Source organism: Gilvimarinus sp. 2_MG-2023, assembly GCF_030547685.1.
Classification (GTDB): Bacteria; Pseudomonadota; Gammaproteobacteria; order Pseudomonadales; family Cellvibrionaceae; genus Gilvimarinus.
This window is the reverse complement of sequence record NZ_JAUOQM010000024.1, coordinates 1-40581: the sequence shown is the minus strand read 5'-3', so window position 1 is coordinate 40581 and position 40581 is coordinate 1. Positions and strand designations below refer to the sequence as shown.

The window sequence follows — 40581 nt, the reverse complement described above, 5'->3', positions numbered from 1 at the left end:
GTTCTGCGTTCTGCGTTCAAGTATAACGCCCTCCACACCTCCTATCTCTCAAGCATAGGGACTCAGCTCTAGATACGCTATAATGCCGCCTTTTCTTGTATTCTGGCCACTGTTTATACCAGTGTGCCATCAACGACTGCTGTGAGAGAGATTATGAGCGATACCGATCAGACCAACAAATCATGGGGGGGCCGCTTTAGCGAAGCGACCGATGCGTTTGTCGAGCGTTTTACCGCATCCATCGGATTTGACTGGCGACTGTATCACCACGACATCAACGGTTCTATTGCCCACGCCACAATGCTGGCAAAAGTTGGTGTTCTCAGTGCTGACGAGAAACAGCAAATTATTACCGGGCTAGAAGAAATACGCGCCGATATCGATGCGGGTAATTTTGAGTGGTCGGTCAGCCTGGAAGATGTGCACATGAACATCGAAGCTGCCCTAACCGCGAAAATTGGTATCACCGGTAAAAAGCTGCACACCGGCCGCTCGCGCAATGATCAAGTCGCCACAGACATTCGCCTTTACCTGCGCGATGAAATCGACACAATTGCCACCGAACTCAAGCGTCTGCAAACGGGGATTTTGGGGGTAGCCGAGCGCGAGGCAGGCACTATTATGCCGGGTTTCACCCACCTGCAGACCGCCCAGCCTGTCACATTCGGCCATCATTTACTGGCCTGGAATGAGATGCTGACCCGCGACGCAAGCCGTTTGCTAGACTGCCGTAAACGCCTTAATCAATCGCCTTTAGGGGCCGCCGCTTTGGCCGGTACGACCTACCCCATCGACCGCGCCTACACCGCAGAGCTGCTGGGTTTTGATGGCCCCACTAACAACAGCCTAGATTCTGTTTCCGACCGAGATTTCGCCATCGAATTCTGCGCCTTTGCCAGTATTTTGCTAACCCACCTGTCTCGCGCCAGTGAAGAGCTTGTCCTTTGGACCAGCGCTCAGTTTGACTTTATTGACCTACCCGACCGCTTCTGTACCGGTTCATCCATTATGCCGCAGAAGAAAAACCCCGATGTACCCGAGCTGGTACGCGGTAAAACCGGCCGGGTGAACGGCCACTTAATCAGTCTATTAACGCTGATGAAGTCGCAGCCTTTGGCCTACAACAAAGACAACCAAGAAGATAAAGAGCCCTTGTTCGATGCCATTGACACGGTCAAAGATTGTTTGCGCGCCTTTGCCGATATGGTGCCGGCGATTACCGCCCGCAAAGATAGCATGTACGAAGCGGCCCGCCGCGGCTTCTCAACGGCTACCGATTTGGCCGACTACCTAGTACGCAAAGGCATGCCCTTTCGCGACGCCCACGAAGTAGTGGGTAAATCCGTGGCCTACGGCATAGAAACTGGCAAAGACTTATCGGAAATGAGCCTGGAGGAGCTACAGCAGTTCTCCAACACCATTACTGCCGATGTGTTTGAAGTGCTCACCCTTGAAGGTTCAGTAGCTGCGCGCGACCACGTGGGCGGCACCGCCCCGGCGCAGGTTACCGCAGCAGTTGCCCGCGCCCGCCAGCTGCTGGGCTAAATCCAGCCTTTACGCTGCAGTGCCCGCCACTGCAGCGCCTTCCTTTATTGTGCAACAACCACTCTAGCAGGGTGGAATTGTCGCGAGTTTCGTCTATTATTAGCCTATCCCGCAACAACAGGGCGGCAATGGCACGCCCGTACTACGGTTCGCCTGTATACAGGCAGCTAGGCAGGACACACAGCTAATGGCTAATAAAAGTGAGAACACGGCCGCCCTGGAGGCGCGTATTGCGCAGCTGGAGCACGCCTTATCGGCGCTGACCGGAAGTAACTCTGATTCTACGAATCGGGCGCTGCCCTCTATGCAGTGTCATTTGGAGCTATTACTGGGTTCCACTGAGCCCGGCGACATAAACGCCAGCCTGCGGCTGTTAAGTGAACAACTCGACATTCAACCACTGACACTTTGGTCGGTCGACAGTGACCTTAACCACTGGCAATTAATTGCAGGTGAACTGGCCGCACCAACTCCGCCGAACCCAAGCGCTTATCGCGAGCAACTTAGCAACGGCGAAGATCTCGCGATCGAAGACGGCTTGTTTGCCCCGATTAAGGTACGTGGCCAAACTCTGGCTATTCTCAGGCTACCCAGTGCACCAGCGCCGGCTTTACTAAGCTTTGCGAAGCACGTTGCAACCTTAATACAAGAAACCTATCAGCGCGGTCAGCTAATCAATCATTTAAACGAACGTGACAAACGATTTCGCTACGCCATGCGAGCCTCGCGCGATGGACTCTGGGACTGGAATCTCGAGCAAAACACCCTGTATTTTAGCCGCGGTTATTTGCGCATGCTGGACTTTGAACCCGACTCATTACCCGGCACCTTCGAGACCTTCAAGAATCAGGTTATCCACCCAGAGGATGTAGACAATGTGCTGCAAGAGTTCAATACAGCTATCGACAACCGGCGCGAATCCCTGTGCCTGGAGTACCGCCTACGTAAACGCAGCGGCGAGACTGTCTGGGTCAACAGTCAATGTCTATTGGTTGAGCCAGACCAGCAGGGCAAAGCCACTCGCTGCGTTGGCACCAACTCAGACATCACCCAATCCATAACCGATCGGCAAGCACTTATTCAAGCAAAAGCAGAGGCCGAAATGGCCAGCCAAACCAAAAGTAAATTTTTGGCGAGTATGAGTCATGAAATACGCACGCCACTCAACGCTATTTTAGGGCTCGGCCACCTACTGACTGACACTCAACTCGAATCGCAACAGGAAAGTTATTTAAGCAGCATCAACCACGCGGCCAATTCTTTATTGCACACCGTCAACCAAGTGTTTGATTATGCCAAATTAGATACAGGCCATATCATCCTCGAGAACTCACACTTTGACCTGGAACATGTATTTGAGCGACTGTCCCGTATGTTCGAAAGTGCAGCCGTACACAAGCCGGTCAACATTATTTTTGATATTGCCGATGACGTGCCACGCTTTTTACGGGGTGATGCAGTTCGCCTGGGCCACATCATCAGCCATTTAGTCACTAATGCGTTGCAGTATTCGAACAGTGACCAAGTGATTGTTAAAACTCAGAACATGAATGCTAGTAGTGATAAAATTGATCTTCGATTTAGCATTATTGATCACGGCACAGGGCTAGACGCCACCACATTGAAGACCCTGCGGGACGACCTCAACACCCAGCCACACTCCGGCACACAGGGTAAGCACGGGTTTGGCTTGCAAATATGTAAATTGCTCGTGACTTTGATGCACGGAAAAATTGATATCTCGAGCAAACTGGGAAAAGGCTCTAACTTCTCATTTCATGCCCAATTTGAGCACAGCCACATCGGAGACCACCATATTGCCGGAGAAAAAAGCAGCTGCCGCGCCCTGCGCTTGCTAGTCATAGACGACAACCAACTGGCACTCGACATCCTCGCCAAGTCTGCCGGAAAACTGGTCGATCATGTCGACACCGCCTCAAGCGCGCAGGAAGCTCTGGAAAAAATCAAACTTGCCGAGGCCAATCATCATGCCTACGACTTGCTACTACTCGATTACAAAATGCCATTAAAAAATGGATTGGAAGCGGCGCGAGATATATACCACGCACCTTTTATTCATCATAAGCCAAAAATATTTTTAGTATCTTCATTTCAGCGTGATGAGATATTTTCACAACATAAAGATACGGATTTTGTCGACGACTTCCTCAGTAAGCCGGTCAGCGAGTCGCGCCTGTTCGACGCCATCTGCCGGGCCATACCCGAATGCCTGTCCGATCTTAACGAAGAACCCTCTGTTACCGACACACGCGCACATTTGGAAGGCAAACGCGTTCTCTTGGTGGAAGACAACACCGTTAATCAACAGGTAGCTCGAGGCATGATGAAAAAACAGGGCATTGATGTCACCTGCGTTGAAAACGGACAACTGGCCGTTGATATTCTTCAAAATGCCACCCCTTTTGATGCAGTATTAATGGACATAGAGATGCCCATCTTGGACGGTATTGAAGCAACTCGTGTCATTCGCAAGCTTGACCACTGCAAGAAACTACCCATTATTGCCGTAACGGCACAAGCAATGAATGGTGATCGAGAACGCTGTATTGAGGCAGGCATGAATGACTACATCAGCAAACCGATTAAACCCCAATTACTCTATCAAACACTTTCAGACCTACTCAACGGGCAGATCTCAACCGTTAAACACTGATGTATGATTTCTCGAAACTCAACCCAGATGACGGCATAGATCGCAAACAACTTAAACGCCTTAAACAGCGTTTTTTAGGATTAAATACCGTGCGCCTGGAGCGAACCCGGCAGGCCATTGGGATTCGCCAACAACTATTTTTAGATGTGTTACCTGTATTATTGCATGTAAATCATCCTATGCTACCCGGATATCAAGGCAGCGACACGCCTTGCGGCATTCCCTATTTCAAGCCCAACAGTATTCAAATTAGTGCCGCTAAAATTATCACCCGAAGCTTTGAGCTGAAAAAAACTTTTGCCCAACAAGAGCTGGCGATCGATGCATTGTTTATTATGGGTAGCGTCGGCACTATTGCGCACAGCGAACGCAGTGATTTTGACATTTGGGTCTGTCATAAAAACAGCATACCGCAGAAAGATTTAACCAAACTAGAAGCTAAATTCGAGGCTATCAGTGCATGGGCCGACAAAGAGCTTGGCGTTGAGGCGCATTTCTTTCCAGTTTGCGGTGATAGAAAACAAGGCAAGCCTGCATCAGGCGCCATGTCTAAAGAAAGCAGCGGTTCGGCGCAGAACCATCTTTTGCTGGATGAATTTTATCGAAGTGCAATATGGGTGGCAGGGAAGATTCCGCTATGGTGGTACGTCCCCGTTAAACACGAAAACAACTACCAATATTTTACCGACCAACTATTAAAAAAGCGATTTATTCGAAAACAAGATGTCGTTGATTTTGGCCCAATTACCCACATCCCTCATGAGGAATATTTAGGAGCAGGCATTTGGCAGCTGTACAAAGGCATCAACTCTCCACACAAATCAGTGATAAAGTTAATGCTGTTGGAAGCTTATGCCGTCAATGGTACAGCCTACCCACTTGCCCTTGACTATAAATCAATTGTACATCAATCAGAGCCATGTGCTGATGAGGTGGACAGCTATCTGCTTATTTACAAACGTATTGAAGAATACTTTACCAAAACCAATCAAAATGACCGGCTAGATCTCGCCCGGCGCTGCTTCTACTTTAAGGTCAATAAAGCGTTAACACATCAGCCATCAAGTCGAGAAAAGTCGTGGCAGAGAATATTATTGGAAAAATTCGTTGTCCAGTGGCAATGGGATAACACTCAACTATTACGTCTTGACTCCCATAAACTTTGGAAAGCAAATCAAGTTATTCATGAGCGTGATTTATTAATCAAAGAGTTAAGCCAAAGCTATCGACTGCTCAGCAACTTATCGCGTCAATCATTTCAAAAAGCATCTATTAGCTCACAGGAACTCGCCATACTTGGTCGAAAACTACACGCTGCTTTTGAAAGAAAATCAGGAAAAATTGAAACGATTAATCCAGAAATATCTAAAGATTTATCAGAACCTAACATCTGGATTACATTCAACGAGGATAAACCTCACTGGTCGCTCTTTAAAGATAAACGCTCTCAGAAAAAAACATCACCCCAAATCCATAACCACCTGCTGTCGGCCGATTCATATTACGCATTGCTGGTCTGGGCCATTTGGAATGGCATTGTTGACACTGCGACTCAAGTCGAGATTCAAGGCAATAATTGCCTCCGGGATACTGAACAACAAAACCTTATTCAGCGTACCAAAAAATGGTTATCTAAATCGCAATCGCCTCCATCTCACGAGGCATTTATGGAAACTGCACACGTTGCACGAGTTCAAATTGCCATTAATTTAATATCATCAGCTTATGAAAATTATGACAAACAAGGTTTAACCTTATTAAGTGAGCAATCAGATGCGCTCAATTATAGTGGCCTGCACGACAATCTGGTCCGCTCTGCGGATATTGCCCATATCAATAGCTGGTCGGAATTGATTGTCAGAAATTATAACCGGGACTCTCTTAGCGAAATACTTATCGCTTACTTAAGATTTGCCCCGCCCCACGCCATAAAAACCCCACCAGAACTTGATATAGTCTGCCCCGACCAGCAATTTGGCGCACTTATTGAAAATAGGCTATATGAACTTTTCAATCGTATTACTCAATGCTTTTATGGTGTCAATGGTAATTCGTATGCACGCTATTTGATTGAAACTCATCGACACTTCTATGTTGTTCAGTTTCATCAGGGAACTCCGTCAGTCACCAAGCTCCGCTCTATAGAAGATCTTTTTCGGTATATGGAAACGCCACAATCACACGACAGGCCTTTAATTCTTGACTCCAAAGCCTTATTGAATACAGCTCTTCGTTGCATTATAGAATCAACCAAACCCGCCCAGCACTATCTCTATTATGAAATGACGGATAGCGGGATTATTTATACCTATTGTGATGTAAGCGGGGCTTTATTTCGTTTTAACAATCAATCACAAGATCGTCAAGCTTACCCTCTTCCGATTATTAACTTTATTGCCTCTGTCAATGCACGACTTTCCTCTCAAGGGGAAAAGTTCGCACTAGATCACTTTGTCTCGTTAGACAACTCGCACGGTATTGAAATTCGTCAGGTGATTAATAATGGCAAAGATTACACCATCGAATGCCACAATGACTCGACTGCTACCAAATCAGTACAATACACGGATATCAAAGTTATTGTCGAGCCGGATGAAAACCTTTGCCTACACTACACAATCATTTGCGACAATCACGAATACAATGCCAAACAACTAGATCCATTCGAAATGGCAGCGCGCTATATCTTGCATAAGCGCCAAGGTAAAAACCGTTATCACTGCCATATTAGTGATTTAGATTTGACTGCCTGCTCTGATCTTCTAGCGCCCGAAACTGGGCTACAGTTAATACATTACCTACAGCAGAAACGATCCATCGAGTCGAGACTGAATCAAGCATTAACAAAAATCTATCGGTAATGATTATGCCTCCCAATTGGCCTTAATCCTCTCACCTAAGAGCACCTCTCTGGTCAAACTGGCCAACACTCGTAACCCTGTAAGCCTTCAACTTAGCCACTCTAACAATAAGGTATATTTGACTATAATGGCTCAATTTATTATAACCCTATACTGAATATGCATTTAATCTTAAGCCAAGGATAGTCACGTGTCGGAAAATCAATCGTCTGCAGATGCTCAGCTCGACCAAGCCCCCCCGCAAGACAGCATTATTCCTACCATTTCTATCGATAATCTCATTTTTGGCTTTCACGAGGGGCAACTTAGCATTTTGCTCGTCAAGCACAGTCAAGGGGAAAGTGCCGGCTGCTGGGCGCTGCCCGGTGGGCGCATTCGTTATAATGAGAACCTACGCGATGCTGCCAGTCGGCACTTACTCGAGCTGACCGGCATAAAAGGACTCTATCTTGAGCAACTTAAAACCTTTGGCCAGGTTAATCGCTACCCCAAGGGGCGCATTATTACCGTTTCTTATTATGCCCTGGTCAGTGCTGAAAAGTTCGAACTGGCCGTAGGACATAAAACGGAAGATGTTTGCTGGTTTAACATCCGAGAACTACCGGAATTGATTTACGATCACTCAGACATACTGCAATACGGCATCAAACAACTACAACAAAACATACGCCGACAGCCAATTGGATTTAATTTGCTACCTGAAAAATTTACTTTATTGCAACTGCAAGAACTTTATGAATCCATCCTGGGCATAAAACTCGACAAACCTAATTTTCGTCGAAAAATCATGAAAATGAACCTGCTAATAAACTGCGAAGAAAAAGAAATCGGCGTTTCACATCGAGCTGCTAAATTGTACCGATTCGATGAACATACCTACCACTCACTCACTCGCCGCGGCTTTTCATTTGAAGTTTAAGGCTTATCTATATAAATATTGTTTTTTTTGTATTTAAACTATCGGTAGCTTATCCTTTTAAAGTATATGGTAAGACGTAATCATTATTCGGTTTTACCTCGCAATTATCAAATCTACACTCCCATTACGGAGCCGCACTATGTTTTATTCCCACAAGCTTTTATGTACTACTATCGTCGCCAGTGCAATCAGCTTGGGCTGCAGCACGTCCACAAAACCGGCCGCGCCCAGTATGACTACAGCCCTGTTAGAGGTCACTCAGCAGAATGGGCGGGCTTGTGTTCAAGTCAATGATATAACAGGGTATGGTGTTCTGGAACGCGACGTCATTTCGATCAACGCCAGAGGCAATCATTATTATTTGGCTACCGTTAGACCAGGCTGCTTCGATTTAGGCATCTCCCCAAATGCGTTGTTTGACGATCACTTTGGGGATGTCTGCGGGGGCGGGGTAAGTCGCTTACGCACCGGCGATAGCCACTGCCAAATCCGTTCCGTGTTTGAATTTGAAGATCGTGAACAGGCATTTACCGCCCACGATGATGCGCTTACTATCCGCAAGCAAAGCCAGCAGAAAGACAAGCCCTGATTTTTTACGCTTTATTGATTACTGGCAACCGATGAGTATCCGAGCTACTGTGGCTATGCATCTCCCACAGAGTAAAATAAAATACTGCCCCTGAATCTGGGGCAGACTCAGCCCATATGTGCCCACCATGTCTTGCCACAATACGTTGCACGGTTGCCAAGCCAATCCCAACACCCTCAAACTCGTCCTGTCGATGAAGTCGTGTGAAGGGCGTGAATAACCGATCGGCATACTTCATATCAAAACCAGCCCCATTATCTTTAATAAACAGCACTTGCTGGCCCGACTCTTCTTCATAATGCCCAAACTCAATCACCGCAGCACTTTCTTTTTCGGTATATTTCCATGCATTGGACAGTAAGTTGTTCAATAATACCGTCATCATTCGCCGATCAATATCAGCCCAAATATCGGGTTCAATGATTACACTTACCTGTCGATCTTTATTATTTTCTTGCAGCTCATTTACTAGCTTTTCCACTATCAACGAAACGTTAGCACTATCTACATTCAACTCACTTTGTGTCGCTCGTGACAATTGCAAAAAGCTATCAATCATTTCACTCATTGATTGACTTTCTTGAGTTATTCGATCAAAGAAGTGCCTGGATTTACCAGATAAATCATCTACCAGTCGCTCTTGTAACACCTGACAAACACCATCAATACGCCTAAGCGGCGCACGTAAATCGTGAGACACTGAAAAACAAAAGCTGCCCAACTCTTTATTGGCAGCCTCTAACTCTGCAGTTCGACGCTGTACACGCTCTTCCAACTCAAGATTAAGCCTTCTTACCTCTCTCTCCGCACGCTTTCGAGCCGCGACATCGTCTGCCAGTGCTTTATTGATAGATTGTAAATTATCATAAGCACTTACTAAATTATCTGTCAGTTGATTAAACGCCTCTACAACCTGATCTAGTTCATCTTTATCGTCAAGCTGCTTTCGCTGCAGTGCTAACCTTGGGGCTGGTTCAACTATTTTATATCGCGCCAAATGGTTGGCAATCTCACTGAGGTGCACGGTAACTAATCGATAAAATATAAATAATATAAACATGGACACCAAAAAGGTTTTAACCCCTTGGCTTAATAATATAACCACTGCTTTATCTAACAACCTTGCGTATACATCTTGCAAAGAAGCTTGAACTTTCAGCACTCCTATCACTTGCTTGTCATTGGTATCTGGCTTAAAGATAAAATATTCGCGAACAATGGCGTTAGTATCTTGAAACTTTCCCAGCTCAATCACTAATGGGTTTATCACACTTTCTGACAGCTCATAGATTGCAACCGCATCCACATCTGGCAAATGACGAATACCTTCTATTTGAATATAAAGTTGCTTAGTATCAAGATTCCACAAGCTTGCGCTTATAGCCGACAGGTGGCTACTCTGTATGTCTCCCAGGCGTCCCTCAATCAAGCTAATATCGCGCTGATAATCGGTAAAAAGCTGAACCGCCGTAGCTAGCAGTGTCACTACCGAACTAAATAAAATGATGTGCAGTAACAACCGTCGACCAATGCCTGTATGGCTTACAGCTTTGGAAATTTGCTTGAAGAACTCCATTTTCCTCACCCGCTGGCCCTAGAAGTAATATTGTTGCCGTATTTTTTCGATAGTACCATCTTGCTTCATTGCTCGAATGGCCTGATTTATTTTCTCCATCTGTGGCAATTGACTCGATTTACGTGAACATTGAAAAATTAGAGGTATATCGGCCAACGCCAATGTTTCACCGATAGCGGCTGACAAACGATTGTGGACCGCCAAGTATCGCACTGTTGGAATGGCCCCTGCTATAGCATCAATTCGTCCACGCGCCAGCTTTCGCAATGCAATTAAATAATCCGTATCATATACCTTATTTAAGGACTGGTCAGAATCGAAGCGTGGCGTAATAGAAGAGCCTCGTATCAGCGAAATCTTAAGGCCGGTTAAATCTTCGTAGCTGTTAATTTCCACACCCGGGCGGGCGATTAAACCCATCTCATGGTATGACACCAACTCTCCTGGCACCACGGTCTCTTCGCTGCGCGGAATCAATATCGTGCAGTCGTGGCCGCCGGTTTCCAGCTCCCGATCAACTCTGGCAAAAGGGGTTAAGCTAATATCAATGGAATACCCGGTTCTGGCGGATATTTCTTTCACCAACTCGATAAACCCTCCTGACATTTCTCCATTTTTTTCGGTCGCCCAGGGCTCTACATCGATTGATATAAAATTAAGACTAGCTGCCAACACCTGAGCAGGCGTCAAAACAACGCTTAGCCATAACAAAAATTTGACACCTACTGATTTATACACTGAATTACCTGCTTATTTAATTATTCAATGAGCTGTTCAATCGGCATTATGCAAAATTTGACGCCAAATTACAGCGAATCCTTCCATTATTCTTATAAGTATAGGCCGTCTTATCAATTTGGCCCGAATAGTGCGATATAGATCACAGGGCGTACAAAACGATCGATTTTTGACACTCCAAGCAAATGTTGATCAGGTTTCTCTGATCAAGGATAGATTAATCTCACACGAGCAAAGGGGAAAACCCATGAGTAACCGTATTATTTTGGTGGTTGGTGATAAATTTGCGTCTTATGCCATAGGCAAAGATGCCATGACTGTTTCACAATTAAAAGGCTTATTGGCACTGCCTGATCAAATGCTTTCTATGCACGAATCGACGACCTTGCTCCCAGGCCAAGGGATGGGGGATCACTGCATCGAGGAAGTCCTCACTATTGCCGAACAATCACCCAATTTCTCATGCTTCGATTTTAGCCTATGGCGTCATTTACCCAAACGAGCCAGTCAATCTATTACCCACAAGCATAAACCAGAAAATACGTTGATCTCTCACCCTCGACAGATTAATGAGAACACTTTTGAATTACAATTGCTGATTGACGAGAACTGTGAGCTGATGAGTGATCACCAAAGTGGTCAACATGTGCAGGGCATGATACTAATTGAAGCCGTTCGCCAAGCTACAGTGGCAATCACTGAAACGCATTTCATTCAAAATAAAAAGATTAAATATGCGTTCGTGCTCAACGATATGTCGGTAAAATACAATAATTTTTCATTCCCAGTAAACGCTTCTATTGTCTGCCGTATTACCAATAAAGATATCGATAACCCTAAACGTTTGAGCTTCACGATCGAAGCGGATGTGGTTCAGTGCAACACCTGTGTGTCGAGCTTGTTTTTCAACATCTCAGCCATCGATAAGTTGCGTATAGGCCGGCAAGAGGAAATGCAGGCCAAGAAAACTCAAAAACGTTATCTTGCACATGCCTACTCAGATCTAGCTTCGACTATCGATTCTCAATTAGCGAGCTAATGGGGGCCATATGCAACAGCCAACAAAACGACGACAATTTTCTTTTTTCGACGTTGATGACACGCTTATCTCTGTGAAAAGCATGCTGAGTTTTCAGGATTATTGGTATCATATGTATCCAGACGCGGAAAAGGAAGCCTCTTACCGACAAGACTTATTGGAACATATGCATCCTGGTGCATGCTGGGCCCATTTAAATCGCTTGTATTATCAGCATTTTTCGGGTCGGGCTATTGAGCACATCGCTTCTGTTTCGCGCCAGTGGTACGAAACCATGCAGCATAAATCACCACACTTTTATCATCAAAACGTTGTAGAGCGATTACAGCAGCACCAAGCGCTTGGACACGCCCCAGTGTTTGTTTCAGGCTCTTTTCGCCAATTGTTAGAGCCTATTGCGCATGAACTCAAGGTAAACCATATTTTAGCCATCGACCTGAAAGTAAAAAATGGGCAGTGCACGGGTGACATCATGTCACCCCAAACCATCGGGGAGGGTAAAGCAATCGCCATAACGCAGTTTTTACAAAAACATAATACCAATCCCAAGGACTGTTTTGCCTATGGTGATGATATTTCTGACTTACCGATGTTGCAACTAATAGGTACCGCCGGAGTTGTAGCAGGGGGACGCGGTTTGGAAGCGGAAGCGTCAAAAAATGGCTGGGAAATTATCCAGCCTTAATCATAAAACGCCCTGTTAACGGGGCGTTTTATGATTTCGAACCCTCTTCTTGCGCTAAAATCAACTGTATTTTTCGCAATGTCATGGGTTTATCCAGCATAAACCCTTGCGCATAGTCGCACCCCAATGATTGTAAAAATATCATTTCCTCTTCACGCTCTATGCCTTCTGCCACAACATCCAAATTCAGCCCATGTGCCAGAGTTATTATCGTTTCTATCAACGAGCCAGAACCACCCTCTTGCGCTATATTACTCACAAAACTGCGATCAATTTTCAGTGTTTTAAAAGGATAACGCTGTAAATAACCAAGCGATGAATACCCTGTCCCAAAGTCATCAATTGACAAACGGATTCCCATTTCGCACAACGCTTGTAAATTTTCTTGGGTATTATCGGTATCTTCGACCAACACTCTCTCAGTTATTTCCAATTCAACTTGATCCGGTTGCAACTGGTTTAACTCCAGTTGTTCGGCTACATACTGCGCATAGTTTTCAACATCAAGTTGTCGAGCTGAAATATTTACCGCCAAACGCATACCATGATTTTGTATAATATCGCGCAATTCTCGACATGCAGTTCGCAACACCCAGCTATCGATTTCATGAATAATGCCGATATCCTCTGCCAAGGGTATAAACACTCCGGGCATCGTCAAAGTATCGCGATCTCGGCGCCATCGCACCAAAGCTTCGTAACCGACTACCTGCACACTTTCCAAATCATAAATTGGCTGATAATGAAGCAGTAGTTCATTGCGCTCCACTACAAATCTTAACTGCGATTCCAGTTCAAGACGCTCTAATAATTGAACATTGATGTCTTCGGTAAAAAAGTGGTACCCGTTACGCCCTTGCTCTTTGGCTTGGTACATCGCCAAATCTGCATTGCGCATTAACAAATGAGGGTTGGCGCCATCGTTAGGGTATAATGCAATACCAATACTGGCAGTTACAAAATAATTGCGCCCAAAAATAACAAATGGCTGTTCAAATTGACGCAATATTTTCTCAGCAACAATTTGTGCGTCGCGTGGATTTTTCAGACTTGGCAGCAGCACGATAAACTCATCACCGCCCATACGCGCCAGCGTATCACCACCACGAACGCATTTTGCTAATCGATCAGCGGCTTCTTTCAATAGGTTATCGCCAATGCTGTGACCCAAACTATCATTTACATTTTTAAAATGATCCAGATCAATACCCAAGACAGCCGCTTGGCATACTTCGCGCTCATTGTTATTGATCGCCAACTGTAAACGGTCAATCAACAGCACGCGATTAGCCAGACCAGTTAGTTCATCGTAGTGGGCTTGGCGCAGAAGCTGTTCTTCGTAGCTGCGCCGGATAGTAATATCTTCTTTAATCACTATGAAATGCGTAATGATTTCCTGCGAATCAGTCAGAGGCGAAACCGTTACGTGCTCCCAAATCAACTGTCCTTTTTGGGTGCGACTAGTAAATTCCCCGTGCCACTCTTGCCCATTTCGTACTGTCGCCCAAAGCTGGGCGAGAGTTTCGTCGGATCGCTCATCTTGTAAGGTGAATCCAACATTTTGCCCTATCGCCTCAGCGGCACTGTAGCCGCTTTGTTCTTCAAAGCGCGGGTTAACATACTCAATACAGGCATCAGGGTTCGTAATCAATACGGCAACGGGACTTTGTTCTAGCGCACGGGATAAAATTCTAACGCGCTCTTGCGCTTCGCGCTGGCTACGGCGCATTTCAGCTTCGCGTAACTCTCGCTCAATCGCGGGCACAAGGCGAGCCAGTGCCCGCTTATCCATAAAATCATGCGCCCCTTGCTTTAACAAGGAGACCACATCTTCTGCCGACACAGCTCCAGAGGTAATAATAAAGGGTAAGTCTTGACCACTGTGCTGCAGAGTGGTCAACGCCTCTTCGGCGGTGAATCGAGGCATTTTATAGTCGCAGATCACGACATCCCACTGCTGATCACCTAAGGCTGAACGCATTTCTTCTAATGTTTGCACTTGATCAGAGCTGGGCTCAAACCCACCGCGTTCCAATTCAACCAGTGTTAACTCCGCATCCACCTCGGAGTCTTCCACAAACAATACTTTTAAGGGGGTTCCCATAGTAAAAATCAACCTCATCCATCGGCAAGGGAAAGGCTAGAGCCCTTATTACCCAACTAAATTTCAGCACATACACAAACACGACGTCACACTAAATGTAGCGCTTAAAAACAGAAAATGCGACCCATTATCAAATAATTTATAGCGACTATGACTGGATAATTCTATTAGCTGTCATTTTTATCGCACTTATTGGCAATATTGAAGACTGTACATTGCCTGATAAAACTATTATGCCTTCCCTGACACTGAATAACACATACCAGTCGATCTCATTATGACAACCTGATATTTTAAATACGGTCACTTATACTGTATGACTAGACTCGCTCTCGGCAACCCATCAAGTTATATCGAGCAAACACTCACAAGGTTTACAATCTATGTCGGATTCGAATGGAATCAACACGCTAAACCCTCCACTCAATGCCCAGTTTTACCGAACACTGCTGGAATCCACGCAAGCTATCCCTTGGCAAATTGACTGGAAAACACTCAAGTTTAGCTATATTGGCCCACAAATTGAGACGTTGTTGGGCTGGACGCAAGACAGCTGGAAATCCGTTGAAGACTGGGCTGAACGTATGCATCCGGAAGATCGCGACTGGGCTGTCGACTACTGCGTATCACAATCCAAGGCCGGAGCCGATCACGAAGCCGATTACCGCGCCCTGACCAAAAAGGGTGATTACGTATGGATTCGCGATGTCGTGCACGTTATTCGCGACGAAATCGGTGACGTTGAATCACTCGTGGGCTTTATGTTTGATATCAGCGAACGCAAAAAGATTGAAGATAAGCTCTTTGACCTGCAAAAAGAATTGGAGGATCTATCGTTTAAAGACGGTCTGACAAATGTCGCTAATCGCCGTATGTTCGACTCTATCATTGAAGTAGAATGGACCAATGCTCGGCGCAACAATCAACCCCTGTCTGTCATTTTGTTTGATATCGATTTCTTTAAACAATACAACGATATTTACGGTCATATTCAGGGTGACGATTGTCTGAAAAAAGTCGCCAAAGTTCTCAGTCAAAGCGCTACTCGCCCGCGGGATTTTTTTGCGCGTTACGGTGGTGAAGAATTTATTTTAGTCTTGCCCGAAACCGATATCGAATCGGCCCGCAAGGTCGCAGACCGCTGCCGTAGCTTAATCTTTAAAGAGCAAATTCCCCATCAGGGTTCCGACGCCAGTCACATCGTTACCGTCAGCATGGGTATAGACACTACGCTGCCGGAGCACACAGACACCATCAAAGAATTTCTCCAATCGGTAGATCGCCGCCTTTATATGGCCAAACAACAGGGGCGCAACCGCATGGTGGATGTAGGCTAAGCGTTAGCGATCTTATTTAAGGTCGCACTACGGCTAATTGCTTACAACGCCCTTAAACGCTCAATACTGTCATTCACCAGCTGCTGACAACGGCGTAGCAGCGGCTCATCTTGAGCCTCTAACCACTGCTCCTGTTCGGAGATCATTTGCGCTAACTGTTGTTCTGCCTGCAGGCGTTGAGCCACGACCTTTCCCGTCTCATCGGCGGCAAACAAGCCCGACAAATGGTTGATGAACTGCTCGCCCTCTTCTCGTTCGGGGTCTGGCACCGACGGTAAATCTTCGGTCGAACGAATTTCAGCGGCGAAATCGCGCGCCAGGCTTTCTCGCTCAGCCGCCAGTTGTTCAAAGCACGATTCAGCGCTGGTATCTGAGACAAAAACAGCCGCGTCCCGATAGTGGTCAGCGTTTTCCAGTAAAGCTATATGCAATTGTTGCAGGGCGACCTGCCTATCACTTCTCAACAGTGTCATTAGTCTCTCCAATCCAATTGTCAGCATCAATTACCACGTCTAAAGCGTTCCTTTGCAGCGTAAAGTCAGCGGGCGTTTTGGCAACACACTCACCGTCAGCGTGTATTTCCATTTCTTTAGGCCGTGTGATTAACTCTATCGTTTTCGCTCGCAACAGTGTCACACGGTCAGCCTGACGCTGCTTACCATCGCGTAACAACGGCGCCAAAGCCAGTAACTCCCACAACGATTGCGGCCGAATACTGTACAACGATAATTGCCCATCATTGATCCGACACTGCTCATCCACCACATTGCCGCCACCGTAGTACCGCCCATTACCCACTGCAAGCTGTATAGAGCGCAATTTCATCCATTGGCCGTCAGCTTTCAACTCTACTTTAAACTGTTTCACTCGGGCCAAAGCTGCGAACAAGGCTTTTAAATAACTAAAAACGCCCCAATGCTTTTTGACCTCGTCCGTTAACTCTTCGGTAACCTTAACTCCCAGTCCCAAGTGTGCGACATTAAAATAGTAATGCCCGTTCACCACCCCCAAATCAATAAACTGACGATGCCCGGCCTCAATAGCCGCAAAAGCGTTATCCAGCTCTCCCGTTAAACCCAGAGAACGCGCAAGGTCATTGGCTGTGCCCAAGGGCAACACCGCTAATGGTAGCTGGCATTCACTTAGCACCCCTGCCATTGAACTGATGGTGCCATCACCGCCGCCAACAATGACCAAATCCAATGCGGCTTTTCGCTCCAGCACCGCCTGGCGACTCTCCTCCGGACCGGCAGACTGGTACTGTTCAATCTTTATACCGGCTTGCTCAAGCCGCGCAATGCCAGCATCCAATTCCGCCTCTGCGCACTGACGGGCCTTAGGATTCACAATTAACAGGGCGCGCTCTATCGGCTGTTTTGGCATGGGTGTTATCGATTCCTTTTACACATTAATAATTGATGCGACGAAATATCATTTCCAGCAAGCTATAACAACCAAACGCGATTAATCCCGTCGCAACAACCCCTAACAGCCATGCGCCATAAGCACTATCGCGCAGCGTATTGAGCGCGTCGGCAATACCTTTAACCTCTGAGCTATGAGCCACTAGAGCCGAGCGCACTAGTATTGCACCCATTAATACCAATACCAGTCCACGCGCGACCAAACCAAAGCGGCACAGCGGCTGCATCCAAACCACCTGAGATGGGGGTAATTGCATGAACTTTTGATAGCCAGCACGCCAACCTTTCACCATATGGGCTCCCCCAGCCACGGCCATGCCCACACCAACGCCCGCCAAACACCACAAACCCCACTCGCTCGACAACCACGTGGGTTGACCGCCATCACTACCGCTATCTGACAATAATAGCTTAGCGGTAAACAGAGCAAGTGCTGAGTGTATAGCGGCGCTTATCAGCAAACCCATTCGCACACCCAAGCCCTTTACCGAGGTGCCGTGGTTATCAGTATCGAGCAATGCCTGTGTTGCCCGCCAAGTAACGTATCCCACCAATCCCAGCACAAGCACCACTAATAGAATATAACCAAAAGGTTGCTCGGCTAAAGTACGAACAGCACCGCGACTATTGGTGGTTTCGCCACCAAATCCAGTGGCTGTTAGTAGCGCCAATGATCCCACTGTTAAGTACACCAGTGCACGAGCGCCGTAGCCCATACGAGCCAACATACCGATGGGTGAAAGTTTGCTCAATGTAGCAGCCTCAGCCTTCATAGTACGTCCTAATGTAAAAATACATGTCATGTTTTGTAATGCCTTTAACGCTCACGAACGAGTGTTATCCGGGCCCAATACCGCAGGACTGTCCAGCTCCGGCTCAATCTGCCCTCGGCGCTGTAACCAATTGGCCAATAACCAACAGAGCAAGGCCCAGCCGGCCCCCGCCGTCCAACCCGCCAACACATCTGTGGGCCAATGCACCCCCAAATAAAGACGACTAACACCAACGATAAACGTAATAAACAAGGCCGCCAGTAAATAGAACGCCTTTAGCCGGCGCCGTCTTTCGGCCCGGGCTAATAGCGCGCCCAGTGTCAGATAAGTAGCCGCCGCGACCATAGAATGACCGCTGGGGAAGCTCGCGGTATAGACCGCCGCACCGTGGGGAACTAAATCTGGCCGATCGCGCTGGTAGGAATCTTTCAACAGGGTGTTCACTCCAAGCGAACCCAATGATGCTACCAGCACGACTAAAGCCAAGCGCCTGCGTTGGCACAACACTAAATACCCCATCACCATTAATGTCACGAGCGTGAGCACCACATTGCCACCCAGCGCAGTAATATCACGCCCCATCTCTTCGACCCAACCGGGTCCAACCGGGTCGCTAACATCGCCCGCGGTGCGCATCATAAGCAACACACTGCGATCGATATCGTGGGTGTCGCCCTCGGTTACTTCATCGGCAATTTCGGCAAATACCCAAACGGAACCCAGCAGCGCAAACACCACAAGCAAAACCGTCAGCTCGCGGTTGCCCAACCAAGAAAAAAAACGGTTAACTCCCAACATCGGCTCAATCCTATTTGCTGTTATTCAACACTCATTAGAGCGATAGAATAAAGGGGTATAGCAAGAATAGCGCCACAGCAATGGGGCCAAGTTTAGGGGCCTGGCACACCATTGCCCGCTAGTGACGTGTAAAAGTCGGCAAATTCCTTGGTAGAGTTTGCAAAACTAAGGCTGAAAGAGCCTGAAACCGAGGGCTGAGCGGTGCAATTGTTCCCACCGGAACCGGCAGGTTATACTAGCCCCTTTGTTTGCCGACTATTAGCGACCCAATATGACTTATCTAAGGCTTTTATGCGCCACAGCACTACTTTGCTTAGGCACAGGTTGTGGTCAACAAGGTCCCCTATACCTGCCCACAGATGATAAAGCGCCTGAGCAAACGCCAGCCGACGATTAGTCCATGAGAGAAATTTATGTCCTTTTTTACCGAGTGCAGCGGTGAGCTGTATGTGGAAGATGTACGTCTAAACGATATTGCCGAACAATATGGCACCCCGGCGTATGTATACAGCCGTGCCGCGTTCACCCAACACTATTTGGCATACGCCCAAGCACTGGGCCAACACCCAGGCATGATCTGCTACGCCGTAAAGGCCAACTCCAATATTGCCCTGCTTAATTTGCTGGCTCGCTTGGGGGCAGGTTTTGATATTGTCTCAGGTGGGGAGCTAGAGCGTGTTCTTACCGCCGGTGGCGATCCCAAACGTATTGTCTTTTCCGGTGTGGGCAAAACCGCCCAAGAGATGAGAAATGCCCTCAAGGTGGGTATTTATTGCTTTAATGTCGAGTCGGAACCAGAGTTGGAGCTGCTCAGCCGCGTGGCAGAAGCCGAAGGCCTTACCGCACGTATTTCTCTGCGCGTAAACCCCGATGTCGATGCCGGCACCCATCCGTATATCTCCACCGGACTAAAAGAAAATAAGTTTGGCATTGATATTGAGCGCGCCCCCGAGGTGTACCGTCGTGCGACCGAACTGCCGGGCATTGAAGTCCACGGTGTCGACTGTCACATTGGCTCGCAATTGACAGAGCTGCCGCCATTTTTGGACGCCCTAGATCGCCTGCTGGTGCTGATTGACAGCCTGGCCGAGCAGGGTATCAATATTCGTCACCTAGACTTAGGAGGCGGCTTGGGTGTGACCTATAAAGATGAACAGCCTCCGGCCGTTGGCGACTATATGGACGCCCTTAAAGACAAAATTGGCGACCGCAACCTGGCCTTAATGTTCGAGCCCGGTCGCTCCATTGCCGCCAACGCAGGTGTCCTCCTAACTAAAGTACTGTTTCTCAAGCCCACCGAGGCGCACAACTTCGCCATTATTGATGCCGCTATGAACGACAATATCCGTCCCGCGCTGTATCAGGCCTGGCAAGATATTCGCCCTCTCAAGCGCCGTACCGGTCACGCTTTAACCTGGGATTTGGTAGGCCCTGTGTGCGAAACTGGCGACTTTTTGGGCAAAGATCGCGACCTGGTACTGGAAGAGGGCGACAACCTTGCGGTTATGTCCGCCGGCGCCTACGGGTTTACCATGAGCTCTAACTACAATACCCGCGCCCGCGCTTGCGAGCTGCTGGTCGATGGTGACCAAGTGCACGTTATTCGCGAGCGCGAAAGCTTCGTCGATATGATTCGTGGCGAACACGTTATTGAGCAATAGTGTGCACACTGCGATACTATCGCCTTAACACATCGGCGCATTCAACATGTTGCGCCGAATTCGGGCTGCCCGAGCGGCACCCCAATCAAAGATAAGAGATTCGGACACCACTATGCGACTGCGCTTTACCAAAATGCATGGCCTCGGCAATGACTTTGTGGTCATCGACGGTATTAGCCAGAAAGTGAAACTCACCCCAGAAAAAGTGCGCCATTTGGCCGATCGCCACTTGGGTGTGGGTTGCGATCAGGTTCTGCTGGTGGAAATACCCACCAGCCCCGAGGTGGATTTTTGCTACCGCATCTTCAATGCCGACGGCAGCGAAGTGGAGAACTGCGGCAATGGCGCGCGTTGCTTCGCACGCTTTGTACGCGACCGGCGCCTGACCGGCAAACGTGACATCCGTGTACAAACCGCGGCGGGTCAAATGCTGCTAAAAGTTCAAGAAGACGAACAAATCAGTGTCGACATGGGTGTACCCATTCTGGCCCCGACCGATATCCCTTTTCAAGCCGAAAACGAAGCCGCCGACTACCCGCTGGATTTAGGTAATGGTCAGGTACTCACCATTGGTGCGATCTCTATGGGCAACCCCCATGCGGTTACCCTCGTGGACAATATCGATAGCGCGCCCGTGGCCGAGCAGGGGCCACAGGTCGAGTCACACCCACGCTTTCCCCAGCGGGTTAACGCCGGCTTTATGCAAGTGTGCAGCCGCACCGAGGTGCGTTTGCGCGTCTTTGAGCGTGGGGTGGGCGAAACTCTAGCCTGCGGTACCGGCGCCTGCGCGGCAGTGGTGTCGGGTATTGTGCGCGGCTTGTTGGATAACCAAGTCACTGTTCACCTTCCTGGCGGAGACCTCGACATCCAGTGGGCAGGCATCGGCCAACCGGTTATCATGACCGGCCCGGCAACCAATGTATTTCACGGACAGGTAAAGCTCTGATGAACGAAGCCGATACGCCGCAGAGAATCAAAGCCACCGATGTCGCCCAATTTTTGGCCGACAATCCAGAGTTTTTTGTCGAACACCCAGGCTTGCTAACAGAACTGCAACTGCCCCATGACAGTGGCACCGCCGTTTCTTTGGTCGAGCGGCAGGTTTCCGTATTGCGCGATCGCAATATGGACATGCGCCACCGGCTAAGTCAATTGCTGGACAATGCGCGCGACAACGATCGCTTATTCGACAAAACCAAGTTATTGATTCTTTCTCTGCTCGAAGCACGCGACTTGGGCGATATCATCGACGCTTTGCACTACAGCTTTAACAAAGAATTCAATATTCAGTTCACCCGCACTTTATTGTTTGGCGATGTCGATAAAATTGCCGGTTCTGAAGCGCGCGTGGTTAGCATCTTCGATGCGCGCGAAAACATTGGCGCCCTGCTCAAAAGCAATCGCTCGTTTTGCGGCCACCTGGACGATGCTCACAAGCAGTATATTTTTGGCGACGCCGCCAGCGAGATAGGCTCGGCCGCCACCGTTCCTCTGGTGCACGGCAATACATTCGGCTTGCTTGCCATCGGCAATCGCGACCCTAAATATTACCGCTCCAGTATGGGCACTCTCTTTTTGGCCTATATTGCCGAAGTGCTCAACCGGCTTATTCCCCCTCACCTGCCATCATAAAAGAGACATTTCCATGAGCGCACTGCCTTTTCAACAAGAGCTGAATGCGTTCTATACCTATTTGCAAACCGAGCGGCAATTATCCGACCGAACCCTTGAGGCCTATCGGCGTGACCTGATTAAATTACAGCACTTTGCCGCCGAGCGAAGCATAACCTCGGTGAATCAACTCACTACGCATGACATACGGTTAAATCTCACCGAACTGCACCGCCATGGGCTCAGTGCAAAATCGTTACAGCGCTGGCTCAGTGGGTTACGCAGCTTTTTCCGCTTTGGCATTGGGCGCGGTTGGCTTAGCAACAATCCCGCCGATGGCCTACAAACCCCCAAGGTCAGCCGGAAATTGCCCAAAACCTTAGATGTCGATCAAGCCACGCAATTTGTCGAAATAAACGGCACCGATTTTATTAGCCTGCGCGACCGAGCGCTGGTGGAATTGTTCTACTCCTCGGGATTACGTTTATCCGAGTTGGTGGGCATTAACTTGACCGACATAGATCGCATCGATGGCAGTGTTCGCGTAACGGGCAAAGGCAATAAAGAACGCAGTTTACCTGTCGGCAGTAAGGCCCTGACCGCGCTCGCGGCGTATCTACCCGTGCGAGCTCAGCACACCGACGAGGCCGAAACCGCACTGTTTATCTCCAGCCGAGGCAAACGTATTAGTCAACGCAATGTGCAACAACGGCTGCACCAAATAAGCCTGAAACAAGGCATGACGCAACCGGTGCACCCACACATGCTGCGCCACACCTTTGCCAGTCATATGCTGGAGTCCAGCTCAGACTTGCGATTGGTACAAGAACTACTGGGCCATGCCAATATATCAACCACGCAAATATACACCCACCTCGACTTCCAACATTTGGCCAAAGTATACGACAACGCTCACCCCAGAGCGCAAAAGAAAAACAAAGACTCTTCTGACTAACCGCAGAATACAAGCGCAATGAGATATTAAATTTTACGATCAACAATAAATTTTTCGTGTTTAAACCTTAACTATCGTGCGCAGAAAAATTATTACGCCCGCATGATTCACACCACACCTTCATCGACGCCGAGCGAATCAATCTACGGTTCTTTCCCAGTAATTTTTTGAAGTCTGATTTCATTATCTATAAGAGTTATTGGTTGTTAGGAATTATCAATTTTTTATCCACTACTTCTAATGCCCAATAAACTATGTGGTTTCAATAAGCTTTCATAAATAAGCGGTCTGATAGGGCCTACCGGGCGTATAAACGTTCCCTCTAGGATGCCTGGGAAGTTCCAGTTATACTAAGCTCTGCGTGGTTTTATAATCCGCCGGTGATTGAAGCGCTAACACCGGACTTACTGGTCGCGAAAGTATAAGTAGCTCAGGCCACAATAGCCCCTCATAACCAACAAGGCACTTGTCACTTACGCATATAACTTCGACCCAATTGTTAAATATTAAGCTGACAGAACATAAAATTATTAGCCATCGTTTTAATAACAAAACATCCAGACCCGCCTCTACTGAGGTGCAATCACACAAGCATTAAAAATGCCCTATTGTCCAATTTCTCAAACCTGAAGTGGAGTTTTTATGATACGAATAACAACAAACACACTCGCCGCCCTTGTACTGGCTTTGTGTTTTAGCCCGTTAGCATCTTCCAAATCTATTGTTTACGAAGGTTCCGGTGAAGAAACTTGGACCCATAAAGGCCTAGACGCTGGTGACATCGTGATTATTCCCGACGGAACCTATCACGATTTAAAAATCAACGTACAGGGTCGAGGTGAGCAATCTAAGCCAATCATTTTAAGAGCGCAGACCCCTGGCAAAGTTGTTTTAACCGGTGCTTCTTGGATTCGCTACTGGGGATATTATATTGTGGTAGACGGATTTGATTTTCAAGATGTTAACTACTCCACCTATAAAAACAAAATACGCCCCATCATTGCCAACCGCAGAGCAGGCTCTAGTAGTGGTGAATCGAAAGACATGTGTAAAGCGTGCGTGTTGCAGCGGGTAAGAATCGACAACGAAACCCCAGAAGGGGCTCAAAATGAATACAAGTGGATTGAAATTTATGGTTACAATAATGTCATTCGATATAACTATTTTGGCGCCAAAAAATCCGACAGCCGTGTACTGCAAGTCCAGCTAAAACACGCCAATAACGAAGAACTTCCCGTCTCGCACCTAATTACCCGCAATTACTTTGCCTCTCGCAATGCAGGAAAAACCATCGGCAACGGTGGTGAGGCTTTGCTAATTGGCGAATCCAAAATGCAGCATGTGGTTGCTAAAGTACTGGTTGAAAACAATCTTTTTTATGATGCCGCGATTAAAGGTGAACCGGAAGTTATTTCCAACAAATCCTCTGACAATACCTTCCGTCACAACACCATCCGAAACACATCCGCAGGCCTGACCCTACGACACGGAGATAAAAATACTGTCGCCTATAACTGGTTCTTCCAGGCGGGTGAAGAAGGTACCGCCGGTATACGTATGATTGGAGACGACAACCAAGCTATTAACAACTACATGGACAGCGTTGCCGGCGGCGGCAAATCTTCCCCGTACCGCCCCGCTCTTGGCTTGCCTGCCGCTTACTCAAAAAAGGACGACGAAGCCAATATTAATGGCTACCAACTCAGCGAGCGACCGGTGATAAAAAACAACACCGTTATCCGCTCTGCGCAACCGGTGATGCTATCAACGTGGTATGACCGCGGGAAGCTCAGCATGACGCGCCCGCCCAAGCAGATTACCTTTGTCGACAACCTTGTATTCCAGATGGATGTACAGCCTTCGGATGCGAATTGGGTAAAAGGGCTCGCCATCAGTGCTGACTTCAATCCAGAGTCAGAGTACGGCAACGAACACGGGACCGACAAAGCGGAATACGCCCCAAGTTTTACTAGCATTAAAGGCAATATAACCGATGGACGAGTCTCACCAGCGTTGAAAAACGGGATTACAGAAAACTCCAAAAAAACATTAACCGGTTGCGATGCATTTGGTACTGGCGATATGGTTTATGAACAACTTGACGGCGCTGGCGCCGATTTATCGTTGATGACTGCACCGCTGGTTTGGAGCGACAAAGTAAAATCCCCACGACTGGGCCCGGACTGGCTAAATCCGAACTGGAATGATAATCCTAAAACATATACACCCTGTGAGTAATTGTATTATCCGGCTCTAGTCTATTTCATAATCATTATCACCGCGTCCAGTGGGGCGCGGTTAAAATATCTGGATTGAAATCAAAAAAAAAGCGCAGCCAAAGCCGCGCCCAATCGTAATGAAAAGCGTCATGTATAAAAGCACGTTAACTCAATACTTCCATCTAACCCGAACTATGCCCATATCCAGGTTATTGCTTGAGAGAACATTATCAGATTAATACGTATACCCACCTCTCTCAAGAGACTACATACGTATTCATTGACGATGAAAGCACTGTATACGTATTCACTGCCGGGTATAGCGATCAATAAACTCATCGTGAGCCAGCATCTTCTTAACCGCCGCCGATTTAAGCTGATGCGTCTGCTGAAAAAACGCTTGTAACTGGGTTTTATCGAGCCGTTCGGCAAGAGGGTGATAATCGCGCGGCACTAACCCTTGCCCCAGCATAACCTGCAGCCAAGAGGACTCGGCAAATAAATCCTGATCGTCGCGAATCAATACACCTTGAGCAGTAAACGCCTGGATTTTCTGCTGCAATGCATCAGGTAACGGCAAGCTTTGCATTTGCCGCCAAAAATCACAATCACTGCGGTTATTCTGCGTGTAATGTAAAATAAGGAAGTCCCGTACCTGCTCGTACTCTCGCTTCGACTCTTTATTAAACCGAGCTACCACATCGGACTGAATCCCCTGGTGAGGAAAATAGCGCAACAAGCGCACGATTGCCGATTGAATTAAGTGAATACTGGTTGACTCCAATGGCTCCAGAAAACCGCTCGCCAAACCGACGCCAATCACATTCTTTTGCCACTGCTGCCGCGCCCTGCCCGTGCGAAAACGATTAATTCTTGGCTCGGCCAGTGCGGTTGACTCCAGATTGTTTAGCAAGGTCTGTGTTGCCTGATCATCGCTCATAAAACGTGAGCAATAAACCAGTCCATTACCGTTGCGGTGCTGCAAAGGTATACGCCACTGCCAACCCGCCTCGCGCGCTATGGAACGGGTGTAGGGCAAGGTTTGCTCAAACCGCTCCGAGGGAACAGACACTGCCGTGTCGCAGGGCAGCCAATGACTCCAGTCATCAAAACCCACCCCTAACGCCTTTTGCAACAATAAGGCTCGAAAGCCACTGGCGTCGATATAGAGGTCCGCCGCAATTTTTTGACCACTGTCGAGTAATAGTTGCTCTACCGCGCCGGAGTCCGGGTTTAGCAACACATCACGCACCAGGCCTTCTTGGCGCACCACCCCTAAGCCCTCACTGATTTTGCGCAAGTACTGGCCGTACAGTGATGCATCAAAATGATAAGCGTAAGGCATGTCCAGCCGCGCATCTTCGGTTTGCAACTTGGAAAACTTACCGGCACTGGCCGCCAGGTAATTTAAATCGTAATGCCACAAACTTTTCGTATCAGACCATTGACTCGCTCGACACCAGTAATGATGGAACTGACAAAACGCACTGCTTTGACCGGCGGCACCAAAAGTGTGAAAGTAGCTTTGCCCTTGGCGATGCCAATTTTCGAATTGTATTGCCAGTTTTAGTGTGGCTTTGGTTTCGCGTAAAAACTCAGCCTCATCCAAACCGAGCACGCTGTTAACATGCTGAATGGGTGGAATCGTCGCCTCACCCACCCCCACCGTTGCAATTTGATCTGACTCAATTAGGGTAATATCTACTACAGAGCCAAGGACTTTTTTAAGTAACGCGGCGCTCATCCAACCGGCGGTGCCACCGCCAACAATGACCACTTTTTCTACCGTTTTCTGCACTCCGACACTCCACTTATAAATAGTACCCCAAAAAACTATTAAATTTCCGGGCGCTGCTGGCTCTATCGGCCATTCATTATTATCCGTCACAAACAAAAAAGGATGCTCTTTCGAGCATCCTTTTAAGTACATCTAAGCATAGTAAAAATTCATAGAGTTGCTTAGAACTTATAGTTCAAACCTAACAGGTAATTAGCGCCAAAGCTCTGATACTGCGTAATCTGACGAGAGTCACCTTCATTGAACTGCACGGTATCTTCGTCGGTCAGGTTTTGCGCCTGCAAAGTCACAGTTAAACCTTGCAGTGACTCAATACCAGACTCACTGAAGTTGTAGCCGATTTGTGCATCCCACAACTCCGAACCCTGACTGCGAGTATCCACCAAGGATAGGCTCTGGCCGCGCGTCTCAGTGAGGTATTCCGAACGTTTGCGACCGCTGACACGGAACTCGAAACCACCGCGCTCATAATAAGCTGTCAACTGGAAAATTTCTTCCGACAATCCCGGTACGTCGCCACCATCATCTAACTCACCGTCATTGTAAGTGGCGCTGGCGAGCAGACCAAAACCATCCAGCGTTTCACTAAACAAATGAAAAGGCAGACTCGCTTGTAGTTCAACACCGCTCACTTCACCGGTTAAACCATCTTCTCGATTGGTTACGATGCCTTCAAATAAAGCAGGCCCTTCTCCAGTGTTGGCACTTTGGTGATAGCCGGGAATATAGTAAGGCGTAAAATCAGATACGGTCTCGCCTTCTCGGTGCCAGTTCACCAAATCTTTGTAAAATACAGCGGCGCCGAACATACCATCGGCGGCGAAGTACCACTCGTAAGAAAGGTCATATTGATTTGCCTCTAAAGGGCGCAATTCGGGGTTGCCCGAACTACCGCTCCAGGGGCTGTTATTGATATCGGAAGTCTCCAGAATCTGTGCATCGTTAAATGAGAACGTGACCGTTGTATTAGGACGCATATCATCCATACGCGGACGGCTAATGGTTTTTGCCGCGGCGAAGCGCAGGGTATGATCTTCTGCTAAGCGGAAGTTCAGATTCATACTGGGCAGAACTTTATCATAACTGTCGCCACCGCTGACCGGTGTCGCCAATACATACAAGTCTGGCCCGGTAAAAGAACTGAAACCGGAGGACATCTGTTCGGTATCAACATACTGCACACCGATATTACCGGTCATTTCTACGGAGCCAAGTTCAGCGTACAAATCGGCCATTGCGTAAACGGTGGTAATTTCTTCATCGACCGTATAAGTATCACCCTCACGACCGGTCTCTAACTCCTCAGCCGCCGTTTCGGTGTAATAGCCGCTGTTGTATAGGCTAATAGCATCGTAGGCCACCATATTACCTAAGCCAATAAAATCCAGATTGGCACTGCCCACGTAATACTCTTCTGGAATTGGACCATCGCTTGGCCAGGTCGGAGCCGTCAGAAATGCACCCTGGTTGATTTTGGTTTTTGACCGGTCGGAGTAATTAATACCCACTTCCAGACCACTCACCACACCCCAATCAACTTCACCATTTAGCGTTAAGCGAAAGCTGTCCAGAGACTCATCAAAATCGGGGTTATTAACAAAACCATCCTGAGCGCTGACATAGTTCAATGGCTGGCCATCGCTGGCTTGAAAGTCTTGCACCGGCGCCAGTGAACCGCCCCACGCCTGAGGCCCAGCAAGGCGAACTTGATCGGGGTCAGACAAATCTGGCGCTGACAGGCTCGGGTGGGCACTGTACATAACGCCGGTATCGGTCATGGTCCAGGCGCGTGGGGTCAAGGCTCCCTGAGTCGCTGATTGGGCACGCCCCACACCTGAATAACTTTCAATATTGGTAATGGTTTTACTGACTTCACCGATAGAAGCATCGAACGCCAGGCTCCAATCATCAGTAATCGCAAACTCAACATTGGCCCCCACGGTGGTTAACTCGGCATCTTTGCGCTCGGCGTCATTGCGAATTACGCTGTGAAAACCGTCGTAATAACCCGTGGTAACCAGGCCATTATCCAAACCTGTAACCGTGTAATCGCCCGTACCCCACTCGGCACCCCCCTCTTCCAGCCCGCGAAATACTTTGTCTTCACGAAAGTCGATATAGAGCGCATCTACGGTGATACTCAAACGCTCACTCGGCTCGTACTGGACAACACCAGCAACCGACTCACGCTCCATAAGCCCCGAGCGCACAAACGAGTCGTGACCGCCCAAAATGACTTCATCACCGGTCAGGGTAATACTATTTTCTACCGCTGCATCCGGGTTTACATTGGCATAACCCCAACCGCGAAAATACTCTTCCTGGCTGGGCGATTCCATAGAAGCCAGAGAAACAGAAACACCTAAAGTTTCATCGGCAAAAGAGTCGGAGTAAGTGAATGCCAGTCGATGGCCGCTATCGTCAAAATCCGGGTTGGCTGATTCTTTACCGTTTTGCTCGAAGTTAGCATTAAATGCGACGATGCGGTCGTAATCCAGCGGACGGATCGTACGCATATCCACCGTACCACCCACACCTTGGGTCATTAAGCTGGCTTCCGGTGTTTTATACACAACCACCTGATTAATGATCTCTGCAGGGTAAAGGTCGTACTCAACACCGCGATTATCGCCCATACCCAACAGTTCACGGCCATTGAGTGTGGTGCCTACATAGTTCTCATTAAAACCACGTACCGACAAGCCGCTGGTGCGTCCGTCGCGACGCTCACCGGCCAAGCCGGGCAAGCGGGCCAGTGACTCGGCAATACTGGTATCGGGTAGTTTACCGATATCCTCAGCCGTCAACGCTTCGGTTACCGAGGTCGATTCGCGCTTAATAGCCTGGGATTGCTGAATTACGGAGCGAAAGCCCTGTACCACAACTTCTTCGAGCATCTCATCGCCCTGAGCATAGACATTGGCCGAGCCTGCGGCCATCGTCAGCATGGGCAGAAGTGCCAGGGTGGGGTTGAACTTACGTTTTATCATTTTGGTGTCCTCTCGCCGGGAGATCTAATTTATTGTTCTGTGTAGGAGATTTCTACTGTCAATATAAAGTGTGTGGCTCAGTAGTCTCTGTTGTTTAATACTAGTTGGACACCCACCCCCGAACAATACACTGCATACGTATTCAATAGCTAACAGTGGCGTGATTACATACGTATTCATTTGTCAGTCAGACCACACGGCATTTTTGCGGCTTTTTGATCGGCCATATGACGCCCATAAGCCTTTCCCACAGTGTACTAAAAAGTGACAACTTGAAGATTTTGAAGAAAGAATGAGGCCGATTGGCAGGAAGATTTATTGAAGTTGTTTGCAGGGATTTTCAATAAGCGGCTGCCGGCGTTGCACTCGACAGCCGCTCGATGTTTAATCGGCTAGCATTGCAGAAAACTTGCCCCAAATTCTGGCAACATAAGCTTATTGCCTGTCAATTTAAAATCAAACCCGTGCCCTGTTAGCACCTGATTAGAATCATCTGGTAAGGTCACTTCGCAAGACTCTTCACTAAAATTAAAACAGCAAAGGACTCGCTCGCCAGCAAAGGTTCGATAAAAGCTCAGAACATTCTTATTCAGATCAACAAATTCAATATCGCCATAGCGAAGTGAATTTTGCTCCTTACGCCATTGGGTAAAACGCTGATACGCGTTTAACACAGAGCTCTGATTTTTAATTTGCCGAGCAACATTGCGCCTGCGGTGCTCTTCTACTACCGGCAACCAGGGCTCAACACTAGAAAAACCGCCGTGCTCAGTATCACCCCAAGGCATAGGTGTGCGGCAGCCATCCCGGCCCTTAAAGCGCGGCCAAAAGGTGATGCCATACGGATCCTGCAGCTGTTCAAGTGTGAGGGAGACTTCGGGCAAACCCAGCTCTTCACCTTGGTAGGAGCAGACACTTCCGCGCAGAGAAAACAACATTGCGTTAACCATTTTGGCCAAGGCATCACCGGCTTTAGCGCCCCCCCAACGCGACACAACACGTGCCACATCGTGGTTGCCCACCGCCCAACACGGCCAACCTTCAGCCAGCTTGGACTCCAGAGTCGAAACCGTATCGCGAATATACTGTGGAGAAAAATCGTCGGTTAGCAACTCGAAGCTGTAAGTCATGTGCAGCTTATCGTTGCCGCGGCTGTAGTCAGCCATGGTTTGCAGCGAATTTTCGGAAGAGATTTCGCCCAAGCTAACAATTTGATCATAGCGATCAAACAACGCGCGTAGCTTTTGCAAAAACTGCAGGTTTTCCGGTTGCGTTTTATCGTAAATATGGCGCTGGAAAGCGTAGGGGTTATCTTCACTAAAACCACGCCCCTCTCGCTCATCAACAGGCTTGGCCGGATTCGAGCGGAGGCTTTTATCGTGAAAACAAAAATTAATAGCATCCAGCCGGAAGCCATCGACACCGCGCTGCAACCAAAACTCGACTTCGTCAAGCATTTGCGCTTGCACTTCGATGCAGTGGTAATTCAAATCCGGCTGTGATTTGAGAAAATTATGTAAATAATATTGCCCGCGACGCGGCTCCCACTCCCAAGCGCTGCCACCAAAAATGGCCAGCCAATTATTAGGGGGAGTACCGTCTTCGCTAGGGTCCGCCCAGACATACCAGTCCGATTTTTCGTTATCGCGGCTTTCCCGGCTTTGCTGAAACCACGCGTGCTGATCGGAGGTATGACTCAACACCTGATCAATCATCACTTTAAGGCCGCGCGCGTGAGCTTGTTGAATAAGCTCATCTATATCATTTAGGGTTCCAAACAATGGGTCTACATCGCGATAATCACTGATGTCGTACCCGAAGTCTTTCATCGGCGAGCGAAAAAAGGGGGAGACCCAAATGGCATCCACCCCGAGCGATGCGATATAGTCCAATCGATTAATAATACCCGGAAGATCACCCACGCCGTCGCCATTAGCGTCCATCAAAGAGCGTGGATACACCTGATAGATTATGGCGCCTCGCCACCAGGGTTGCTGTTGCATAAAAAATCCTCTGCCAGATCCACTCACCGGTGTGCCTGCGCTTTGTTATTGTCAGTTGTTACCTACCTTGCAATAAAGATTAGTTCACTACGACTTTTGCACGCAACACACTGCATACGTATGCAGCCATGCAAAGTCATTGAATACGTATGTAATTTATTGAGAGCCGCGATAACGTCTATTATTGTGTGAAGCTATCCCCTATGAATAAGAGATAATAATGATGTTACATCGCGCAATGACAACAACACTGGCTCTGCTCGGCGCCTGCTCGTTGGTAGCCTGTCAGGGTCCCGACCCTAAGCCTTCAGCAGCCGGACAAACAACTGCCCACGGCGCACCTGGCGCTAGCCCCACCTGGGCCTACTCGGGCAAAACCGGTATTGGCACCAGTTACGAGCAGTATCACCAGGGCGCTTACAGCGATAAGGCCGCAACGGGTGCAGTATCTCGGGTGTGGTTTTCCGTTGCGCAGGGCGTACTGACAGAAACCATGGCAGGGCTGATTCATGAAGCCCAAATCAGGGACTCACAATTTGTTATCACCGGCGATAACTTTACCGACCTAGAATCGGAAGATACTCTGAGCGACATTCAGTATCTGCACACCGACAGTCAAAGCCGCCCCCTATCACTGGCCTATAAAATCATCAACCGAGATGTAGAAGGGCGCTACACCATAGAAAAGTTTCTGGTCACAGACCCTTCCCACAACACCCTATTACAACGCGTACGCTTTACCGCACACGAACCTAACATTCAGGCCCATCTGGTCACCAACCCTCATATCGCCAATACCGGCACCGGTGATCGCGCCTGGGTAGCCGATCAAATTGCCTACGCGCAAGAGGGCGACTCCGCCATGGCCCTAGTCGGCCCCCAAAACGCCAAACTTGCTGTTGGTTTTGTGGGTGAGTCCGACCTGCCAACCGACATGCTAAATGGCCAGCAGGACTGGCACTTTACCGACACCGGCAGTACACCGGGCAACGTCAGTATCAGCCAGAGCCTGAAAGCTCCGGATGGCGAAACTATTGTATGGGATTTTGCCTATGGTTTTGGCGACTCACCCAAAACCGCTGCGGCCAGCGCCCAAAACACATTAGCCCGCGGCTTTGACGAGGTGCTCGCTCACTATAATGGCGAGGGTGATTACATTGGCTGGCAAGACTATATCGCCAGCCTACAACCACTGGATCGGCTTGCCGCAAGCGCTACCGACGGCGGCGAACTCGCCTATGCCAGCGCGCTGGTATTAAAAGCTCAGGAAGATAAAACCCACGCCGGGGCGCTGATTGCCTCTTTATCGAACCCCTGGGGCGATGTGGTTGCCGCTACCGAGCCCTCTACTGGTTATAAAGCCGTGTGGCCGCGCGACTTCTACCAAGTTGCTATGGCTTTTTTAGCGCTAGGTGACACCCAAACACCCAAAGTCGCGTTTGAATATCTCAGTCACGTTCAAGCCGGCCCCAATACCCCCGGCTACACTGGTGCCCCCGGCTGGTTTTTGCAGAAAACCCATGTCGATGGCACACTCGAGTGGTACGCCGTTCAGTTAGACCAAACGGCCATGCCCATTATGCTGGGCTGGAAGCTCTGGCAAGCGAATGTATTGTCCGACGCCGAAGCCAAGCACTGGTACAACCAGATGTTAAAACCAGCGGCGCAGTTTCTTAGCCACGGTGGCGATATCGCCCTAGGCTGGAATACCACCAGCATTACCCCACCGTTTACCCAACAAGAAAGGTGGGAAGAGCAAGCCGGGCACTCGTCTTCAACCACCGCAGCCACCATTGCCGGGCTAGTCACCGCCGCCGAATTTGCCCAGGCATTTGGCAACAGTAACGAAGCTGAACTGTTTTTAGCCAAGGCTGACGAGTATCGCGCTGCACTCGAACCCCGCGCGTTTACCACCCAGGGCACCTTGCCTCCCGACGGCCAGTATTACCTGCGCATCAACAGCAACGAAGACCCTAACGACCAGAGCCTTTTAACCGAACGCAATGGGCAAATTGCGCTCAACGAGAGCGATATCGTCGATCCGGGGTTTTTAGAGCTCGTGCGATACGGCGTACACTCCGCCAGTTTTGGTCCCATCCGCGAATCATTAAATGAAGTGGATAACACCGACCTGCCCGAGTTTTTGCAAGTGAAGTACGACTTCCCCGCCGGCGAACACACTTATGTTGGCTGGCGCCGCTACGGAGGGGATGGCTACGGCGAGCGCACCGGCAACGGCGCAGGCTACGGCGAAAACGGCCAAAATCACAGCGATCAACGCGGCCGGGTATGGCCTTTTTTAACTGGCGAGCGCGCTCATTATGAACTGGCACACAACAACCAGCAGGGTGACGGTAAAATACAAACGCTAAAAGATCAGTATGTCGCCAGCATGGAATTTTTTGCCAATGAAGGGCTTATGCTGCCCGAACAAGTCTGGGACGGCGTAGGCAGTAACCAAGTTTATGGCTACGAGATGGGCCAGGGTACTAATTCCGCCACACCCCTGGCCTGGACCCATGCCGAATACATTAAACTGCTGCGCTCACTCAGCGACGGTCAAGTGTGGGACTACTATCCACCGGTAGGCGAGCGCTATCAAAACCCCTAACGCTTTACGGTGACAATAGCCGGCCCAACCCACGAGTTGCGGCCGGCCGTGCAATAAAATAACGAGAAACGCTATGACAACCACCGCGAACACCCGGCCAGAGCTCAGTTTTTGGCAAATCTGGAACATGTGCTTTGGCTTTATTGGCATTCAGTTTGGCTTTGCCCTGCAAAACGCCAATGTCAGCCGTATTTTTCAAACTCTGGGAGCTTCGATTGATGAGCTACCCATTCTTTGGGTCGCCGCGCCTTTAACCGGACTGCTGGTACAACCCATTATTGGTTATTTCAGCGATAAAACCTGGAACCGTTTGGGGCGCCGCCGTCCCTACTTTTTAATTGGCGCACTGCTCACTACGGCGTCCCTGTTGTTTATGCCGCACTCCCCCACCCTGTGGATTGCCGCGGGTATGCTGTGGATTATGGACGCCTCCATTAATATTTCCATGGAGCCCTTCCGCGCGTTTGTGGGCGATATGCTGCCGCAGAAACAGCGTACTCTGGGATTTGTGATGCAGGGGTTTTTTATTGGCGTAGGCTCGGTGGTTGCGGCTAGCCTGCCCTGGCTTATGACCAACGTTTGGAGTGTCAGTAATACGGCCGCTGTGGGCGTTGTACCCGATTCAGTTATCTGGTCGTTTAGCCTGGGCGGAGTTGTCTTACTACTGGCCGTCGGCTGGACCATACTAACCACCCGCGAATACTCGCCTGAACAATTGGCGAAGTTCAACAGCGCTGAAGGGCAAGTCGACACCAAGGAAACGGCCACCCTTAAGCCCGCCAGCTTCTACCATAAAAGCGGCCTAGTTTGGCTGCTGCTAAGCGTACTAGGCGCTGCGGCTATTACCGGTTTTGCCCTGCAGGGCGAACTGTATATTCTAGCGGGCAGCTGCGGCGGTTTTGCGATGTTACAGCTGGCCGCCGGCTGGTTGCAAAACAATCGGCGCACTGAGCACGGGGTATATCAAATAACACACGACCTATTCCATATGCCTCGCACTATGGTGCAACTGGCAGTTGTGCAGTTTTTCTCGTGGTTTGCCTTATTCACTATGTGGATCTATTTAACCCCTGCGGTTTCCAGTCATCACTTTGGCGCCACAGACACTTCAGGCGAATTGTTCAACCAGGGCGCAGATTGGGCCGGGGTACTGCAAGGCTCCTACAATGGCTACGCCATGCTGGCCGCTTTTATTATTCCACTTATGGCACGCAAACTGGGGCGTAAAATAACTCACAGTATTAATCTCGCCTGTGGTGCCTTGGGTTTTCTTTCTTTTTTAATTGTGCGCGACCCCAACTGGTTACTGGCTTCTATGCTGGGTGTTGGTATTGCCTGGGCGTCAATTCTCTCTATGCCCTACGCCATGCTTTCCTGCGCCTTGCCCGGCCATAAGATGGGCGTTTATATGGGAATTTTTAATTTCTTTATTGTCATTCCGCAAATACTGGCGGCCAGTATTTTAGGGCTTGTTATGAGTACTGTCTTCGCTGGCAGCAGTATTTATGCTCTGGCCTTAGCGAGCGGCTGTTTTTTACTGGCAGCAGGTTTTACCTTAAACGTAGATGATGTGGGGGAGTAACCGTCGCCAGATTTACAACGTTAGGGGTGAGCCTGTAAAACGCGCCACCCCAATGCGAAGTAATATTTAAAGTCTTTAGGCGCGTTTAATCCGCACAACCTTCATCACTTCAAAACGCAACCCCGCAACCATTTCGGCCTCCGGGTAGTAAGTGATGTTGACACGTGCACCCTTTAAACTTTGATATTTATCTTTACGTTTAAACTTAAACGGTATATCACACCCCTCTATCATCACCGTATGCAACATCCACTCGCCTTGCTCGCGCTGAACGTGAGACACCACCTTCATCGCCTCCGAGTGCACCAATTCACGATTCTTTTCTAGTAATTTCTTAGGGTCTGATTTCATTGCTTTGTACGGATTAAATTTATTAAATGAGACTTATTGATAATGTAATTTCCGCTAAAAATTTTTGCCGAGATCCCAAATTGACTACCTTAAGCTATATACAATTATACAGTGTGGCAATCGCTATTCGGCTATTGTTTAGTCTTCAACGTAATAGATCTTAAGCATTCAGTGGTATATGCAATACAGCTAACTGGACCTGCCGCCACAAGACCCTCTAACCACTAGTTGCGCCGGAATTAAAAACGATTCAATCGTTTCACCTTCCATCAGCTTCAATAGATTTTCCACTAACAACTCACCTGCGATTTTGGTGTTCTGCTGCACTGTTGATAACGGTGGATAGGTATAAGCAGCCATGGGTATATCGTCAAACCCCATGATCGCTATATCTTGTGGAATGCGTACGCCCTTCTCTTCCAACGCTTTCATAACACCGATGGCAATTAAATCGCTGGCACCGAGCACGGCATCAAAGGCCACCCCATCGTTGCGCAGTGACACCGCCGCCTGATAGCCGGAATCTTCCGATGTTTCAGCGTCTACTTGCAGTTGCGAATCAATCCTTAAATCAGCTTGTTCAAGAGCCGCGCAGTAGCCTTGATAGCGACGACGAAACTCCGGGCTGCCCTCTGAAATACCGCCAATAAAAGCAATGCGCCGGTAGCCCAACCCCAATAGGTGCTCAGTGGCTTTCTTAGCACCGCTGAAATTGTCGCAACCAATGGAGACTCCCGGCTGGCCCGGCAACACCGGCCCCCAGGTAATGTAGTGAGCCTGCTGTTCATCTAAATGGTTTAGCTTTTCGACATAGGTGGTGTAGTCACCGTACCCTAAAAAGATAATACCGTCGGCGCGATTAGCGTCTTCATAATCGGCGTGCCAGTCGTCACTAAACTGCTGAAAAGAAATCAGAACATCGTAGTTGCGGGTGGCGCTGGCGCGGATAATACTCGCCACCATGGACAGAAAGAAAGGGTTGATCAGTGAATCACCGGTGCCGTGATCTTCGTTAAGTAACAGGGCAATGGTACGGGTTTTCTGTGAGCGTAGATTGCGCGCGTTTTTATCGACTTTGTAGTTGAGCTCGCGGGCAATCTCCTTAATACGCTGCTTGGTCTCTTCATTGACCAGCGGGCTATCACTAAGTGCCCGCGATACTGTCGCCTGAGACACGCCCGCTTGATATGCGATATCGAACGATGTGGGTTTGCGATCTTTCATCCAGCCATCCTATGGGCGAAGCCAAGCCTTGAGAGCCGCTCGCGACGCTTTTGTTATAGTTCGTTGTGGCTATTCTGCCACGTATAGCAAGGCGTGTTAACGTTATTTTTCAGACTAGCCTTTGTCCGAACGCAACTGCTTGACCAAGCTAAAGCCTGCAAAACCACAGGCCGCGGCTACTGTACCACCGACAACTTGTGCCACTAACCACAAGCTGGCACCTCCGCCCTCATAAGGCGTGAAGTAAACACTGTAAATTAAAGCGGCTAATAGTCCCAGCCAAGGCAAGGCACCAGCGAGAATCGCGCTGATGAAACCGCGAGAAATTAACGCGCAAATAGCGCCCGTCAACAGTGATGGAACAATCAACAAAAACCATACCCACATACGCTTTAGCGGGTTAACCCGCTCCCCTTAATGTTTGGCTTATACTCCCTAAAATACCAAAATCTGTGTAATTTTTATAAAAAATCTATACTCAGTCTGCTTTTTACCAAAACAACCCTTGCCTGCCCCCCACTCGAACAGGCTAAAACACAGCCCAGCGGATCTCGGCACACGACTGGACTGTTCTTTGCTTTATTGCGTTTAACTTCAAGCCGACAGGAGGACTCTATGAACACCGAGCAATTTGAGGGTAACTGGAAACATCTGAAAGGCAGTGTGCAAGAACAGTGGGGACGTTTAACTGACGATGATATTCAAAAAGTGGTCGGCAAGCGCGACAAACTGGTCGGACGCTTACAAGAGCGCTACGGCATCACCCGACAAGCCGCTGAGGATGAAGTGAATCAGTGGTCTGTTAAATACGAGCAGTAGGTGAATGATGGCTAACACACAGCAAGGCGGTTTAACCCAAACCATTGACCTCATTCTCGGCGCCAGCAGCCAGAATTCATTCAGCGTCGGCGATGTGCTAGAAAGTGCGAGCCATCGAGGTTTTGGCCCAATGCTTTTGGTGCCGGCACTGGTGACTTTTTTACCCACAGGGGGGATTCCCGGTGTGCCTATTGTAGCGGCGATAGTGATTATTTTAATTGCCGGGCAAATATTGCTGGGCCGCAACACGCCGTGGCTACCCAAGCGATTGCGAAAAATCGAAGTCGAGCGATCCTCTGTGGATAAAGTTTTGCGGCCAGCAAAGCGTTATACAACACCGGTTGATCGGGTCTTAAAGCCGCGCTTAGGCTTTTTATTGGGCGCTGTAGGCATTAAAGTCACCGCTCTTTTATGCATTGGCTTGGCACTGGCACTGATTCCACTCGGGCCTATTCCTTTTGCTGCGGCTATACCTTCGGGCATTATGGTATTGCTGGCTTTAGGCATAGTCGCCAAGGACGGGTTGTTAATTGTGATCGGCGGCGTGTTAAGTGTGCTCGCGGTGGCGTTGATGGCCTTTTAGGCTACGCAAGAAACTACTCAGTGGCCACTCATTAGGGAGATACACGACCACCTAGGGTTTTAAACGCGCCTTGGGCATATCACCCAACAGTCATAATTGCCCAAGGCGACAATGCCTAATGCATCCCAAAACCATACCGCTGAGACATTGCCCAACAGGCGTTTGAAAGTTGACTACATCAAGCTGCCGGTAAAGTCGCTGGCAGGTTTGCCCGGCCGGCTGGACACTGGATGGTTGGGAATTTCATTAATTTTTCCGCCGCGAGCCAAAAAGGCTTCTATCTGACAGGAAAGCTCGGTACGAAGCTTTTCTCGCGAGGCAATATTGTAATCTTCCGCAGAGTGAACCTTACCGGTAACTGCCACGCTAAGCGCTTCTGTCTCTTCAGATTCCATATCGTCGTTCTGATCCAGATTCTGTTCGGTTTCGTCGTATTGACTCGCCATAATCACACCCCTCAATGAACCCGCGTTAAGTACGCGTCAACAAGAAACAGACGAAAAATATACTTTTAATGCCTGCCCCAAAGTGTTTATTAATAACCTGCGCTTTGTGACTTTATAGCGCAACCTACGCTTAAGGTCATTGCTTTTTTATTGTTTTTTTAGTTCAGTTTTTTATTACCAAGCCTGCATACTTAAGATTTTGTTATTTGACCTGTGCAAATCATATTTTTTGCACAATAACCCTGAGCACGCTAGACTTCGACCTTTTTACGGTTACTTATTTATGGCACGTAAACAAGAGTTCAAACACTTTCCGGAGCTACATGACCTACCCGACGATGAAAAAGCCAACCGCTTAACCGAAGCAAAGGCCTTGGCCTTTGGCCCCGATCAAAAACTCACGCGCTGGCGTGGCAACATAATGCAATTTGCCATCATGTTTATCGTTTCTGTGCTTTTTATGGTGTTTGTAGCGCCGGCATTGTCATTGTCACAGGATGCTTCTGCTCTTATTATGCTATTCATTATTTTGCCGTTGTTTTTTATACTGCAGCAACGGCGTTACATTCAGCTGGTTCGCCAGGCACTGGCCAAATTAAACCCGCCGAGCTAATTTAACTATTACAGACATAAAAAAAGCGCCTAAAGGCGCTTTTTTTATGTCTG

The 40581-nt window shown here is 48.6% G+C and carries 32 protein-coding genes and 1 pseudogene; 19 read left to right on the top strand and 14 right to left on the bottom strand.

Annotated elements, in window-relative coordinates; genetic code table 11:
* The first annotated feature begins 153 nt into the window (after positions 1–153).
* The 5 genes from argH (at position 154) to Q4526_RS05755 (ending at position 8588) form a co-directional block, all read left to right on the top strand.
* Entirely contained in the window at positions 154–1545 is a 1392-nt protein-coding gene (argH, locus tag Q4526_RS05775; protein WP_215975951.1) for an argininosuccinate lyase, read from the top strand.
* 187 nt (positions 1546–1732) lie between these two features.
* Positions 1733–4219: a response regulator gene (locus Q4526_RS05770; RefSeq protein WP_215975950.1), complete on the top strand. Its 2487-nt coding sequence runs from the start codon at positions 1733–1735 to the stop codon at positions 4217–4219.
* Positions 4219–7080: a class I adenylate cyclase gene (locus tag Q4526_RS05765; RefSeq protein WP_215975949.1), complete on the top strand. Its 2862-nt coding sequence runs from the start codon at positions 4219–4221 to the stop codon at positions 7078–7080. Before Q4526_RS05770 ends, Q4526_RS05765 begins: the two co-directional genes overlap by 1 nt.
* Positions 7081–7270: 190 nt before the next feature.
* Complete coding sequence (locus tag Q4526_RS05760) at positions 7271–7999, top strand: NUDIX domain-containing protein (protein ID WP_215975948.1); 729 nt, start codon at positions 7271–7273, stop codon at positions 7997–7999.
* A gap of 139 nt (positions 8000–8138) precedes the next feature.
* Positions 8139–8588, top strand: a complete 450-nt coding sequence (locus Q4526_RS05755; protein ID WP_215975947.1) for a DUF6491 family protein — start codon at positions 8139–8141, stop codon at positions 8586–8588.
* A gap of 4 nt (positions 8589–8592) precedes the next feature.
* On the opposite strand, the gene Q4526_RS05750 is transcribed toward Q4526_RS05755, so the two are convergent.
* Positions 8593–10164 (bottom strand): ATP-binding protein, encoded by a 1572-nt coding sequence (locus Q4526_RS05750; RefSeq protein WP_215975946.1) that lies wholly within the window; start codon positions 10162–10164, stop codon positions 8593–8595.
* A gap of 18 nt (positions 10165–10182) precedes the next feature.
* Positions 10183–10875, bottom strand: a complete 693-nt coding sequence (locus Q4526_RS05745) for an ABC transporter substrate-binding protein (RefSeq protein WP_215975945.1) — start codon at positions 10873–10875, stop codon at positions 10183–10185.
* Between the two features lie 274 nt (positions 10876–11149).
* Here Q4526_RS05745 and Q4526_RS05740 point away from each other — a divergent pair, with 274 nt between their 5' ends.
* Together Q4526_RS05740 and Q4526_RS05735 are read left to right on the top strand one after the other, a co-directional pair.
* Positions 11150–11941 (top strand): AfsA-related hotdog domain-containing protein, encoded by a 792-nt coding sequence (locus tag Q4526_RS05740; protein WP_215975944.1) that lies wholly within the window; start codon positions 11150–11152, stop codon positions 11939–11941.
* 10 nt (positions 11942–11951) lie between these two features.
* Positions 11952–12626: an HAD family phosphatase gene (locus tag Q4526_RS05735; protein WP_215975943.1), complete on the top strand. Its 675-nt coding sequence runs from the start codon at positions 11952–11954 to the stop codon at positions 12624–12626.
* Between the two features lie 28 nt (positions 12627–12654).
* Here the strand turns inward: Q4526_RS05735 and Q4526_RS05730 are convergent, their stop codons facing one another.
* Positions 12655–14730 (bottom strand): bifunctional diguanylate cyclase/phosphodiesterase, encoded by a 2076-nt coding sequence (locus Q4526_RS05730; protein ID WP_215975942.1) that lies wholly within the window; start codon positions 14728–14730, stop codon positions 12655–12657.
* A gap of 383 nt (positions 14731–15113) precedes the next feature.
* Between Q4526_RS05730 and Q4526_RS05725 the strand changes: the two genes are divergently transcribed.
* Positions 15114–16067, top strand: coding sequence for a sensor domain-containing diguanylate cyclase (locus Q4526_RS05725; RefSeq protein ID WP_215975941.1), 954 nt, complete (start codon positions 15114–15116; stop codon positions 16065–16067).
* Positions 16068–16108: 41 nt separating this feature from the next.
* Here Q4526_RS05725 and Q4526_RS05720 read toward each other — a convergent pair whose 3' ends face one another.
* Genes Q4526_RS05720 through Q4526_RS05705 form a run of 4 tightly spaced genes read right to left on the bottom strand, consistent with a single transcriptional unit; the run spans position 16109 to position 19062 of the window.
* Positions 16109–16540, bottom strand: a complete 432-nt coding sequence (locus Q4526_RS05720; RefSeq protein ID WP_215975940.1) for a hypothetical protein — start codon at positions 16538–16540, stop codon at positions 16109–16111.
* The gene (locus tag Q4526_RS05715; protein WP_215975939.1) at positions 16521–17450 is read right to left on the bottom strand and encodes a lipid kinase; all 930 of its coding nucleotides are present in this window, start codon (positions 17448–17450) and stop codon (positions 16521–16523) included. Before Q4526_RS05715 ends, Q4526_RS05720 begins: the two co-directional genes overlap by 20 nt.
* 25 nt (positions 17451–17475) lie before the next feature.
* Positions 17476–18264: a DUF1206 domain-containing protein gene (locus tag Q4526_RS05710; RefSeq protein WP_215975938.1), complete on the bottom strand. Its 789-nt coding sequence runs from the start codon at positions 18262–18264 to the stop codon at positions 17476–17478.
* Between the two features lie 51 nt (positions 18265–18315).
* Positions 18316–19062 (bottom strand): phosphatase PAP2 family protein, encoded by a 747-nt coding sequence (locus Q4526_RS05705; protein ID WP_215975937.1) that lies wholly within the window; start codon positions 19060–19062, stop codon positions 18316–18318.
* Between the two features lie 322 nt (positions 19063–19384).
* On the opposite strand from Q4526_RS05705, the pseudogene Q4526_RS05700 reads away from it, so the two are divergent.
* From Q4526_RS05700 to Q4526_RS05675, 6 genes and pseudogenes are all read left to right on the top strand, one after another.
* Positions 19385–19459, top strand: a pseudogene (locus tag Q4526_RS05700) (lipoprotein); the annotation flags it as partial.
* 16 nt (positions 19460–19475) lie between these two features.
* Positions 19476–20723: a diaminopimelate decarboxylase gene (gene lysA / locus Q4526_RS05695; protein ID WP_215975936.1), complete on the top strand. Its 1248-nt coding sequence runs from the start codon at positions 19476–19478 to the stop codon at positions 20721–20723.
* A gap of 112 nt (positions 20724–20835) precedes the next feature.
* Complete coding sequence (dapF, locus tag Q4526_RS05690; RefSeq protein WP_215975935.1) at positions 20836–21669, top strand: diaminopimelate epimerase; 834 nt, start codon at positions 20836–20838, stop codon at positions 21667–21669.
* A complete protein-coding gene (locus Q4526_RS05685) occupies positions 21669–22355 on the top strand; it encodes a DUF484 family protein (RefSeq protein ID WP_215975934.1) in 687 nt (228 codons plus the stop codon). The genes dapF and Q4526_RS05685 overlap by 1 nt, the downstream gene beginning before the upstream one ends.
* Before the next feature lie 13 nt (positions 22356–22368).
* Entirely contained in the window at positions 22369–23289 is a 921-nt protein-coding gene (gene xerC / locus Q4526_RS05680) for a tyrosine recombinase XerC (RefSeq protein WP_215975933.1), read from the top strand.
* Positions 23290–23931: 642 nt separating this feature from the next.
* Positions 23932–25527, top strand: a complete 1596-nt coding sequence (locus tag Q4526_RS05675; RefSeq protein ID WP_215975932.1) for a polysaccharide lyase 6 family protein — start codon at positions 23932–23934, stop codon at positions 25525–25527.
* A 288-nt stretch (positions 25528–25815) separates the two neighbouring features.
* Here Q4526_RS05675 and Q4526_RS05670 read toward each other — a convergent pair whose 3' ends face one another.
* The 3 genes from Q4526_RS05670 to Q4526_RS05660 form a co-directional block, all read right to left on the bottom strand.
* Positions 25816–27306: a tryptophan halogenase family protein gene (locus Q4526_RS05670; RefSeq protein WP_215975931.1), complete on the bottom strand. Its 1491-nt coding sequence runs from the start codon at positions 27304–27306 to the stop codon at positions 25816–25818.
* A gap of 161 nt (positions 27307–27467) precedes the next feature.
* A complete protein-coding gene (locus Q4526_RS05665) occupies positions 27468–30296 on the bottom strand; it encodes a TonB-dependent receptor (RefSeq protein WP_215975930.1) in 2829 nt (942 codons plus the stop codon).
* Between the two features lie 392 nt (positions 30297–30688).
* On the bottom strand, positions 30689–32299 hold the full coding sequence (locus Q4526_RS05660) for an alpha-glucosidase family protein (protein ID WP_215975929.1): 1611 nt from the start codon (positions 32297–32299) through the stop codon (positions 30689–30691).
* 220 nt (positions 32300–32519) lie between these two features.
* On the opposite strand from Q4526_RS05660, the gene Q4526_RS05655 reads away from it, so the two are divergent.
* Positions 32520–34910 carry a glycoside hydrolase family 15 protein gene (locus tag Q4526_RS05655; RefSeq protein ID WP_215975928.1) on the top strand — a complete coding sequence of 797 codons (2391 nt, stop codon included), beginning with the start codon at positions 32520–32522 and terminating at the stop codon, positions 34908–34910.
* 73 nt (positions 34911–34983) lie between these two features.
* Positions 34984–36492 carry an MFS transporter gene (locus tag Q4526_RS05650; RefSeq protein ID WP_303604922.1) on the top strand — a complete coding sequence of 503 codons (1509 nt, stop codon included), beginning with the start codon at positions 34984–34986 and terminating at the stop codon, positions 36490–36492.
* Positions 36493–36567: 75 nt separating this feature from the next.
* On the opposite strand, the gene Q4526_RS05645 is transcribed toward Q4526_RS05650, so the two are convergent.
* The 3 genes from Q4526_RS05645 to Q4526_RS05635 form a co-directional block, all read right to left on the bottom strand.
* Positions 36568–36843: a hypothetical protein gene (locus tag Q4526_RS05645; RefSeq protein ID WP_215975927.1), complete on the bottom strand. Its 276-nt coding sequence runs from the start codon at positions 36841–36843 to the stop codon at positions 36568–36570.
* Positions 36844–37032: 189 nt separating this feature from the next.
* Positions 37033–38067 (bottom strand): LacI family DNA-binding transcriptional regulator, encoded by a 1035-nt coding sequence (locus Q4526_RS05640; protein ID WP_215975926.1) that lies wholly within the window; start codon positions 38065–38067, stop codon positions 37033–37035.
* A 114-nt stretch (positions 38068–38181) separates the two neighbouring features.
* Complete coding sequence (locus Q4526_RS05635) at positions 38182–38439, bottom strand: hypothetical protein (protein ID WP_303609551.1); 258 nt, start codon at positions 38437–38439, stop codon at positions 38182–38184.
* A 243-nt stretch (positions 38440–38682) separates the two neighbouring features.
* On the opposite strand from Q4526_RS05635, the gene Q4526_RS05630 reads away from it, so the two are divergent.
* Together Q4526_RS05630 and Q4526_RS05625 are read left to right on the top strand one after the other, a co-directional pair.
* Complete coding sequence (locus Q4526_RS05630; protein WP_215975924.1) at positions 38683–38886, top strand: CsbD family protein; 204 nt, start codon at positions 38683–38685, stop codon at positions 38884–38886.
* Positions 38887–38893: 7 nt separating this feature from the next.
* A complete protein-coding gene (locus Q4526_RS05625) occupies positions 38894–39469 on the top strand; it encodes an exopolysaccharide biosynthesis protein (protein WP_303609550.1) in 576 nt (191 codons plus the stop codon).
* Positions 39470–39642: 173 nt separating this feature from the next.
* On the opposite strand, the gene Q4526_RS05620 is transcribed toward Q4526_RS05625, so the two are convergent.
* A complete protein-coding gene (locus Q4526_RS05620) occupies positions 39643–39915 on the bottom strand; it encodes a hypothetical protein (protein ID WP_215975922.1) in 273 nt (90 codons plus the stop codon).
* Positions 39916–40198: 283 nt separating this feature from the next.
* Between Q4526_RS05620 and Q4526_RS05615 the strand changes: the two genes are divergently transcribed.
* Positions 40199–40528, top strand: coding sequence for a hypothetical protein (locus Q4526_RS05615; protein ID WP_215975921.1), 330 nt, complete (start codon positions 40199–40201; stop codon positions 40526–40528).
* Positions 40529–40581 lie beyond the last annotated feature (53 nt).

What these genes read in the sequence shown, in the direction of transcription:
- argH (WP_215975951.1), top strand. Translation starts at nt 154, where the DNA reads ATGAGCGATACCGATCAGACCAACAAATCATGGGGGGGCCGCTTTAGC.
- Q4526_RS05770 (WP_215975950.1), top strand. Translation starts at nt 1,733, where the DNA reads ATGGCTAATAAAAGTGAGAACACGGCCGCCCTGGAGGCGCGTATTGCG.
- Q4526_RS05765 (WP_215975949.1), top strand. Translation starts at nt 4,219, where the DNA reads ATGTATGATTTCTCGAAACTCAACCCAGATGACGGCATAGATCGCAAA.
- Q4526_RS05755 (WP_215975947.1), top strand. Translation starts at nt 8,139, where the DNA reads ATGTTTTATTCCCACAAGCTTTTATGTACTACTATCGTCGCCAGTGCA.
- Q4526_RS05750 (WP_215975946.1), bottom strand. Translation starts at nt 10,164, where the DNA reads ATGGAGTTCTTCAAGCAAATTTCCAAAGCTGTAAGCCATACAGGCATT.
- Q4526_RS05740 (WP_215975944.1), top strand. Translation starts at nt 11,150, where the DNA reads ATGAGTAACCGTATTATTTTGGTGGTTGGTGATAAATTTGCGTCTTAT.
- Q4526_RS05735 (WP_215975943.1), top strand. Translation starts at nt 11,952, where the DNA reads ATGCAACAGCCAACAAAACGACGACAATTTTCTTTTTTCGACGTTGAT.
- Q4526_RS05730 (WP_215975942.1), bottom strand. Translation starts at nt 14,730, where the DNA reads ATGGGAACCCCCTTAAAAGTATTGTTTGTGGAAGACTCCGAGGTGGAT.
- Q4526_RS05725 (WP_215975941.1), top strand. Translation starts at nt 15,114, where the DNA reads ATGTCGGATTCGAATGGAATCAACACGCTAAACCCTCCACTCAATGCC.
- Q4526_RS05720 (WP_215975940.1), bottom strand. Translation starts at nt 16,540, where the DNA reads ATGACACTGTTGAGAAGTGATAGGCAGGTCGCCCTGCAACAATTGCAT.
- Q4526_RS05715 (WP_215975939.1), bottom strand. Translation starts at nt 17,450, where the DNA reads ATGCCAAAACAGCCGATAGAGCGCGCCCTGTTAATTGTGAATCCTAAG.
- Q4526_RS05710 (WP_215975938.1), bottom strand. Translation starts at nt 18,264, where the DNA reads ATGAAGGCTGAGGCTGCTACATTGAGCAAACTTTCACCCATCGGTATG.
- Q4526_RS05705 (WP_215975937.1), bottom strand. Translation starts at nt 19,062, where the DNA reads ATGTTGGGAGTTAACCGTTTTTTTTCTTGGTTGGGCAACCGCGAGCTG.
- lysA (WP_215975936.1), top strand. Translation starts at nt 19,476, where the DNA reads ATGTCCTTTTTTACCGAGTGCAGCGGTGAGCTGTATGTGGAAGATGTA.
- dapF (WP_215975935.1), top strand. Translation starts at nt 20,836, where the DNA reads ATGCGACTGCGCTTTACCAAAATGCATGGCCTCGGCAATGACTTTGTG.
- Q4526_RS05685 (WP_215975934.1), top strand. Translation starts at nt 21,669, where the DNA reads ATGAACGAAGCCGATACGCCGCAGAGAATCAAAGCCACCGATGTCGCC.
- xerC (WP_215975933.1), top strand. Translation starts at nt 22,369, where the DNA reads ATGAGCGCACTGCCTTTTCAACAAGAGCTGAATGCGTTCTATACCTAT.
- Q4526_RS05675 (WP_215975932.1), top strand. Translation starts at nt 23,932, where the DNA reads ATGATACGAATAACAACAAACACACTCGCCGCCCTTGTACTGGCTTTG.
- Q4526_RS05665 (WP_215975930.1), bottom strand. Translation starts at nt 30,296, where the DNA reads ATGATAAAACGTAAGTTCAACCCCACCCTGGCACTTCTGCCCATGCTG.
- Q4526_RS05660 (WP_215975929.1), bottom strand. Translation starts at nt 32,299, where the DNA reads ATGCAACAGCAACCCTGGTGGCGAGGCGCCATAATCTATCAGGTGTAT.
- Q4526_RS05655 (WP_215975928.1), top strand. Translation starts at nt 32,520, where the DNA reads ATGATGTTACATCGCGCAATGACAACAACACTGGCTCTGCTCGGCGCC.
- Q4526_RS05650 (WP_303604922.1), top strand. Translation starts at nt 34,984, where the DNA reads ATGACAACCACCGCGAACACCCGGCCAGAGCTCAGTTTTTGGCAAATC.
- Q4526_RS05645 (WP_215975927.1), bottom strand. Translation starts at nt 36,843, where the DNA reads ATGAAATCAGACCCTAAGAAATTACTAGAAAAGAATCGTGAATTGGTG.
- Q4526_RS05640 (WP_215975926.1), bottom strand. Translation starts at nt 38,067, where the DNA reads ATGAAAGATCGCAAACCCACATCGTTCGATATCGCATATCAAGCGGGC.
- Q4526_RS05630 (WP_215975924.1), top strand. Translation starts at nt 38,683, where the DNA reads ATGAACACCGAGCAATTTGAGGGTAACTGGAAACATCTGAAAGGCAGT.
- Q4526_RS05625 (WP_303609550.1), top strand. Translation starts at nt 38,894, where the DNA reads ATGGCTAACACACAGCAAGGCGGTTTAACCCAAACCATTGACCTCATT.
- Q4526_RS05620 (WP_215975922.1), bottom strand. Translation starts at nt 39,915, where the DNA reads ATGGCGAGTCAATACGACGAAACCGAACAGAATCTGGATCAGAACGAC.
- Q4526_RS05615 (WP_215975921.1), top strand. Translation starts at nt 40,199, where the DNA reads ATGGCACGTAAACAAGAGTTCAAACACTTTCCGGAGCTACATGACCTA.